Raw genomic sequence first — 57,671 nt, forward strand, 5'->3', positions numbered from 1 at the left:
CGCCGAAGGTACCGCGCCAGCGGCACAGTTTAGCCCCCAGCCAGTGGTCAAGGAGAGGTGGCGTTTGAACCTCTCCTTGTCGTGCGTGCGATGAAGCGGCAAAGAAATGACACCGCTTATCCCGCACGAAACTATTCACTGACCAGACAAACTTCACCATTCATAAAACAACATAGCTGTTTGTCAGCAGCCTATTCAGCAACGGCCCCAGATTTTCCAGCGACGCCGGCGACAGGATGTCCGCGTGCTCGCAAAGCTGAGGATACTGCGTCAGCGTGCTCACATACGGCGCCCAGGTAGCGTCAACATCCATGTCAGCCGGCAGCGTGCGGGTCGCCACAAACAACGTGGCGTCGCCTGCGTAGCGGGATGAATGGGCTGATGACAACAACCGCACCGCATCCTGATAGTTAGCGACAATGTTGCCGAACATCGCCGCCCGCTCCGCCCGCAGTTGCGGATCGTCCTCAACCTGCATGTCGTCCATAAAACCGGCCTGTTCACGCGCCACTTCCTCGCGGGCATCGGCTTCGTCCGGCGCTGCCCAATCCTGTCCTTCCGGCGGATAGGTATCCAGCAGGCCGAGGAACGACACCGTTTCGCCCGCCTGTTGCAGCCGTGCCGCGATACCATGCGCCAGCGTACCGCCCAGCGAATAGCCCAGCAGGAAATACGGCCCCTGCGGCTGAAGGCGCCGAATGGTCGCCAGATGCCGATCGCACATCTCATCCACCGATTCGCAGCGGGCGATCACCCCGTCAGGTCGCGGCGATTGCAGCCCGACGATCGGGTAATCTCCGTCCAGATAACGCAGTAGCCCCGCGTACTGCCAGGCAAAGCCGGACGCCGGATGCAGGCAGAACAACGCCGGTCCGCGACCGGAACGCAGCGGCAGGGTTTCGCCGTTGCCGTCCTGACTGCTGTCGGTGTCGCCCTCCACCAGCGCGGCGATGCTGGCTACGCTGCGCGCCGCCATGATCTGCCCGACCGTCAGCGAACGCTGCAACTGACGGCGAATCTCGGCCGCCAACCGCATCGCCAGCAACGAATGACCGCCCAGCGCGAAGAAATCGTCCTGTGCCGATACCGTCTCGCACGCCAGCAATTCGATGAACAACGCGGCGATCGCCCGTTCGACGTCCGTCTGCGGCGCGCGCCCGGCGGCCTGCTGCCCGGCGGGCGCCGGCAGCGCCTTGCGATCCAGCTTGCCGTTGGCGCTGAGCGGGAATGACGTCATCAGCACGTAACTCACCGGCACCATATGTGCGGGCAGTTGCTGCGATAGCGCCTGTTGTAATGAGGCGATATCCAGCGTGCTCCCCGCCTGCGGCACCAGCCAGGCCACCAGTTGCCGGGCATCGGCGCCGTGCAGGCGGGTCTGTTTTCCGCCCAGCTCGCGCGCGCCGACCACCGCCTGCGCCACATCAGGCTGCGCCAGCAGCACCTGCTCGATTTCACCCAGCTCGATGCGCTGCCCGCGGATTTTCAACTGATCGTCGCTGCGGCCGAGATAATCCACCGTGCCGTCTTCCAGCCAGCGCGCGATGTCGCCGGTACGATACATGCGCTCGCCGGCGGCAAACGGGTCCGCCACAAAACGGCTGGCGGTCAGATCCGGCCGACGCAGATACCCCTGCGCCAGTTGAATGCCGCACAGATACAGATCGCCCGGTACGCCAAGCGGCACCGGTCGCAGCGCGCCGTCCAGAATGCGCAGTTGGGTGTTCCACACCGGCAGGCCGATGGGAATGCCCGGCAACTGACAGCGGTCCAACGCCTCGCCGGACGCCGGTTGCCAGGTGACGTCCACCGCCGCTTCGGTCGGGCCATAAAGGTTATGCAACGGCGCGCTGACCTGTGACTGCGTCATTAACAACTGATAGCTCACCGCCAGTTCGCGCGACAACGCTTCGCCGCTACAGAATACTCGCCGCAGACTGCCGCAGCCGATCTCCGCACGCGGGCGCGTCTCCAGCGCGCTCACCCAGGCCGCCAGCATGGAAGGCACGAAGTGCATGGTGGTCACCGCATAGTCGTTGATCAACTGCACCAGCGCATCCGGGTCGCGATGCGCATCCGGCGGCGCCATCACCAGCCGGGCGCCGACCATCAGCGGCCAGAAGAACTCCCACACCGAGACATCGAAGCTGCACGGCGTTTTCTGCAACACCACGTCATCCGCCTGCAGCGGGTACTGATGCTGCATCCACCACAAGCGGTTGACGATAGCCTGATGGCCGACCACCACCCCTTTCGGGCGACCGGTGGAGCCGGAGGTATAAATCACGTAAGCCGCCTGCTGTTCCGCTACCTGCGGCGACGGGTGACGCGGCGACTGGCGTTCATCCGCCAGCGTATCCAGCAACAATAACTCGGCCAGTTCGGCGAAGCGCGACTGCAAGCTGCTTTCGGTGATCATCAACCGGGGTTGCGCGTCCTCCACCATCAGCGCCAGTCGTTCATCCGGGTAGCCGGTATCCAGCGGCAGCCAGGCGGCGCCGGTTTCCAGAATCGCGTACAACGCCAGGCTGAGGCGCACCGAGCGCGGCAGCGCCACCGCCACGATGTCGCCGGGCCGCACGCCGGCGTCGATCAGCCGATCGGCCAACAAACGGGTCTGCCGTTGTACCTGACGGTAAGTCAGCTGATGCTGGCAATCCACCAGCGCGATGCAATCCGGCGTGCGTTGCGCCTGCGCCGCCAGCGCCTGGTGCAATGTGCCCGGCGGCACCGGCTGTTCGGTGCGGTTGACCGCCGCCAGCAGCGCCTGTTCCTCGGGCAGTTGCAGGTTCCAGGCCGACAATGGGTGCTCCGGCGCGGCCACCAGTTGCTCCAGCAGCAGCAACAGACGCTGCGCCAGCCGCTGCGGCTGCGCCACGCTGTCGCGGTACTCCATCAGCAACCGCAGCCGTTTGCCGGGCAACACCAGCAGCGTCAGCGGATAGTGGGTGTAACCCCGATTGTTGACCGCCTCGCAGCGCAGCGCCTGCCCCGCCTGACTCAGCTCATCGCCATCCGGGTAGTTCTCCACCACCAACAGCGTGTCGAACAGCGTGCCGGTGCCGGTCAGTTGCTGGATTTCCCCCAGCCCCACATCGTCGTGCTCAATCAGCTGGATTTGCTGCGCCTGCAGTTCGGCCAACTGCGGCAACAGCGCCCGCGACGCATCCAGCCGCACCCGTACCGGCAGCGTATTGCTGAACAGCCCGACCTGCTGGTTGATGCCGTCAATCTGACCAAACCGGCCGGACACCGGCGAGCCGAACAGCACATCGTCCGCGCCGCTGCCGGCGCTGAGCAGCATCCCCCAGATGCCCTGCATCACGCTGTTGAGCGTCAGACCATGCTGTTTGCACAGCGACAGTAACCCCTGTTCCAGTTGCGGTTCCGGCAACAGTTCCAGCTCGCGGACTTCGCCGTGATGCGGACCATCGCCGAACAGCAGCGTCGGGCGCGCCCCGGCCAGCACTGAGCGCCAGCGCTGACGCGAGGCCTCCGCGTCACGGGCCGCCAACTGACGAATGATGTCCGCATACGGCACCGCGTGCGGCGTCAACGCGCTACTGCCCTGATACAGCGCGGTGAACAGATCGCGCAGACAAACCGGGGTCGACCAGCCATCCACCACCAGATGATGAGCGTTAAGAAACAGCGTGTGCCGTTCCCCGTCCGCGTGGCTGACCAGCAAGGCGTGCAGCATTGACGAAGGCTGGTGGAACAGGTCACGCGCCAGCTCAGCTTTTTCCAGCGCCAGCAATGCATCGGCTTCCTCGTCTGCCGGCATCGCGGGTAAGGTCTGGTGATCCAGCGGCCAGTAGCAATGCTCGTCACGCAGGATCGGCAACACCTGCAACGGCGCTGACGCCTGTTCGGTATCGAAGCGCGCCGCCAGCTGTGGATGATGACGCACTACCGCCTCCAGCGCCTGACTCAATTGCGCTACCGACAGCGGGCCGCGCAGCGACAATCGGGTCAGCGAGTTATAACTGCCGGCGGCGTCCGCCAGTTGGGCGTGAAACAGCAGACCTTGCTGCAACGGCAACACCGGCAGCACCGCCGCCAGCGGCCCGTAGTGTTGACGCAAACGCTCCAGCGCCTCGTCGTTTACGCTGGCCTGCGCCACTTCGGCGGACACCAGCGTATCCGACAGCGGCGGATAACCCGCCAGCTCCCGCCACTCATCGATCGCCTGCGTCATGCCCTGATGCAGCGCCTCGATATCATCCGCCTCGAACACCCCCTGCGCCCATCCCCAGTGGATAGCCAGTTGCGGTTGTTCACCTTCATCGACGAAAATATTGATATCCAACGGATGGCTGAGCGGCATCTCCGGCGCCTGCGCCACGGCAAAGGCATCGCGGAAATAGCGGTCACTGCGGCGCGGCGACCAGGGTCCTTCGCCCGCCTCAAATCGTCCCAGATAGTTGAACAGGATCTCCGGCGCGTTTTCTTCCAGCGTCGCCAGTTCCCCGGCGCTTTGCGCGTCCAGATAGCGCAGCACGCCGTAACCGACGCCGCGATCCGGCACCGCCCGCAACGCGCCCTTCACCGACCGCAGGATGGCCCAGGGCGTGGCGGCCTGCTCCGCCGGCGCGGCAATACACACCGGGTATTCGGCGGTCAGCCAGCCAACCGTACGTCCAAGATCGAGTCCATCCGTGGTATCGATACGTCCGTGGGATTCCAGCGCCAGCCGCAGCGGCCGTACGCCGAAATGACGATGGCAGGCCAGCATCAGCGCGCCCAGCAGGATTTCGTCCACCCGCGCCTGATAGCGCTCCGGCAGGGTCGTCAGCACCGCGTGAGTCAACCCGGCGTCCAGCACCCGGCGCGCCAGCTGTCGGTGCTGTTCCTGATCACGCGACGGATCGAGACGTCGCTGCCCCAGTCGCGGCAGCGACGCCGTCAACGCGGATTGCCAGAACGGCAATTCGGCGCGCCGCGCCGTCGCCTGCTCTTTCAGGCTGGCGGACCAGTCGTACAACGAGCACTCTTCGACAGGCAACGCGGCCGGTTGACCGGCCATCGCCGCCTCGGCCGCCTGACGCAATTCCGGCAGCAGTACGCGCCACGATACGCCGTCCACCACCAAGTGGTGGACAACCAGCACCAGCCCGCAGGCGCGGTCGCCGCGTTGCAGCAGTACCGCCTGCATCATCCGGCCCGCCGCCGGGTCGAGACGCGCCACCGCCGTTTCAAACGCCCGTTCGGCCGCCGCGTCAACCGGCTCCTGCGCCGCCAGCGTTTCGCGGTGTACCGACACGGTCGCTGACGAAGAGGCTTCAATCACCAGTTGTCCGTCGCGGGTCAGCGCGCTCAGCGCCGGATGCGCCTGCGCCAGCGCCGTCAGCGCCTGTGTCAGGTGCGCCGGTTGCAGCGCGTCGGGTACCGACAGGAACACGCCGTGGGCAAACTGACGCTCGATACCCGCCAGTCGGGCGAAGCTGTGCACAATCGGCAGGCCGTCCACCACGCCATGCCGCACCGTGCGCGCCGGCGCAGAAATGGCCGCCAGCGGCTGCATCGCCTGCGCCATACGCGCCGGCGTGCGTTCGGCAAAAATCACCTTCGGCCGCAGTTGCCAGCCGGCGCGACGCAACAGCGTGCCCAATCCCATAGCGGAAATGCTGTCGCCGCCCAACGCGAAGAAATCCGCCTCCGCACTCACGCTGTCCAGCTTCAGCAGGCTGGCGATGGACTGGCAAATCAGCCGTTCCTGTTCGTTGGCCGGTTCGCGCCCGGCCACCGCGGCGGCCTGCTGCGGCTTCGGCAACGCCTGACGGTCAATCTTGCCGTTGACGGTCAGCGGCAACTCCGCCATCACCATCAGTACCGCCGGGATCATGTAATCCGGCAGTTGCTCCGCCAGTTGCGCCAACAGGCGAGCGGCAACATCCGGTTGTTCGCGGATGGCGTCGTCCGGCACCGAGCAATAGCCAATCAGCCGGTACGTCGCGCCAAGCGGTTCAGCGATGACTACCGCGGTGCTGACCTCAGCCAGCGCCACCAGCGCGTTTTCCACTTCACCCAGCTCCACGCGGAAGCCGCGTACCTTGATCTGGTGGTCAACACGGCCGATAAACGCCAGCTGACCGTCATGACGCCAGCGCATCAGATCGCCAGAGCGGTACATCACCGCGCCCGGTATAAACGGACAGGCGACAAAGCGCGTGGCGGTGAGATCCGGGCGGCGCAGATAGCCGCGCGCCAGCCCCGGCCCGGCGATGTACAGCTCACCGGGCACGCCCACCGGCACCGGACGCAGTTGATTGTCCAGCAGCCAGACCCGGGTGTTGGCGACCGGCTGACCGATAACCGGCTGATCCGCCACCGTGACCCGCGCGCCCAGGGTATCGATGGTGTATTCCGACGGCCCGTAGTAGTTATGAATTTCCATTTGCGGATGCTGACGCATCAGTTGCCACAGCCGCGGCGTGGCCGCTTCGCCGCCGATCATGATGAATGCGGGCTGGTGGTTATCCGCCTCCAGCAGGCCGCTGTCGATCATCTGGGTGAAGAACGACGGCGTGATGTCCATCAGGTCGATGGGCGTCTGATTAAGATGCTGCACCAGCGCCCAGGCGTCTTTACGCAGTTCTTCGTCGAAAATGTGCAGTTCGCTGCCCATCATCATGCAAAACAGCGGTTCCCACGAGGAGTCGAAGGAGAACGACGCGGTGTGTCCGGCGCGCAGGCGGCGGCCGTGCTGCTGTGAGAAACGCGCTATCGCCGGGCCGAACAGGAAGCTCGAATGGGACATCATCAGGTTGAGCAAGCCGGCGTGGGTGCTCATCACCCCTTTCGGCTTTCCGGTGGAGCCGGAGGTATAGATCATGTAGGCCAGATGTTCGCCGCACAGCGGCTCGCACCGTTCCGCGTCCGTCACCAGGTGTGTGGGCAACCGGGCGCATTCGGCCCGCAAGGCGGCGTCATCCAGACACAGCACCTGCGGCAGTTCCGGCATCTGCGCGCGCACGGCGCTGTGGGTCAGCAACAAAGCCGGACGCGCGTCGTCGCACATCAGCGCCAGACGCTCACGCGGATAATCCAGATCCAGCGGCATGTAGGCCGCGCCGCTGGTCAGCACCCCGAAAATCGCCACGACCGACGATACCGAGCGCGGCACGCCGATCGCCACCACATCCCCCGCGCCGATCCCTTGCGCCCTCAGCTTGCGCGCCAGCTGCATCACCCGCGCCGACAGCTCGCGGTAGCTGAGATGGTCGCGGCCGCAGGCAACGGCCAGCGCATCAGGCTGCTGCTGCACCTGCTGTTGCAGACAATCCAGCACCGAACGCAGCGTCGCCGGTATGGTCAGATGCGGGCCGCTGCCCCATCCGTCGATATGCCGCCATTCGCTGTCGCTGAGCAGGGACAGCGCGCCGATAGCCTGCTCCGGCTGCTGCACCAGTTGCGCCAACAGATGCTGTAAACGCTGCGCGTGCCCCTGCAGCGACGGGCTGTCGTAACGCGCCGGGTTGGCGACCAGTTCCAGTTGCAGCTCGCCATCCTGCACGCCGAGGGTAAATTCCAAATCGTCCACCGGCCCCATCGCCAGTACGTGCGTCGTCACCGGCGTGTTTCCCAGCGTCAACCCGGCGTTGTAGACCTTAAAGTTCATCACCGGCCCGTACAGCCCTTCGCTGCCGCCGACCAGACCGAGATCCCGTCGTAACTGCTCCGCTTCGTAACGCTGATGACGCCGCACCGCCCTGATTTCCGCCAGCAGCGTCTGAGTGGCGTCGATCAACGTCATATCTGGCCGTAGCGTCAGTTGCAACGGCAGCACATTGACCACCGGCCCACAGGCACACAGCGCCGCCGACCCCATCCGTCGCATGAACGGAAAACCGATGGACAGGCGCGATTCGCCGCTCATGCGGTAGAGGTAGACCGCCAGCGCCGCCATCGCGATCTCGGCCGGTTGCACCTTAGCGCCGAACTGTTGCTCCGCCAGCGCGACAAAGGGCGCCGCCGGTAACGTCACCCGCTGATGCAGGGTACGGGTTTCCGCCGACGCCGGAGAACAAACGTCCGCCGCCAGCGACACCGGCGCCGGCAGGGAGCCGGCGTGCTCGCGCCAGAATGCCGCCGCCTGCCGGCAGGCAGGCGAACGCTCCCACGCCTGATATTCCGCCACCACGTCGGCAAACGACGTAAACGGCGAATCCGTCGGCGTTTCGCCGACGCTGAGGGCGTTATACATCTCCACAATCCGTCGGGTCAGAGCATCAAAACTGAAACCGTCCAGCATCAAATGATGAAAACGCTGATACCAGAACCACCGCTCCGGCTGCGCCGACACCCGCATTATCACCTGACGATACAGCGGTTGCCCGCCATCGGCCGGCAATGGCGCCGCCAGATCCGCACGCATCAGCGCCCAGGCCGCCTGTTCGCCTTGCGCCGGATCGCTGAAATCCAGCCATTCCGGTTCGCGGATGCCCGCGGCATCCGGTGCGGACGGCAGCCACTGCACCGGCTCGCCGAGATCGTTCAGGCCAAAACGAGCCTGTACCGTATCCGCCTCCGCCAGCCCCTGACGGATGGCCGCCGACAGGCGAACCGGATCGACCGGGCCGCACAGCTCCAGCGCATGCGCCACGGCAAAGGCATTCGGCTGGCTGGCGATTTGATCGGCCATCCAGATACCGGGTTGGGCCGCTACCAGCGGCAGTTCCAGAGAATCCGCCGGATGCGCCGGCGTTAATTTGTTGGGTCGTTCTGATTCGATAGATGATTCAGCTTCGTTGAATAGCTCTGACACGTTGTTTTCCTTACTCCGTCAACGGAAACATTCCTGACTGGTGAACGCCGGTTAGGCTTCAGTGGTCCGCAGACTGGCCGGGCGCATGTCTTGCCAGTGGGTTTCGGTATAGGCGATGCACGCCTCACGGGGCTGCGGCCCATATACCGCGCGCCACCCCGCCGGCACCGCGGCAAACTCCGGCCACAGGCTGTATTGCTGCTGTGCGTTGACCAGTACCAGAAACGCCAGACGATCATCGTCAAACGGATTAAGTTGTTCCTGACTCATTGTTGTTACCTCGTGTTATTGAGCCGCCGCCGTCCGTCAGACGCCGGCAGCATGCATACTTAATCCCGGGACGCCGCCGGTAAGCCCGCGTCGCTCAGCAACCAACGGAAGCCGTCAATCAACCCGCCGCGCCAGCACAGGGTGTCATGCCCACCGGCATACACGCGCTGATGAACCCGATGCCCCGCCGCCGCCAGCGCGTCATGCATCTGTTGGTTGACGAAAGCGATATCGGCTTCGCGCCGCCCGGCTTCCTGAAAAATCACCAGCGGCGACGCCGTCCGCCCGCCCTGCCCTACCTGCGTGACCAGCACGCCGGGTTCCAACGTGTCGCGCAGGTCGAAATCGGTGATAAATTGCAGATTCGGCCACCAGAAAGAGCCGGACTGGGTCAATACGCGGCCGAAGCGCTGCGGCCAGTGCAGGCCGGCGTACAGCGCCGCCAGTCCGCCATAGCTCTGCCCGGATACCACCGTACGGTCCGGGTCGTCGCTGAACGGCGCCAGGCGCGCCGCCTGCGGCAATAATTCATCCTGTACCGCCTGCCAGAACTCGGCATCGCACGGCAGTTCCCGGCAGCGGGTTTCCCCGTCAATGGCATCAATAAACAACCAGACGGCAGGCGGCAGATTGCCCTGTGCGGTTTCCGCGTCCAGCGCGGCAAATAGCGGCGTTTCCTGCGCCCATTTCTGCCCGTCCAGCACGATGCACAACGGCCGCTGCGCCGGCGCGTCGCTGCTGCCGGTGACGTACAGCCAGATACGGCGCTGGTTGTCGAGCTGTTCGCTCTTCCAGTCAAATACCGTCAGTCGGGCTGCATCCGGCGCTAACGCCGAGCCGTTGTCCACCGCGCGCCAAGCCTGCTGCGACGGCGCCGCCGGCATGTGAGCGGCCGATAATTGTTCTCCCCACGGCTGACCCGGATTGAGCGGATCGGCGATCGCGCAGGGGAATAGCGAACACCACCACTCCCGTTGCTGTTCGTCACGCTGTTGCTCATCGTCGCTAAACACCGGCGGCAGTTGCGCCGCCACGATAGGAATCAGGGAATAGCTGCCGCGCCAGTCATGCTCGATGCTCATCGACCAGTGCCAGACATCGGTGCCGGGCAGCCGTTCCAGACTCTGCGGATTGGTGCTGTGGTGATCGGTCACGCCGTTGATATCGGCATACACCCGCCGGATGGCGGAATACCGTTCGTCACCGTCCGGATCGCGCCAGAGAAACGTCATCCGCACCCGCCCGGCATCCTGTACTTCCACCAGTGGCGTTCCCAACCTGACAACCTGTTGCCACCAGACCTCTTCCCCTGCCTGAGGCGATGACAAAAGTGTTGCGGCGAAACCTGACGGCTGTGCTGCCGGCATCAAAACCTCCCGGGGTCTGCCCCTTTACGTTTTTCTTACATTTAATTAACCAATCTAATGAGTTGGTTGGATGATTTACAATTCTATAGACAAGAGAAATAATATTGAGAACCATTTACATTTGCAATAAGATGCAATTCCCGATTTTTGGCGGGATAAACAAACTCATACTCCGGTCACAAAACACGCCAACAAAAATTAACATGATGAATTTAAAGTCAATTAATTGATTGAATGGGATGAATGACAAGACCGGCGAATATAAAGCCTGAAACACACAAAAAATAAGGTCTTTCACAGGAGGGGATAACTGATGCATAGCACCAGGAATGAACAATTAAAAAAATTAAAGTCTTGGCAGGGAAATAAAAAAGCGATGCCAGCCGTGCTGGCGTCCACTCTGCTGATGGCGGCACACGCGCAGGCGGCCGAAACCACCAGCACCGACACCATGATTGTGTCGGCCAACGCCGGTGAAAGCGTCACCGCGCCGCTGAAAGGCATCGTGGCGAAAGAAAGCGCCTCCGGCACCAAAACCAGCACCCCGCTGATAAAAACCCCGCAAGCGGTCACCGTTGTGACCCGCGACCAGATGGACGCGCAGGCGGTTTCCTCCGTTTCTGACGCGCTGAACTACTCCAGCGGCGTAGTCACCAACTACCGTGGTTCTTCCAACCGCAACGATGAAGTGATCGCCCGCGGTTTCCGTTACGCGCCGAAATTCCTCGACGGCCTGAGCTACGGTCTGAGCGGTCAGGGCGCCGCGCTAGGGAAAATCGATCCCTGGTTGCTGGAGCGAGTGGAACTGGTGCACGGCCCGGCCTCGGTGCTGTACGGTCAGGTTAACCCCGGCGGGCTGATCAGCATGACCAGCAAACGCCCGACCGCCGAAACCATCCGCAAGGTGCAGTTCAGCGCCGGCAACCAGCATTTGGGCGAAGCGGCGTTTGACTTCGGCGGCGCGCTCAACGACGACAAAACCCTGATGTATCGCCTCAACGGCATCGCCAGCACCCGCGATGAATTCGTCAAGGATTACAAAGAGAAACGTGTCGCCATCGCGCCTGCGATCACCTGGCTGCCTAACAGCGACACCAGCTTTACGCTGCTGACCAGCTACCAGAACGATCCGAAAGCCGGCTACCGCAATTTCCTGCCGAGAATCGGTACGGTGACCGAAGCCAGCGCTGGCTATATTCCAGAGGACCTGAACGTCAGCGACCCTAGCTACAACCGCTCAAAACGCGAACAGGTCGGCATCGGTTATATTTTCGATCACTCCTTCAATGACAACGTTTCCTTCCAGCAAAACCTTCGCTATTCCCAGTTGCGGGAACGCTACAAGTATCTGGTTTATAGTACGAGCAAACCGGAAATCTCCGATACTTCGCTGGCCCGCCGTCAGGTACGTGAGGAGCTGGACGCCGATGAACTGGGGCTGGATAACCAGATTAAGGTCAAATTGGCAACCAGCGAGGTGGAACATACCCTGCTGGGCGGCCTGGATTACAAATGGCAGGACCGCGATTACAACTACTGGCGCAACATGGGCGACCAGTACAACTTCGACTGGGCGCACCCCAGCTATGGCGGCTCCTATCTGGTGGATGATAGCCAGTTGTCACTGAACCAGTCTTACAAGAAAAAACTCGATCAGGTCGGCGTCTATCTGCAAGACCAGATGGAATGGAATCAGTGGAATCTGCTGCTGTCCGGCCGTCATGACTGGAGTGAAGTACGTACGCAGGATCGCACCACCAGCACCACGACCCACGCAAAACGACAGCAAATTCACCGGCCGCGCTGGTCTGCTGTACGCCTTCGACAACGGCATTTCACCGTACGCCAGCTACAGCACCTCGTTCGAACCCAACCTGGATTCCGGCGCGCCGGGCACGCCAGCCTTTAAACCGACCACCGGTGAGCAGAAGGAAGTGGGGGTGAAATTCCAGCCCAAGGGCAGTAATACCCTGCTGACCGTATCGCTGTTCGATATCACGCAGAAAAACATCACGTCGTACAACAGCGTGACTAAATACAACGAGCAGATCGGCAAGGTGAAATCCAAAGGGGTGGAAACCGAAGTTCACTCGCAACTGACGCCGGAAATCAACCTGATGGCGGCCTACACCTATACCGATGCGGTCACCAAGGAAAGCTACACCGCCAGCCAGGTCAACAAAGCGCCGTCATCTATTCCACGTCATTCCGCTTCCGCCTTGGGCAGCTACAGCTTCCAGAATGGTCCGCTGAAAGGCGTCACGCTGGGCACCGGCGTGCGTTATATCGGTTCTACCTACGGCGATAACGCGGAGAGCTTCAAGGTACCGGCTTACACCCTGTACGACGCGATGGCGCGTTATGAACTGGGCTCGCTCGCCTCGCAACTGAAAGGCGCTGCGGTACAGCTGAACGTCAACAACCTGACCGATAAGCGCTATGTGGCGTCGTGCGGTGGTGATACCGCCTGCTTCTACGGCAGCGGACGCACGGTCGTCGCCACGGTTAGCTACAGCTGGTAATACGCGGCAGGGCGGGGTTTCCCCGCCCTGCGGTGACGCCTGCGCGCCACCATTTTGTTCACTCACGACATAAGGATAACCCCCGTGTCAACGCTCGCAGCCACCTCTTCATCGCTGGATGCACGCACGCTTCAGCACGATGATTTTCTGTTTCTGTCTCCCGACAACAGCCTGCATGCCCGCGGATGTTACGCCACTCTGGCGACGGCAGTGGCAGACGGCGGTCACCTGCAAGGCGACGTTCAGCAACAGGTAAAAACGCTGTTTGCCCGCGCCCGGCAGGACGGTATCGCCCGGCCGTTGCTGGTTGGCGCCATCCCGTTCGACAAACGCCAGCCCGCCAGGCTGTTCGTGCCGCAACAGTCCCACTGGTTCGCACGCGAGACGTTGCAGCACGACACGCCGTCCGCATCGCCGCTGACCGTGCGTCAGATACGCGAAGTGCCGGAGCAGGATGCGTTTTGCCAGATGGTCAGCGCCGGGGTCGCCGCGACCCGCAGCGGCGAGCTAAACAAGATCGTGCTGTCCCGCCTGCTGGATATCGATACCGAGCAACCGCTGGATTCGATTCGCCTGCTGCTGCAACTCAACCGCCAGAACCCATGGAGCTATAACTTCCACGTGCCGCTGGAACAGGGCGCGCTGCTGGGAGCCAGCCCGGAACTGCTGCTGAACAAGCAGGGTAATCATATTGTGTCGCAACCGCTGGCCGGCTCGGCCCGCCGCAGCGACGACCCGGTGGAAGACCAGCGCCTGCGCCGTATGCTGATGGCGTCGGCCAAAGATCGCCACGAACATCGGCTGGTGACCGATGACATCCGCCGGGTATTGGCCTCACGCTGCCGGACGCTGACCATTCCGGACACGCCGGAGTTACTCAGCACGCCGGTGTTGTGGCATCTGGCTACCCGTATTCAGGGCGACGTGCTGGACCCGCAGGAAAACGCGCTGTCCATCGCTTGCCTGCTGCATCCCACGCCGGCGCTGTGCGGCGTACCTTTTGAAGCGGCCAGAGATCGCATCGCCCAACTGGAGCCGTTCTCGCGCGGGCTGTTCGGCGGCATCGTCGGCTGGTGCGATGATGAAGGCAACGGTCAGTGGGTCGTTACCATTCGCTGCGGCGAAGTCCGACAAAACCGGGTACGGCTGTTTGCCGGCGCGGGCATCGTGCCGGATTCCCAGCCGGTGTCTGAATGGCACGAAACCGGCGTTAAATTGAGCACCATGCTGCGCGCATTTGGTCTGCGACAGGATCAGGAGTGTGCAGCATGATGATTGAATTCACCCGCTGGCCGCCCGAGCTGGAACAGCGTTATCGCGAACGGGGTTACTGGCAGGATGTGCCGCTGGGCGACATCCTGACCCGACACGCCGACAATGGCGACACCGCGCTGATCTGCGGCGAGCGCGCCATCAGTTACCGACAGATGAATCAGCAGGTGACGCAGTTGGCTTGCGCGCTGCAACGCCGGGGGATCAAACCGGGGCAGACCGCGCTGGTGCAGCTGGGCAACGTCGCCGAATTCTATCTGACTTACTTTGCGCTGCTGCGCGCCGGCATCGTGCCGGTGAACGCGCTGTTCAGCCATCAGCGCAGCGAGCTGTGCGCCTACGCCGACCAGATAGCCCCGACGCTGTTGATCGCCGATCGCAGCCATCCGCTGTTTGCCGACGATAGCTTTATCGACGAACTGCGCCGGCGCTGCCCGTCGCTGCAACAGGTGATTCTGCGGGGCGATGCCGACTCAGCGCAGGCGCTGTCGCAGCTGTTGCAGGAAGACGGCGACCTGCTGGCCGCCACGCCGACGCCCGCCGATCAGGTGGCGTTCTTCCAGCTTTCCGGCGGCAGCACCGGCACGCCGAAGCTGATCCCCCGCACCCACAACGATTACTACTACAGCATTCGCGGCAGCGTGGAGATTTGTCGGGTCGATGCGCACACCCGTTTCCTGTGCGCCCTGCCCGCCGCCCACAACTATCCGCTCAGTTCGCCGGGCGCGTTGGGCGTGTTCTACGCCGGCGGCACGGTGGTGCTGGCGGGCGACCCCAGCCCGAGTTGCTGTTTCCCGCTGATTGCCCAGCACCAGATCACGCTGACCGCGCTGGTGCCGCCCGCCGTCACGCTGTGGCTGGAAGCGGTGGCGCTATCCGGCGATCGCGGCGCGCTGGCAAGTCTGCAGGTATTGCAGGTCGGCGGTGCGCGTTTAAGCGAAGCGCTGGCGCGCCGGGTGCCGGCGGATCTGGGTTGCCAGCTGCAACAGGTGTTCGGCATGGCGGAAGGACTGGTGAACTACACCCGGCTGGACGACGACGATGCCCACCGTTTCACCACTCAGGGCTGCCCGATCAGCGACGACGACGAAGTGTGGGTGGCCGATGCCGATGGCAACCCGCTGCCGCACGGCGAACCCGGCCGACTGATGACGCGCGGTCCTTACACCTTTCGGGGTTACTACCGCAGCCCGGCGCACAACCGCCAGGTCTTTAACGATGACGGGTTTTACTGCTCCGGCGATCTGGTGATCCAGCAGGCGGATGGCTATTTGCAGGTGGTGGGCCGCGAAAAAGATCAGATCAACCGGGGCGGGGAAAAGATCGCCGCCGAGGAGATCGAGAACCTGCTGCTGCGTCACCCGGCGGTTATCAACGCCGCACTGGTAGCGGTTCCGGACCCGATGATGGGCGAGAAAAGCTGCGCGTTTCTGGTCACCCGCGAACCGCTCAAAGCGGTAGTGCTGCGTCGCCATCTGCGCGAACAGGGCATCGCCGACTACAAACTGCCGGACCGATTTGAACAATTGCCTACCCTGCCGGAAACCGCGGTGGGCAAAGTCGATAAACAGCGGTTACGCCAGCTGGCGCAACAGCGCGTGGCGGCGTCCGCCGCAGGAGAATAAACCATGGCTATTCCAAAACTGAACGCCTACCCGCTGCCCGGCGTGGAGCAATTACCGGTCAACAAGGTTAACTGGCCGGTCGATGCTTCGCGAGCCGCCCTGCTGATTCATGATATGCAGAACTATTTCCTCAATTTCTGGGGAGAAAACAGCCCGCTGACCGAGCAACTGGTCGCCAATGTCGCGCGTATCCGGCAGGCGTGCCGCCAGCAGGGCATTCCGGTGTTCTACACCGCGCAACCCAACCAGCAGAGCGACGCCGACCGGGCGCTGCTTAACGACATGTGGGGACCGGGCCTGAACCGTCACCCGGATCAACAACAAATCGCCGCGGCCCTGACGCCGGATGCGGACGATACCGTGCTGGTGAAATGGCGCTACAGCGCGTTCCATCGTTCCGATTTGGAACAACGACTGAAAACGACGGGCCGCGATCAGCTGATTATCTGCGGGGTATACGCGCACATTGGTTGCCTGACCACCGCCACCGACGCGTTTATGCGTGATATCAAGCCGTTCATGATCGCCGACGCGCTGGCGGATTTCTCTCAGGAAGAGCACCTGATGGCGCTGCGTTACACCGCCGGGCGTTGCGGCCGGGTGCTGACCAGCGAGCAACTGCTGGAGGCGCTCGCCCCGCAGGCGGATGACGGCCTGGCGCGTTTGCGCGCCGAGCTGCTGCCGCTGCTGGATGACGACGATGACATCGGCGACGACGACAACCTGCTGGACTACGGGCTGGATTCGGTGCGCATCATGTCGCTGGTTACCCGCTGGCGTCAGCAGGGACATGACCTCGACTTCGTGGCGCTGGTGAAAAACCCCACGCTGCGCCACTGGCACCAACTGCTAAGTCAGCCTCAGCGGGAGGAAGCATGAGCGTCACGCTGGATTTCAGCGGCAAACAGGTGTGGGTGACCGGCGCCGGGCGCGGCATCGGTTATGACACTGCCTGTCGTTTCGCCGACGCGGGCGCTACCGTCACCGGATTCGACCGCGCCTTTTCCGCCGGCGAACCGCCGTTTCGCGCCATCGAATTGGATATCGGCAACGCGGCTGCCGTTGCCGATGTCTGCGCGACGCTGCTGGCGCAAACGCCGCGTCTGGATGTGCTGGTGAACGGCGCCGGCATCCTGCGCATGGGCCAGACCGAAGCGCTCAGTCAGCAGGACTGGCAGGATTGCCTGAATGTTAACGCCGGCGGCGCCTTTCACCTGTTTCAGGCGCTGATCCCGCAATTTCAACGGCAACGCAGCGGCGCGATTGTGTCGATTGGCTCCAACGCCGCGCATGTGCCGCGGGTCGGCATGGCGGCCTATTGTGCGTCCAAGGCGGCGCTGCGTAGCCTGTGCCTGACCGTTGGGCTGGAACTGGCGCCATACGGCGTGCGTTGCAATCTGGTGTCGCCCGGCTCCACCGACACGCCGATGCAACGCAGCCTGTGGCATTCCCCCGCCTCGGAACAACACACCATCGCCGGTTTTCCCGAGCAGTTCAAACTGGGGATTCCGCTCGGCAAAATCGCCCATCCACGCGAAATCACCGATGCGGTGCTGTTTCTGGCGTCCGATCTGGCCAGCCACGTCACGCTGCAGGATATGGTGATCGACGGCGGCGCCACGCTGGGCGCATGACCGGTTTTCATGGAGAAATGAGCATGATCTGGAAACGCGCCACCTCACTGGAGGCGCTCAATCAGATGAGCGATGACTGCATGGTGTCCCATCTGGGTATCCGCTTTACCCACATGACGGACAACAGCCTGGAAGCAACCCTACCGGTGGACGCCCGCACCCGGCAACCGTTCGGCCTGCTGCACGGCGGCGCCTCGGTGGTGCTGGCGGAATCGCTGGGTTCGGTGGCGGGCTGGCTCTGTACCGAACCGGGCGCCAGCGTGGTCGGGGTGGAAATTAACGCCAGCCACCTGCGGGCGGTCGCGCAGGGTGAGGTCCGGGGCATCTGCCAGCCGTTGCATCTGGGCCGCCAGACGCAGGTCTGGCAGATAGAGATCGTGGACGAGCGCCAACGGCGCTGCTGTATCGCCCGGCTAACCACGGCCGTTATTCAGCCGTAAAGATGAGAAAGGAGGCCAATGGCCTCCTCAGTTTGTTTACTCCGCCAGCGCTTGGTTATCGGTGTGTGGTTTTTCTCTGGCGTCCCTAGATAGTGTTGCTGTTGACGACTTCGTTGGGTGAGCGCGCCTGGACGGTGCAATGGACGTTCCAACTTGATCCGGGTTGGAGATGTAGACCCGGCTGAGCGCATCACACTTCAGTTCGCGTCGGAGCGTCCGCCTGCAGTTGCTCAGCGGTTGGTATCGGTTTGGCAGACCATCGTTTTCGATCTTCATGGCGTTGATTGTTTTGGGAATCATCGTCATAATGCGCTAGCGGCTTATCCAGAAACGCATTCCTGCACATTTCTGGACGCCGGTTTGCGCTCTGTTTAGTTGGTCTGGAAGCCTGTGCATCAGCTGATCAGTTCGCTCGCGGGTTGACGCAGTCCTGTCATGGGGTGCGAGTTGGTCATGGTATTCAGATGCACGCCGACCCGATCCGCCGGCCACACGGTCAGTACGGCATCCACCGTATCCAACAGAAAACGCGCCCGGTTAGCGATGGAGCCGCCGTACTGGTCGGTGCGCTGGTTGGAGCCATCATGCAGGAACTGGTCGAACAAATAACCGTTGGCGGCATGAATTTCCACGCCGTCAAAGCCAGCGCGTTTGGCGTTTTCCGCCGCCCGGCGAAAATCCTCCACGATACCGGCCACTTCTTCGGTTTCCAGCGCTCGCGGCACCACATAAGACTTGTACGGACGGATGGTCGCCACGTGTCCTTCCGCCGCAATAGCGCTGGGCGCCACCGGCAATTCACCATCCAGATAAACAGGGTCGGAAATGCGCCCCACGTGCCACATTTGCAGCACCATTTTGCCGCCCGCCGCGTGTACCGCCGCATTGATGCGGCTCCAGCCCTCGATCTGTTCGTCCGACCAGATCCCCGGCGTATTAGGATAGCCGACGCCCTGCGGAGTGACGGCGGTAGCTTCAGTCAGGATCATCCCGGCGCTGGCCCGCTGGACGTAATAGTCCAGCGATAACGCGCTGGGGATCCGCTGGTCGAAAGCGCGCATGCGGGTCAGCGGCGCCATGACAATACGGTTTTCTGCCTTGATAGCGCCAATATGGATTGGATCAAACAAATCTGGCATAGCGTTTCCTTTTCGTTGACACCCAACAAGTGAACGGCTGAACTCAACGAACGGCTACGGCGCCATCATCCGCATCGGACGGAGACACCGCCTGACGATTCGTTGCGTAATAAACAGAAGGAATAGGGATATACACCATCGTGGAGAGCGCTGCCAGACCATTCGGTGCTAATGGCAGCTTATTAGTTATAACGAGATGAATGGCTATAACGAGGTGAATGATTATAACGCGGCGAAGACGTGTGCTTACGTCCCCGCACGCCGGAGCGATATCAGGTTGCCGGCGCTAGTTGCCCGGCAAAGGCGGCCAATCGCTGCAATCCGTATTCCCATTTACCGAAACCCGACTCCGCATTAATGTGGCCGCCCTCGCCGACATCCACCAGGTCGCTGCCCCAGGCGTGCGCCCAGTATTCAGCGCGGGAAAATGTCATTAACGGGTCATTGTGGCTGGCGAACGCCAGACTGGGCACCGCCAGCCGTTCGGCCTGAATACGATCTTCAATTTCAAAACGCATGGGTTCGGCCGGCGCCACCAGCATCACGCCGGCGATGCCTTCCATACCTTGCTGGACCACATGGCAGGCGGCCAGCGCGCCAAAGCTGTGACCAATCAACACCGCCGGCCGATCGCAGGTCGCCAGTTCGCGGCGAATCGCCAGTATCCACCGGTCCAGATCCGCCTGATACCACTCTTTCTGGCGGATACGCCGCCAGAACGGAAAACGACGCTCCCAGTGGCTCTGCCAGTGCTCTTCATCACTGTCGCGCAGCCCCGGCACCAATACCATGGTCAGGCGCGGGTCGATGTCCATCAGACGCTGGTCTACTTCTGTTGTCTGCATCAGGTTCTGTGTCTCCCTGTTGATTGCCTGCCAGGGTGACACGGACACCATCAGTGATACCGTCGTCCCTTACACCCTTCTCATTACAATCTGATAACAATATCAGCACCGGCTTACAGCCTACCACGTGATTCCCGATTTGTATCCTGATTCAACACAGCAATTTGCATCTCGTCCGTACTTGCCGGGAAAAACCATTTTTTCTTTTTGTGTCGGGCACTTGCCGCCGTATATTCCTCTGATTCACGCAACCTGGCGGGAAAACGCCAGCTCGCGCGGGCTGGCGATACGCCGGTAATCTTCGGTATTAAGAATCACCGAGCAGGTCAGCGATCCCGCATTGAACGCCAGTTCATCAAAGCGGGTAAACAGCATCGGGTCGGCCACCAGCAGCAAATCCGCATGAAAACTGAACGGCGGAATGGCGCCGAACACGCAGTGCGTCAGGGCGTCGACCTCCACCGGGCTGGCCAGCGACGCGCGGGTGCCGCCCAACGCCTGCGCCAGACGGGTTAAATCCGCCTGTTGGTCTGCCGGCAAGACCGCCAGCACATGCTGGCGCAGGCCATTACCCTTGACATGGCAGACCAGCGCCTTGGCCCCCTGCCCCAGTTCGGTGCCGCGTATCCGCGCCACCTCCTCCGAACGCCCGGCGCTGTCATGATGCACGACCCGATAACGCGCCCGCTGCTGTTCAAGGCGCTGACATAACTGCTCAAAAATGGTGTTTGTCTGCATAATCTGATCCGTTGTTCTCAACATCGGCAAACCTCTGCCTTTCGTCTGGCAAGCAGCATGCCGTCAATGCTTTTTAATGCTATTCCCACCGGATTTAAAGCCATTCCTCTTGAATTTCGCCCCTGACCCAGCGTAGATTTAGCGCCGATTCCGTCATCTGTCTGCAACTGGCAGCGATGGCTGGGGGAACGGCTCTGAACCGGGCAGTTCCCGAACGGTGAAACGCACAATCGGAATCATTGCTGGCGTGATGCTGCTGGAGAGAAATCAGTGAAGTACTTGTTCATGGGAGTTTCGTTCATTCTGTTTTTGTGGGTAGGCACTTTTTTACTGATGCTGGAATAACCCTGACGGTATTTCACCATCCACTTCGACAGGCGGCTCCTGTCGGGGCAACAACAAAAAATAATTATCAGGCACACACGAAAGACGAACAAACGACAGGCTGGCGGCCACTCTGCCAGCCTGTTTTTTTATGGGGATTTCCGATGCTCAACGCCGTCCGGCAACGGCTCAGTGGCTCCAGCCCCCCAGCACATTCAGCACCAGACTTACCGCGCCGCCCACTGCCAGCCAGGGGCCAAACGCCAGCGGTTGCTGCATGTTGATACGGCGCACGCGCCGCCACAACAGTGTCGCCACCAACCCAGACAACGAGGCAATCAGCACCAGATTCGGCAGCGCCTGCCAGCCCAGCCAGGCGCCCAGCGCGGCCAGTAATTTGAAATCCCCCTGCCCCAGCGCTTCACGCCCGCTCAGCAGACGAAATGCCCAGTAAATCAGCCATAAAGACAGATAGCCCGCCATCGCGCCGACCACGGCCTGCTCAAGCGGCACAAAGGTGTCCGCCAGATTAAACAGCAAACCGCCCCATAGCAGTGGGAGGGTCATGACATCCGGCAGTAACTGGGTTCGGGCGTCGATAGCCGCCAACGCCAGCAGCATGCCAAAGCACAGCAACGCCCCCAGCAACGCCAGCCCCGGCTGCCAGAGCAACCCGGCCAACAGAAACGACAGCCCGGACAGCAATTCAATCAGCGGATAGCGCCATGATATCGCGCCGCCACAGCAATGGGCGCGCCCGCGTAGCCATATCCAGCTCAGCAGCGGAATGTTGTCGCGCACACGCAGTCGTTGATGGCAATGAGGGCAGGACGATGGCGGCCAGCAAAGGTCATAACGGGAAGACGGCGCGCCAACAGGCTGACCGAGCTGAAAACGCGCTTCCTGCTGCCAGCGCCGTTCCAGCATCACCGGCAACCGGTGGATCACCACGTTGAGAAAACTGCCGGTAATCAGCCCCAGCAATAACAGCGCCGTCAGCCAGATGCGCGGGAATGCGCTGGCAAAGGCGATCAGATCCATGTTGCTCTCCCATCCCGATCCCTGATGGCCCGGTATGCTGACACAAGACGTCAGCCCGTGCCAGACCGGTGAATCACAGACATCGTTTTTTGCGCGTCGGCGCGCAGACTGGTTGATTGTCGGCGGAGGCATCAACCCCTGCCTGCCGTCTAGCGTCAGGCAGGCTGACAGTTTCGCCGGTTACAGCACCCGCTCCAGCGACAACCGGGTCACCTCCACCATGCCGGCGCTGTTGGGAACTGCCGTGACGTCCAGCCCCTGGGTGATCACGCCGTTTTTCTGCTCCAGTTCTGCCAGCCAGTGCAGCAGATTGTTGAAATCGCTACGGGCCAGCGTCACCGACACCTGCGACTCCTGCGGCTGCATACGCAACACGGTAATACCGTAGCGGGCCGCGCTTTGCGGCACCAGCACCGTCAGGCTGATGTCCCGCCCGGCGATCTGCCGCCGCGCGCCTTCCGTCGGCGGCAAACGCGGCGCCTGTTGCTGCATCCAGCGCACGGTCTGGCGTTCGCGGTCAATAGTCATTCGCCACTGCCGCGCCCGCTCCTGCCACGGCGCCCAGCACAAATAATACAGCAGGCACAACAGCACCAGACCGCCGCACGCCAGCGTCATCATCCGTTCGCGCTGGCTCATTATCTGCCAGCGACGACGCAATTCATTCATGGCTGACTCCTCAGGGTTAACTGGCCTTCCACATGGTCTTTTTCCTGCTTCATTTCACCCGGCGGGATCTGGAAATAGGCCTGAGCCTGCTGGCGGAACTGTTCCATCTGCGCATAAGACGTCGCACGCAGGCTGAGACGCAGCTCATCGCGGCTGCGATCGTACGATAGCGATTGCAGCGACACGCCGTCATTCTGCGCCACCAGTTGCTGCAACCGGTTCATCTGTTCCGTCAGCGCAAAGCCGCTCATGCCGGAACGGGCCTCCTGCAAATGACGTTGCATCTGCGCTCGTGGGTTCACCACTTGCTTCTCGTCCGGAAACAGTTTGCGGTACATCCGCACACTCTCCTGACGCCAGTAATCCGCCTGACGATACAACTGGTAATGGGTCCAGACCGACTCGCCCAGCACCAGCAGCAACCAGGCGAACAAGGCGATCAGCACATTGCGCCACGGCAGCACCGCCTGTTTCCAGGGCTTCACTGGCGCGTACTCACCCTGCCGCAGATCCATACTCATCGGCAGACTGGCCTGCGCGGCCAGCGTCAGCAAATCCGTCACCGGTTGCGGTTGCCAGGTCAGAGCCGACGCAGGCACCGGGCTATAGCAGTGCACGGCGGGCAACGGCTGAAAACCGGCCAGCAGCGACTGATACCAGCTATCTTCCGCCGCCATGCCAATGCCGGTATCTAATCGAAACAGCCACAGATTCCGATGGCTGATGGCGCTCCAGGCGCTGTCGGCTCGCGGCAGCGCCATCACATCCGGCACAACCGTCTCTACCGCCACTCCCAATGTCTCACACAGATTCAGCCATGACCGCAGTCGTGATTTCTGCACCACCGCGACGGTCGCGTTATCCCCCTGCATTTCCATGACGGCAAAATGCAGTTGGTCGATATCGCTCGCCACCTGCTCTTCCAGCATAAACGGAATAGCTTGCAGCAATTGTCGGCGCGACTGACGCGGCAACGACAGGCTATGAAACGTGACATCGGTCGACGGCACCAGTACCCGCACCGACATCACCGGATAATCCGCCAGCACCGACTGAAGACGCTCCAGCGTTCCGTTGCCCTGCGTCAGGGTCTGGTGGCGGCTGACAGACCAGATCAGCCATTCCAGGCTGTCTGAAGTCTCTGCGGACAACCGCAGAATCAGCTGTTGTTTGCCGCTGACGTTCTCGGCCCTGTTCATGGGTTCACCGTCCTATATCCCCCGTACTGACGTTGTACCACCTCAATCTGCTTGCCACGATGAAACAGACTGCGTTGATAGAATTCACTGTCGTCCACCCGTATCTGAATGTCGGCGAAGAACCAGTCGCTCTTGATCGCCAGCGCCTGACGGACGCCGGTTTTAGCGTTTTCCGGCAGTGGCGACAGTCCCATAAATTCATTAAGATTACGCCATCCCTGAGGCGGACGTTGCAGCAAAACGCGCTCGGCCGCTTCCGTACTCATCTCCCCCATGAACAGCGCCGACAGCAATGGCGCGCTCTCTGGCGTCAGGGTATTGACGTTGACAACCAGCTTGTCCACCGGCAACACGCATACATAAGGCAGTAACCGGCGGTACAGCGCCGCATCCACGCCCATAACCGCCCGCAGTTCCGTGACGTCCGTCATACGCTGGTTGCCGGGGTGAAAGTTGACATAGCTGTCGTCTTCCGCGCCGTTCATCAACGGTTCGCTATCCTCGTCGATCCAGTCGCGCACCGCATCCGTCACGCGCTCAGCCTGCTTCGGATCTTCTCCCAGCACCATCAGCAACTGCCGAAATACCTGCGCGGCATAAGGCCCCTGTTCGGGATTACCGCCTTTGGAAGGCGGGCTTTGATTGTTGGTGTCGGTATTACTGCTGCTGGCGTTGCTGCTGGCATTGTTATTAGCGTTATTGTTATTACCGGATGCATTATTGGGCATCGGTTTTTTGGCCGGACTGAGCGCGTTAAGATTGAGACACGCCTGACCGTCCAGCACCTGCGCACGGATTTCGCTGCCGTCCGCCATCATCTGATGATCCACCTTCGACCAGGGTTGACCGATAAAGGTGCTTTCCGGCGATGCCTGAGCATCACGCTGCAACGCACTGGAAATCAGCGCTTCTGCGCCCAGCGCATACCAGCGAGCCTGCGTGCGGTTCAGCAAATTGCTGGTGCGTTGCCACGCCTTGCCGCTGCGCTCTGTAATCGCCGCGGCAATGGTGACCATCAACGCCAGCATCAGCATCACAATCAACAGGGCGACGCCGCGTTGCCGACGACTCATGAGTCACCTCCGCCGTTGTCGTCCGGCGATGCCTGATTCTGCTCGCCGGACGAATCGGTATTTTCCTGCGGCGGCTGATCCTGACTGTTCTCGTCCTTGTTCTCATCGCCATTATTGCCATTCGGGCCGCCCTTGCCCTGCGCCTCCACATAGCGCGGCGTCACCAGGAACACGCGGGTAATCTCACCGTAGTCCCGCAAGGTAACGACAATCGCAATGCCCTGCGGCAGGCGAGCCGGATCGTCCCAGCGATCCTGCCAGCCATCCTTGCCGAAAAAGCGCAAGACAAACCCGGTCACGCCGGTTAACACCGGACGTATCGCCGCCTCCTGCGTAGACAGCGGCTCGGAAGAATCATAAAACAGCCGTTCCAGCGTATCGCCGCGTAAGCGGTACCCGACGCGTTGCAGCTCAGATCGCGGCATAATACCCAGCGGATTGAGCCAGCCATTGCGGATGAAACTGACCGCCCAGTCAGCGCTGCTTAATTGATAACGTTCGGCGTAAAACCCCAGCTCATAGCCCTGACTACGGCGGGGAACGATTTGTGAAAAATCCCGCTCCATCAGGGAAAAAGCCCGTTGCAACTCCGCCAGACGAGCCTCTTTACGCGCCGAAACCTCATCGTTGCGCATCACGCCGTTCATTACCTGCGAAGCGGCCAGGCTGAGCGCGGCGAAAATCGCCAGCGCCAGCATCACTTCCAGCAGGGTAAATCCGCGATCTGGCCGTTTCACTGCGCGGGTTCTCCCGGCTGAACCTGATAGCTGCGCAATACGGCATCGGCGGCCCGGCTGTCGCGCTCATGACGAACCTCAACATCCACCGCGCGCACTCGCGTATCCGCCGTTGCCACGCCCTGAATGCGCCAGAACCAGAGCGAGCCGGCAAAATTGACTTCGCCATCCACCCATTGCGTCTGCGGCCACTGTTTTTCCAGCCGCATCGTCGCCTGCTGGTTTTCCGCAATCCAGATCGCAAAAGTTTTCTCTTCCAGTCGACCAAGCCCGTTCGCCTGCTGTGCGGTCGTTTTCAGCACCGTCAGTCCGGCCAGCGCGAAAATCACCAACGCCACCATCACTTCGAGCAACGTCATTCCCTGCTGTTTCATCCCTTACTGCTCCGCTTCCGGCGACGTTTGCACCCGGCCATTGGTATCCACCTGCAGCCAGGCTGAATTGCTGCCATTCCGCAAAGTCAGACGAAATGGCGTGACTTCGCCGCCCGGCAGGATCAGGATGTGCGGGTCGCCATTGCCCGGCGAAAACCCGGCGCCATCCCCCGCGGCGCCCACCTGCGTGGACAGTTCGATCTGAAAGCCATCCGGCAACTCGCTGGGCGAGGACATCCGGTACGGCTGCCAGGGTACCCAGACATAACGCAGGCGTTGCTGATCTTCCGGAGAATTCTCCACCACCTGACGTTGCAGCAACGCGTATTGCCAGCGGCGAGGCTGAATATAAATGCCCAGAATATGGTCATTCATCTGGCTGTCCTCCACCGCGTACTGCAGCTGCGCCTTGAAGCGGGCGATTTGCCAGCCGCTGTCCTGCTGCTTAGGCGCAGGAATCGCCATCATTACCAGCGTGGCGGCCAAACCGGCCAGCAGCACCACCAGCATGATCTCCAGCAGCGTAAATCCCCGCTGACGCACGATCAGGGGTTCCCGTTACCGTTACTACCGTTGCTGTGCGCGCCGTTACCGACATTCCAGTTACCGATGTCGTCATCCGTATCCGGCATACCATCCGGACCGTAGGAGAACACGTCCACCTTGCCGTGACGGCCGGGGCTGACCAACTGGTATTCCGCGCCCCACGGGTCCTGCGGCAAGCGGCGAATATAACCATCCTGGGGGTAATTGCGTGGTTCCGGCGGCGTGGTCGGTTTTTTCACCAGCGCCCCCAGCCCTTGCTCAGTCGTCGGGTAACGGCTGTTGTCCAGCTTGTACATATCCAGCGCGCTCTCCAGCGCGACTATGTCGCTGATGGCTTTCTGCCTGTCGGCTTTTTCTTTGTTGCCCATCAGGTTCGGGACAACCAGACTGGCCAGTACGCCGAGAATGACGATGACCACCATGATTTCCAACAGGGTAAAACCTCGCTGACGTCGTTCCATCTTTTCGTTACCTCATTAAACGTATCAATCTTCGCTACATACTCATCAGAGTATTCAACTGCAGGATCGGCTGGAGAATCGCCAGCACGATAAACAACACAATACCGGCCATACTGACAACCAACAGCGGTTCAAACAACCCCAGCGCCAACGTCATCTGGGCGCTGAACTCGCGATCCTGATTATCCGCCGCGCGGGTCAGCATGCCATCCAGTTCGCCGCTGCGCTCGCCGCTGGCGATCATGTGACGCATCATCGGCGGAAACAGCGACGTCTGCTCCAGCGCTTTGTGCAGGCTCACGCCTTCACGCACCGCATCGGTCGCCTGCCCCAGCCGAAAGCGGGCGTAATCGTTGGTCAGCACATCGCCGCTGATACGCATCGCCTGCAACAGCGGCACAGCGCTGGAATTAAGAATACTCAGGGTGCGGGCGTAACGGGCGGTGTTAAGCCCCCGCGCAATACGCCCGATCAAGGGAAGGAACAACAAACGCCGATGGAAAACGAGACGGTGCTTTTCCTGACGCAGCAACACGCGAAGTCCCATCACCGCCAGCACCAGCAATAAAACCACCCAGGGCCCATAGGCCCTCACCGCATCGCTGACACCCATCAGCAGCCGGGTGGACAGCGGCAGCGCCTGCTTCATGTGGATAAACTGTTCGACCACCTTGGGCACCACCGCGGACAGCAGGATAGACACTACAGAAATCGCCACCAGGGTCAACACGCAAGGATAAATCATCGCCTGTTGGATACGGCTGCGCATCTGTTGACGCTGCTCGGTGTAATCCGCCAACCGGTTCAGCACCGCATCCAGATGGCCGGAGGCCTCGCCCGCCGCCACCATAGCGCAATACAGACGCTCGAAACTGCCGGGAAAATTGCCCATCGCCTCGGCCAGCGAATGCCCTTCCACCACTTTAGCGCGCACCGCCGCCATCAGCGCGCTTAGCTTCGGCTTTTCACTCTGTTTCGCCACGGCGTCCAACGCCTCTTCCAGCGGCAATGCCGCCGCCACCAGCGTCGCCAGTTGACGGGTCAGCAACGCCAGATCGCTGGCGCTAATACGATGCGAACGGCGCAACGACAGAGAGAAGCCGCTGCGGGTGGTCACTTCGCCGCGCTGTTCCTCAATTTTGACCGGCACCAGCCCCTTTTCACGCAGCAATTGACGTGCGTGACGAGCAGAATCCGCTTCCTGCATGCCCTGACTTTTCTTTCCCTGAGCGTTCAATGCCTGATACTGGAACAGCGCCATGTCATTCCTCTTTCGTTACACGCACCACCTCTTCCCAGGTGGTGATGCCCGCCAGAACCTTATCCAGCCCGTCCTGACGAATCGTAACCCGCGTGTCGCCCAGCATCCGGGCGATACCCAGTTCACTTTCGCCGTGATGAATGGCGGTGCGCACCGTATCGTCGATCAGCAGCAGTTCATGGATGCCGGTACGGCCGCGATAACCGCTGTAGTTGCACTTTTCGCAGCCGCCGGGATGGTAAAGCGTGGTCCCCGCCGCCAGACCGGTCTGCTGCGCCTGTTCGTCGTTGAGGACATAAGGCTGACGGCAAGACGGGCACAGCGTACGCACCAGCCGCTGCGCCAGCACCCCCAACAGCGATGTGGACAACAGGAACGGCTCGATGCCCATATCCTGCAGACGGGACAACGCGCCCAGCGCGCTGTTGGTATGCAACGTGGACAGCACCAGATGGCCGGTCAGCGACGCCTGCACCGCGATTTGCGCGGTTTCGCCGTCACGGATTTCCCCCACCAGCACTACATCCGGGTCCTGACGCAGAATCGCGCGCAAACCGCGGGCGAAGGTCATGTCGACCTTAGGGTTGACCTGGGTCTGCCCGATGCCTTCCAGCTCGTATTCAATCGGGTCTTCCACCGTCATAATGTTGCGTTCGGCGGAATTGAGACGGCTCAGCGCCGCATACAGGGTAGTACTTTTGCCCGAGCCGGTAGGCCCGGTTACCAGAATGATACCGTGCGGACGGTGGATCAACGTATCCAGTTGACGACGGTTGTGCTCGGCCATCCCCAGCGTTTCCAGATCCAGCCGGACGCTGTTCTTGTCGAGCAGACGCAACACCACGCGCTCGCCGTAGTTGGAAGGCAGGGTCGACACACGCACGTCAATAGCGCGGCCGCCAATGCGCAGCGCCATACGGCCATCCTGCGGGACACGCTTTTCGGCGATATCCAGCTTGGCCATAACCTTGATACGGGAAACCAGCAATGACGCCAGCTGGCGCTGCGGCCGCAGGATTTCCCGCAGCACGCCATCGATACGAAATCGGATTAACAGGTGACGTTCAAAGGTTTCGATATGGATATCCGAAGCCTTGTGCTTGATGGCTTCGGTGAGCATGGCATTGATCAGCCGAATAATCGGCGCGTCATCTTCGCCATCCAGCAAGTCGTCGCTGTCCGGCAGCTCTTCCGCCAGCGTGTAGAAGTCAATATCGTTGCCGATGTCCTCCATCAGGCGGCGCGCCTCTTCGGAATCGCGCTGATAACGCATCACCAGTTGTCGTTCAAACTCTTCCGGGCTGACCTGACTCACCGTCAACGGCACCCCGGCGACCCGGCGCGCCTCCAGCAACGCCGGCGCTGGCGTGTCGGGCACGCACACCACTTCCGCCGCCGTAGCCGACTCATCCTGCAACAACAGAATCTGCTGCGCCCGGGCAAAGGCAAACGGCAGCACCGGTCGCAGTTCAGGCGTGTTGACAGGCTGATCGCTCATCGCCCCTCCGGCTGATAAAAGGCGGAGATGGATGATTGTACCTGATGGAAGGTGTACGTGTTGCCGCCGGACAAACGCAGGGTATTGTTGTCCAGCACGCCGTTGCCTTCGCCGCGTTGCTGCTGCTGTTCATTATTGAAGGAACGGTATTTGTTGATCGACGCTTCCTGGAACTGTCTTGGGTCACGAATAATGGTCGGACGCAAAAACAGCATCAGGTTGCGTTTGCTCACCGTCTGACTTTTCGAACGAAACAGGCTGCCCAGCCACGGAATATCGCCCAGCAACGGTACCTTGTTATTGGTTTCAACGGCGGTTTTATCGAGCAGGCCGCCCACAACCACGGTTTCGCCATTGGTGACCATCACCGCATTGTTCACGGTGCGGGTATTGAACGTCACGCCGAGTGAACTGTTGGTACTACTGTTGCTGTCCGCCACGCTGGAAACTTCCTGCTCAATCTGCAGCAACACCGAATCGCCTTCGTTGATCTGCGGTTTGACTCGCAGCTTGATACCGACGGTCTTACGTTCGACGGTATTGAAAATGTTATCGGCCGATGTGGTCTGCGAACCGGTCAGTACCGGCACTTCCTGACCCACATTGAAGGTCGCTTCCATGTTATCCAGCGTCACAATGCTCGGCGTCGCCAGTACATCGTTTTTGCTGTCGCTGGACAGCGCTGTCAGCAACATTGACCAGTTGCCGCGATAAAAACCGGCGGTAATGCCGTTGAAACTGCCGAGCGCGCTGGCATACGCCGTCGTCAGCGTGCCGTCGTTGCGGAACTGATCGGTTCCGATCACCGCCGTTGAAATCGGTATGCCCGTGTTGGTGAACTGGGTCATGCCGGCTCGTTTGTTGGCCCACTGGATCCCCAGATTCAACCCGTCGGCATCCTGAATTTCGGCGATGATCGCTTCCACCAGTACCTGCGGACGGCGAATATCCAGTTGATTGATCACCTGCTCCAGGTCTCGCATGATATCGGGCGGCGCGGTAATGATCAGCGAGTTGGTCTGATCATGGGCGCGAACCGTCACTTCTTTGCCCTGAATCGTGATAGTGCGGCCGCCCGAACTGCTGGTCGAACCAAAAGCGGAGCCAAATCCCATACTGGAACTGGACGACGAAGACGAACTGCCGGAAGAAGCGTTGCTGGACGAACCGGAGTTGCTGTTGCTGTTTGAGTTACTGCTGGAACGCGGCGATGACGGCCGCGACGCATTCGACGACGAATTGCGGTTGCCGCTGGTGCCGTTGCCGGCCAGCACTTCGATCAGATCCAGCGCCTTGGCGTACTTGAGATAGATGACCTTGGTTCCGCCCTGCACCACCTGCTTGCGATCCAGCTGGCGGATCATTTCCACCGCGCGCTGACGGGCGTTTTCTTCACCGCTCACCACCACTGAGTTGGTGCGGCCATCCGCCACCACGTTAGCCAGCATGGTGCTTGGCAATGCGTTCTTCTCATCGCTCTTGTTGAGATCGTTGACCAGTTTGGCAACGTCTTCCGCCGATGCGTAGGTCAATGGGACGGTGACCATTTCACGATCGCCGGTCTTATCCACCGTATTGACGATGTCCACCAGACGTTTGATGACCGCGGCGCGCCCGGTCATCAACAGCACGTTGGACGGCTCATAATGCACCACGGTGCCGGCGCCGGCGTTATCGTTAAGCTGACGCAGCAACGGGGCCAAATCACGTGCCGCCACATTGTTGAGCGGCACCACGCGGGTCACCAGTTCGTCGCCGATCCCCGGCTGTTCATTATTAGCCAGCGGAATGGAGGACGATTTAGCATCTTTGGAACGGATGACTTTCAATACGCCGTTATCCATCGGCACCACCGAAAAGCCATACACATCCAGCACACTGAGGAAAAACTGGTAATACTGCCCTTCGTTCATCATGTCGTAACTGCGCACGCTGATGGTGCCGCGAACCGTCGGGTCAATAATCACCGTTTTGTTCAGGTTCTTACTGACCGTATTGATGAACTCCTGAATATCGGTTCCTTTGAAACTGGCTGAAAATTCGGCAGCCCAGCCATACGGCGAGCCAAGCAGGAGAACGGTTAGCCCCAGCCACCCCCAGCTTTTTTTGATCCCTTTGCCAAGCACGTTACTCATCTCCCCCAAATTCCATATAAATATCCTGACGCTGGCCATCCCGCTCCACCGTCAGGGTAAAGTTATGCACATCAGCCATGCGTTCCATGGCTTTTTTCGCCTGCTCTTCGTCACGCAAATCCAACCCGTTCAGGGCAACGGCCATATCGTTATCCTGAAGTCCGACGCGGTAGAATGAATCGCTCTTCGGCCCCGGGTTCAACCGGTAGCCCTGCAGCTTGCTGTCGTTCATGATCGGGGAGAAAGAGACGTAATCGCTCATGGTGGTGGATGCGCGCTGCTGAAGCTGCTCATTGACCTGCGCGCCTGGGACGCCGTCCTGACCGTTATCCTCCTGACCGTACAATCCCAGCACTTCATAACGCCCCTGATACTGCAGCACCACTTTATCCGGCCGGATAGATACGATTCTGGCGTTATAACCGGGAACCTCTTCATTGACGCCGCGACTGAACTGCTCGTTGTCTTTGCTGATGATGGCGATAGAACGGGAATCGTCGTCGCCAGCCATAACGCCGGTCAGCGAAAGATTCAACGTGGAAGGAGGCAGATTGCTCATTTGCGACGCATCCAGCGCGCCCGTCTTATTTTTCTCGGGAGAAACGCCGAATAACGTAAAATCATTCAGGGTGACAGGCTGCTGTCTGGCCTGTGCCGGGGTGATCTGCACGCTGGCGACCGGCGCATTGTCCGGTAAACCAATACGCCAGAAGATCATTGCCAGTTGCTGACAAAAGAGCAGCATCAGTAGATAAAATAAAATCCGTCTGATGACAGACGGAGATAACGGTGGCAGTTTCGAGATATTCATCTGCAAACATTATCCCTATGTGTTCGCCGATTATCCTTGCCACGTTCTCGAACGTGACATAAGGGCCATATGACGCCATTTTCAAATGATGCACAGCCATTCATGAAAATGCACGTCTGCAATTGTTACTATCCTGACCGCGTACCGACCCCTATATAGTTCACCGAGCCAGACAGCGAGCTCCCGCTTCAACAGACCGGCACTGGAAAGGCGGCAAGAACAGCATTATGTATCATGCCTTGATCACTTTCAGCCCGTCACGCTAAGCCTGCACGCAACCTGCCGGTATCCGCATGACTGACAGACAGGCTTCCTGTTTCCTGTTATGCCAGGCGAACGACTTGCAGTGCCACCGTGCCGAATCAGGCCAAAACGCCCGATAATATAACTCAGGTTAATAACCTGACAATCCTTCGGTCAGCAACCTTTTTACCGCTATTTTCTTATTATTATTCCCGCAAGCTCAATCGTACCGGCTGTGCTCGGCACAGATTCGCAACAGGAACACATCTACGATAAAATAACATCACATGTTATTTACATGTTCATGTCACTGTCATGACTAAACGTTACTCTATAGTGGGCAGTGCCCGAAATCCTCATAGGTTATGATTCCAATACCAATTTATCTGCTCTGAAGCGACAAGCGCCAGCCCCTCGAACAGACAACGTTTGGCGAGTACGCCGTTCACCAACTATTATTTTAGATAGAATGAGTTAAATGCTTCTATTTTTCTAAAATCAGGTGTTCACGCCATCACAGATATAATGGATTACTATCACTGATCACACTGGGACGATAGTATGTTCACTGCGCAGCATTTGCTGCACGACTTTTTGCCTGGACCTTGCTGATATCCTATCGCCCACCGTTATTGTGGTTTGCGGATAGACGATAACAGCACAATCATGATTGTAAAACGCTGTTTCATTAAAACATATTGCCGGTTTTTTTTTGCGACCAGCCTCAAAGTTTTACCGGCATTAATGATCAGCGTAATAGAATGTTGCCGAAATGGCATTCAGGTCACATAAATGGGATGAAACGTTGATTATTCCTTCTCATTCCCTGAAAAATGAGGCATCAGACGTTCCGTCAAGGTCTGTTATGGTGCGCTCAGGATGAGCGTCAGGTTGTATAACGTTTGAGGTAAAACGTGAAAAAAACACCGGAAGTGACATCATCAACCCAGACCGGTTACCGCATCCCCGGTTATTTGCTGGTTGTCTACGCGTTGCTGCTGTTCGCGCTGGGTTGGTTTGGTCATCAACGCTGGGCGGATGTCAGCTCGTCTTCGCTTTCAGTTCCCACGGCGGCAATCGCTGCCCCGCCGATCAAGATCGTCGCGCCCGCGACAGCCGCCGCTACGACCACGCCCCCGCCTCAGGCCGCTACGGATAACAAGGAAGCCGCGGCCTCGCCAGATGCCACTGCGGAAGATAAGCCGCTAAAACCCGCGGTCGGCTGGCAAACGGCCAAACCCGGTGAGTTGCCTTATATCGCCTTCAGCGCGCATGTCTATACGTCTGATCCGGACAAACGCAGCGTTACCCTGAACGGAGAACGCTACCGGGAAGGCGACAGTCCGTATCAGGGGTTGGTGATCGAACAGATTGAGCAGGATATGGTGATCTTCAGTTTTAACGGCGAGGCATTCATTCTGGATTCGTTGCAGGATTGGCCAGGCGGAAAGCCGGACGCTGACGCCGCACCAGTCAATGAACCCGAGCCGGCGTCAAAATCGGAGAAAACGATCAGAACAACGAAGAAATGACACAGCAACTGCACATCATGCAGTTGCTTCTCTCTTAGCGGACGGTACGCATGGCGTCAAGAAACGGCGTCATGGCGCGATTGAATGAAGAACACTGCGTCGCTTTCGGCGTGCCGTCTTTCAACAGCCCCTGATACAGGTTCTCGCTCAATTGCGGCAAAGATTGATAGCGACTGGTATCCCAGCCTTTTTTCGCCGCCACGTTCACCGCCGTTCTCAGGATGGTGCCGTCATCCGGCAAATCGCTGCGTTCACACTGCACCCGAAGGTATTTACTGGCCGCCACCAATGACGCCAACTGGCTGATTTGCTCATTAGTCGGCACGCTGGCCGCACTGCGGGAAGCGGTGTTTTTCACCGGCGCCGGCGCCTGACAGGCCGCCAGACTCAGGCAACAGACACCAAAAAGGACCACTTTTAGCGAAGATACATGCATGACTCGACTCGTCTTATTAATTAAGTTCCATCTCTGGGAGGCCCGGCTTGGGCATACGCTTAGCAAACCATTATCCCTTTGCCGCCACAAGCGGCGGCAAAGGAACTGCGTGATCAAACCATCAGAAAAATATTTCTGCAAGTCCGCCCGACGCTTACTCACCTTTTTTACTGCCGGACAACAAGTTATTGCCGGACAATAGCCCGTCAGCCCGGAACATGGCTTTGATGCCGCGCACCGCCTGCCGAATACGATCCTGATTTTCAATCAATGCGAAACGCACGTGCGTGTCGCCGTAATCGCCGAATCCAATACCGGGCGATACGCAGACTTTCGCTTCCGCCAGCAGGCGCTTGGCGAACTCCAGCGACCCCAGATGGGCGTAGGCGTCCGGAATCTTCGCCCACACATACATCGACGCCTTCGGTTCATCCACCATCCAGCCAGCTTCATGCAGACCGCGCACCAGCACATTACGACGCTGACGGTACTGCTCGGCAATATCGCGCACGCACTGCTGATCGCCTTCCAGCGCAGCAATCGCCGCCACCTGCAACGGCGTGAACGTGCCATAGTCGTGATAACTCTTGATACGCGCCAGTGCGCTCACCAGCTCGGGGTTGCCGACCATAAAACCGATACGCCAACCCGCCATGTTGTAGCTCTTCGACAGCGTAAAGAACTCCACCGCGATCTCTTTGGCGCCGGGAACCTGCATAATCGACGGCGCTTTCCAGCCATCGTAAACGATGTCGGCATACGCCAGATCATGCACCACCAGTACCCCGTACTGTTTGGCCAGCGCCACGACCCGCTCAAAAAAATCCAGCTCGACACACTGTGCGGTCGGGTTTGACGGAAAGCCCAGAATCATCATCTTAGGCTTGGGAATACTTTCGCGGATCGCCCGTTCCAGCTCGTTGAAGAAATCAACGCCGTCAACCAGCGGCACCGAACGCACCTGTGCGCCGGCAATCACCGCGCCATAGATGTGGATCGGATAACTGGGGTTGGGCACCAGCACGGTGTCGCCGTGATCGAGCGTCGCCAGCATCAAATGCGCCAGACCTTCTTTGGAACCGATAGTGACAATCGCTTCGCTTTCCGGGTCAATATCCACCTGATAGCGATCGTCATACCAGCGGGAAATCGCCCGGCGCAACCGGGGAATGCCGCGTGATGTGGAGTAACCGTGGGTATCTTCACGCTGGGCTACCGTACACAGTTTTTCGACAATGTGCGGCGGCGTGGGGCCATCCGGGTTACCCATGCTGAAATCAATAATGTCCTCACCCCGACGACGGGCAGCCATTTTCAGCTCAGCAGTGATATTAAAAACGTAAGGGGGAAGACGTTCGATGCGCGAGAAACGGCGCGGAGAATTAAAATCAGCCATAGGATCCTCAGGATAACGTGAGCGCCCGGACCGTCCGAGCGACGCCTGGCCCGCAAAACGGACCGTCATTCACCCTATCCCAGTTGGCAGATACTTGTCGATAGCGCCTGGCGATTATTTTTTGTCACCCGCGTTTTAGCCTGCCGATGGGGCTTCGGGGTCAACAGCCGCCGGCGTCTCTTTGCCGCCTTTTCCTGTGACAGACTGTTGCAACGCTCTTTCACCCAATCAAAGAAATCAGTATCTTTATGCGCGGTTACGACGCGCGACAATCTTTGCCTCCAATGCCTCCGACTGCTGCCGGCAGAACTGCCCGTCCGATTCCTGAATTTTCTTTCATGCCCAGAAGCCGTTGCCTCTCATCAATACGGCAGTGCGGCATGGTTTTTATGCCCGACATCATTAAGGAGTGTTGTCATGCAGCGCAGTGTTTATGTTGATGGTCAGTACCTGCCGGAATCCCAGGCCACCATTTCGGTGTTCGATCGCGGCTTTCTGTTTGCCGACGCCGTCTATGAGGTGACGTCCGTCATCAACGGCGGGCTGGTCGATCTGGATGCGCATCTGGTACGGCTGCAACGTTCCTGTCGCGAGCTGTCCTTATCTCTGCCGGTGTCGATCGATGACCTCAAAACCATCCACCAGCAACTGATTGAACGAAACCACCTGCAGGAAGGCTCGATTTACCTTCAGCTCAGCCGTGGCAACGGCGGCGATCGCGATTTCTACTTTCCGTCGGCCGAGGTCAGACCGACGCTGGTCCTGTTCACCCAGGATCGTCCGATCATCAATCATCCCAAAGCCGAGACCGGGTTGTCCGTAGTCACCTGCCCGGATATCCGCTGGCATCGCCGTGATATCAAAACGGTCAGCCTGCTGGCCGCCTGTATGGCAAAAGAGTACGCCCACGCCCATCAGGCAGACGATGCGCTGTTAGTCGAAAACGGTTTTGTCACCGAAGGCACCTCCTGCAATTGCTATATCGTGCTGGAAAACAATACCGTCGTTACCCGCCCGCTGAGCCACGACATCCTGCACGGCATTACCCGTCAGTCCTTGCTGAAACTGGCCGAGCAACAGCAGATTGCTGTAGAAGAACGCCCGTTCACACCGGAAGAAGCCTGGCAGGCGCGGGAGATATTCATCACTTCCGCCACCTCATTTGTCTTGCCGGTCGTGAAAATCGACGGTCGTCAGGTAGGCGACGGCAAACCAGGCCCAGTCACACGCTGCCTGCGCGACATCTACATCGAGATGGCCCACGCGCAGACACGTTAACCCGCTCGCGTTGCGGACCGGCTCACTATCCAATCATGAAAGCCGGTCCGCTTCTGTTTGCCGTGATACGTTGTACGCACACGGCAACCGCTGCTACTGTCTGGGCAACGCATCCGCCTGCAACGCGGCAACATCTACATTGCTTTCCAGCACCATTTTCTGCGGCACCGCCAACGGAATACTCTCTGTTCTCAGGCGCTTGATGATATCGAACAACAGATCGCTTTTGGCCGACGCCACCATGCGTGGGCTGCCGACATACCCAGTCACGCTGAGCACCATGCCATTTGGGGTCAGTTGACTGAACATCACCGACGGCGCCGGGGTTTCCAGAATTTTTTCATGCGCGTCGTAGGCATCCAGCAGAATATTTTTAACCACATCCGGATCAATATCCAATGGGAAGGTCAGCGCCAGTGTCGCCACCCCCTGCGGATTACCCATGGTAATGTTGCGCACATTCTGTGAAATAAACTGGGAGTTGGGCACAATCACCGTAGAACGATCCCCCAACTGAATTTCCGTAGCGCGCACATTGATGCGCCGGATATCTCCCTCAACGCCACTGATGTTAACCAGATCGCCCACTTTGACCGGCCGTTCAGTCAGCAGAATCAGCCCGGAAATAAAGTTCTTCACGATCTCCTGTAAACCAAAACCGATCCCGACCGACAGGGCGCTGACAATCCACGCCAGCTTGCTCCACTCGATACCCAGCGTCGCCAGCGTCAGCAGAATAATCAGGATGTAACCAATATTGGAATACAGCGTCACCAGAGAGGCCTTGATACCGGCTTCCAGCGTAGTTTTCGGGAAGAATTCGTGCTCCAGCCAGCGGCGGGATACGCGCAGACTGTAAATGCCGATAACCAGCAGGACCACGGCATTAACCAAATGGGCAGGTACGATACTGATGGACTCCAGGCCCTTCCCACCCCAGATCTCCACCGCTTTCTGCACCAGATCAACCGGCGTGGTCGAACCAAACGTGCCATTCAGCAATGCCACTACGGCCATCAGAATCAACAGCACTTTCAACCCGGCGGACAAAATGGCCGCAGCCTGATCCAGATGACGATCATCCAGATTTAGCGTTCGTTTGATCTGCCGTCCGCTGGCAAAAGCCGGGGAAAACAGGCTTTCACACACGTCTTCCACAAAAGTGGTCGACAGGTACAGCAGGGATAACACCATACCGACCCACACCAGTTCATACGTCAGGAAACGCGCCAGCGAGATATAGCCAATCAGCAGCGACACCAGCACCGCCAGCGTGGTCAACAGTACGGCCAGATGAATCAATCCCGACAGGGTTGAACGCGCTTCAGGCGTTTCGCCCGCCTCCACCATACGCCGGCGAATCTGATCGCTGCGCAGGGCTATCGCCCCGGACGTCAGCGCCAGAAATAGTGACGATAGGCCGTTGCCGACTATCGTCACCCCCACCGAAATGCCGCTGACAGTATTGATCTGCTCAATTATTCCAAAAACAACGATAAAGCCGGTGGCGATAACGGAGAAAGGCTCCATCGCCCGCGCCACCGGGTTGGCAATCGACGGCAGGCGCCACGACGGGCGTTTATTGGAGAGAAAAGCCCGCCCGAGTCCGGAGATCATCGAACAGAACACCACCAGCCGGACCAGGCTTTCCATGAATCCCTCGGCGCGATCGGTCACATCGCCATGGCGGGTGAAAACATAATCCACCAGCAGGACCGCCAGCCCCATCGTCAGCACAGTGGAAAACACCACCGCGATAGCCAGAAAACTGCGTCTCAGACGACCTTCCGGCAGCAAATAAATGCCCGCCCGCGCCAGATATTTTTCCAGTAGCTTTCGCCCTGTCGTACTCAGCGCCGCCGCCAGCAGCAGAAAAAATGCCGACCCGTAACGCCATCCGGGTTGCCAGGCGGCAATAAACGCCTCGCTCAGGTCATCCTTCAAATCGGATAACCGCTCTATGTCTTCCTGCATCGGCTTGATAATGGGTGACCAAAAGCGGCTGCCAAGAATACTGCCGGAATTGAGCGCCAGCTGATTTTTCAGCGCATTCCGGCGCAGCGCCAGAATCTGCGTCGACAGGTTCTCCGCCCCGGTTTTTATCGCCTGCACCTGGCTGGCCTGCGCATCCAGTTTCTGCTTCTGCTGGTTAAGCGTGGCGCGCTTACGCGTGACCTCGGCGGTTTCGTTCACGGCTGCCTGCGGCTGCGGCGCCGGCCCCAGAACGTCCAGTTGAGCCTGCAATTGCGCACGCATCGGCGTCAGGATGCCGGCGAGTTTATCCGCATTGGCGACCAGTTCCAGCGTGGTATCGTTCAATACATTGAGTTTGGCGTCAGTGGTGGTGCCGGACACCTGCTGTTTGATGCCATCAAGCTGTTTCTGCAGCTTTACCAGTTCGGTATCCACATTCACCTTGTCCGCGGTTTCCTCCTGCCCATCCGGCGCAGGATCTGTCGCGGCCATACTTACCGAACTGAAGGCAAACAGCGCCACCAGCAGCATCCAACCGTAAATTCCGAGTAGCCCTTTACGCATACACCCAACGTGCCCTTGATACTGTCGTCAACCGGTGCGGCAATTCCTACGCCGGTTGTCCTGGGATGAAACAGAAACCTGCAGCGATACCCGCAGGCAAGATGGCTAATAACTTACTCAGCAATGGAGGTAAAACTCAAACAGATATCGCCGAAACTGTCCAATTTGCGAGATCGCTTCCGATGTGCCGACTTCATTTGCAGGAATAACAGCGAGCGATACGAAGGTTGTTCAGGGATTCGCCGACCAGTCCAAATCACGCGCCAATTCATTGACTCATCAGGGATGCCCGGTATAATCCAGCCCACATCGCTAAGCGACTGTATCCCATCAAGGCGCCCTTAGCTCAGTTGGATAGAGCAACGGCCTTCTAAGCCGTAGGTCACAGGTTCGAATCCTGTAGGGCGTACCATTTCGAAGTTAAACCGACGTCTTTTTTTATGCCTTTCATTCAGTAAATTAGCGCGATATCAGGCTTTCAAATTCAACCTAAGTCTATCTGTCAGTATCGCGCTAAAACGAACCATTCACTTTTAGACGTCTTCCTATAGACTAATGTCTTGTATAACTGGAAAACATCATCACCAGAACATCACAATTCCGTGTTCCATTTGCCGAAATAACGCTTTAATTTCTCTACCGTGTGTCGCCATTTCGGAGCTGTAGGCTTGCAAACCGTATTTTGGTTGCCGAAGAACCCGACCTCGTTCACCGCGTCTTGCTCACTACGGGTTTCCAGCCATTTCACGGAGACAAAATACTCAGACTTATCGGGGTCGTCCGCATTTTGGCGGTAGAGGTCACGGTACTTCAGCACATCCATCGCCAGCGTTTCACCCTGTTCGGTGTTGATGGTGAAGCTACTGGCAGGCTCAACGGCGCTTTGCACAATACCGACGCCGACGTAACCCGTCGCCGGGATTTTTACCCACACGCGGTTACCCGGCTGAAGTTGTTTTAACGTCTGACTGTACCAGCTTCCGCCACCGGCGCTGATAAACCCGTAGCGACTCGCTTCTTCCCAGACGCGGCTTTGCGGGTCGCCAAACGAGACGTAGAACTCCCCGTTCCAGGGTTCTTTGGCATTGGCGCTGGTGGCTGTAGCCTGTGCGGCATTGGTTTGCGTCTCGCTCGGGTCAAGAAGCCATGCACGGCTTAAGAACTGCTCACTACCATGCTGGAACACTTTAAAGAACAAGACATTAATTGAAATGCCATTTTTGCTCAGGTAATCGACAATGCGTTCGGTGGAGGGGTCCAGCTCTGCCGCCACAATGATGATTTGGTGCGACTGATTGAGCGACTCTTCTTCCAGTTCCGTATTAAAGCGCTGCTTAAACGCCTCGCCCAGATTACCGCCACCGGAGAATTTTTCGTAAATCTGCGACAGGCGCTCAGCGGTTAAGTCATCCACCCAGGAGGCGTAATCCAGCGCCTGCGCCACCACCTCACGCGGCGTGCGATCGCGCTTGAGTTCAATCAGGATCAGCGACGCATCCGGCGCAATCGCCAGCAGGTCGATACGCCCTTTATCAAGCGTCGGTTCCTGATGGCCAATAATCATCCACTGGTCAGAAAGAATCGTCGGGTCGTTTAAAATCATCTTCTCCAGCAGTTGCTCGCTGGCGAGTTTACTGATGGTCAGCGGTTGAGGGTTATCCCCTACCCGCCAGATAGCATGATGAACCGGCATCGTCTGTTCCTTAACTTAATACTGCGTCGGTGAGGGCATCCGCCAGGTGGAGCTGGGTTTGTTGGGCGGATTGCAGGCGGTATTTAAGGGTGTCGCAAACACTCAGAAGTGATATGTACAGTTCTAGAATCCTATTCGTCTCACTAATTGGAGGCAATGCAATAAGACATCCGCGAAGCTGAGTTTTATTTATTGATGCCAAATTTGTTGTTTGCTTGCTAGCACCTGCGAAATAATTTCGTGAAACAGACGAATTCATAAATGTTTCAATCCATTTAACATTCAACTCATTAACAATCGGTCTAGCTTTAAAAACATGGTTTTGATTAGCTACGTAAAATGAAGGGTCAGTCCAGATAGCAGTTCTTCCAACAGTATCCCAGTCACCACCTTCTGTAATTAATAGATCATTTGATTTAACATGATACTTGTCTTTTTCATCAACAGGAATTTCTATTGTTTTAATTTCTGACAAATCAAGATATCCCCGTTGTACATTTGCTACACGAAGATATGGTACTGAAATCAATTCTCTACCTACAAGGTTCCTACCTTTAGTTATACCACTTTGGATATCAACAATATCTTCAAAGCGACACCACTTCCACCCCTCCGGCAATTCAAACGGTTTTTCTTCATCACTCACTGGCGGCAACGGTTTTTGTTTTTTAATTTTACCTTGTTTCACCAGTTGCGCTTTCTCCTGCTCAATACGTTTAAGCAGTTCAGAAGCCGGTTCATCGTTAGGGTCTTGCGGCACCAGTTTGCCCATCACCGCCAGTTGCAGAATGGTTTGCTTAAGCGCATCGATACTCGCTTCGGTGGTAAACAACGTGTCGAAATGCTGGCTGATGCGCGCCCAGCTTTCGGCGAGTTGTTCGGCATTTTGGCTATCGGTCAGCGTTGCCAGCAGGGTTTCCACCAGTTGCTGATGGGTATCCAGACTGGTTAGAGATTGCTGTTCCAGTTGGTCGCAGAGGGACATGAGTTCGTCAACCTTGCAGATAATTCGATTTTGTTCAGCTTTAGGCGGAAGAGCAAATACTGTGGCAATAAGTTTTTCTCTTGATATATTCGGCTGAGCTCCACCAGCCCCCATCCCGATGAAAATTCTCTTGTAAGCTTTTAAGAGGGTTAATAAATATATATTCGAAATTCCACTATATGGAGTGCAAGCACATACTGCTTGATTAGTCGTACCACGAACATTTAAGATCGATGTCTTACCAATTGTTGCCCCATACATCGCAATTAACACGTCCCCGACTTTATTGTCACGGAGTGAACACTCCTGCAAGGCAAATTCTGTGATTTTCTCCTCGGAATCCGAAATAAAATCCGAAGAGAGTTCCCCTGATTTAAACCACGGAATATCACCATTATAATATTTTGCATTAGAGCGACTTGGCGTGGCTCCAGCCCCCCAATCACCTATATCATTTAAATAACACCATTCCCAACCATCAGGTAAATCAAAGGGTATTTTGGTTATTGCAATTTTTTCAAGTTTTTTAGGTTTCCTAATCACTTTACTCTTAACTAATTCATCTCTTTCTTTCGCAATCTGCTTCAGTAACTCCGACGCTGGTTCATCATTCGGGTCTTGCGGCACCAGTTTGCCGCGTACCGCCAGTTCCAGAATCAGCTCGCGCAGTTTCTTAATGCCGTAGAGGTCGATTTTACCGTTGCTGCCGCGCCCGGCGGTGGAACGGGTTTGCAGCGCAGAAGACCAGATAGCGATATGGTCGGTGACAAGCTTCTCAACGGTCATCAGTTCGCCCCCTTGTTGCCAGAAAGTGCAGCACCGAGGATATCGCGCAGTTGATTACGCAGCTCGCTGATTTCCGCCTGCTGCGTCTGGTACTGCGCCAGTAATTCATCCGGGTCGTGGCTGAGGGTTTCGCCCTGATAGGGGTTCTTGATATCAAGGTTGAAGTTGCGGGCGATGATGTCGTCGATGCTGACTTTCCACGCCTGATTATTCTCTTCACGGCTGGCAAAACCATCGGCTTCATTGCCCCACCAGTCGATTTCCGTTTGGAACTCTTCAAACTTCATCGGTTTGGTTTTGCTGTAGTTCTTTACGCCGTCCGGGTACGGATGCTCGTAGAACCACACTTCTTTGGTTGGCTGACCTTTGGTGAAGAACAGAATATTGGTTTTGATGCCGGTGTACGGGTTAAACACGCCGTTCGGTAACCGCACGATGGTGTGCAGGTTGCATTCCTCGGTCAGCAGCTTTTTGATTTTGGTTTTTACACCTTCGCCAAACAGCGTGCCGTCCGGCAATACCACCGCCGCGCGGCCTTTGTCTGCCAGCACTTCGATAATCAGTTGCAGGAACAGATCGGCGGTTTCACGGGTCTGCATCTCTGCCGGGAAGTTCTTCTCAATGCCGTCTTCTTCGGTGCCGCCAAACGGCGGGTTGGTGACAATCACATCAACCTGCTCATCCCAGGAAGAGAGCGGCTTGTTGAGCGTGTTGTCGTGGCGGATCTGCACCGGGACTTCAATGCCGTGCAGCAGCATATTGGTGGTACACAGCAAGTGCGGAAGCTGTTTTTTCTCTACGCCATAGATCTGCTGTTGCAGCGTTTTATGGTCTTCGGTGGTGTTGACGTAATGCGCTTTCACATGGTCGAACGCGCAGGCAAGGAAGCCGCCAGTACCGCAGGCCGGGTCCATAATCGACTCACCCAGTTTCGGGTCAATACGATTGACCATAAAGCGCGTCACCGCACGCGGGGTATAGAATTCGCCCGCATTTCCGGCGCTTTGCAGGTCGCGCAGGATCTGTTCGTAGATATCGCCAAACAGATGACGTTCCTGGCTGCTGCTGAAGTCGATTTCGTTAAGCTTGTTGATCACCTGACGCAGCAAGGTGCCGTTTTTCATGTAGTTGTAGGCATCGCTGAACGCCTGTTTGACCACAAAGCCACGCGGGTTCTTATCAATCGGCGCAGTGAGATTTTTCAGGGTCGGGAACAGGTCGTCGTTCACAAATTCCAGCAACGCATCACCGGTAATACCTTCGCTGTTCGCCGCCCAGCTACGCCACAAATAGCGTTGTGGGATCGGGAACTGGTAGTGATCCTGCTCCAGTTCCAGTTCTTCTTCCTGGGTATCAAAAATCTTCAGAAACAGCAGCCATGAAAGCTGCCCCAGTCGCTGGGCATCACCATCAACACCGGCGTCTTTACGCATAATGTCCTGAAGGGATTTAATGACTGAGCTAATCGACATGTTTTCTTTCCATTCTAAAAAAGGATGCCACTGGCGGCAGGGGCGGCCAGTGGCAGTCTGTGTTCATTATCAGGCTGAGCGCGGCGCTAACTGGTAGATTTCGTTTTCCAGTTCGTTGACGGCTTGCTCATAAGCCTGCTTGTCACCAAAGCGGGTTTTGATGATCTCAATGGGGCGGCCCAGGGTATCGAACGGTTTTAGTTTCAGCACCTGCACATCCTCAATTTCCTGAACCCCTTCGTCGGCGTATTTATCCAGCAACGAGCTAAGCACCTGCCGCGCCGGTTCGGCGTATTGGGTGAAGTAGTTGCGTTTACGCACATTCGCGGCGCGCTCCTGACGGGTTAACGGCGGCTGACCGTACACCACATGACAGAGCAAATCAAACGGGTCGAGATCTTTACCCACCTCTTCGGCCAGCACATCCCACAGAATGCCCAGTTGCGCCAGCTCGTCGATAATCACCTGCTTGCGGGGTGCCTGCTGCCATTTGCGTACGAAGCTATCCAGTGACGCGTATTCACGGTCTTTGAGCAGCGTTTTACGGGTGTAATCCTGGAAGGATTCGGTCACCAGTTTGCCGTCAGCATCGTAATACTGAACGCGCTTCGCCAGCACATTTACCGCCACGCCGTTCACATAGAATTTGCGGACTTTGTTTTCGTTGTCATGATGGAATTCACCGTTGCCCGACTGCCTGTCACGCCCGGCCTGATAGCCCGCATCGTCTTCTCGCGCGTCATTGCCGGTGTTATCGCCGTTATCCGCGTTATCTTCCGCATCCAGTTGCTCATTGAAGTCGGAGTCGTTGTCGGAAATGTCGCTGGGTTTTACCACCAGTACTTTTTCTGGCACGCCGTCAAAGCGTGGGTCGGCAAACAGTTCCGTCGCTTTTTTAAAATCGAGGATGGTGAACCACAGCTTGCCGTGCTTTTCGTTGATACGCGTGCCGCGCCCGATGATCTGCTTAAACTTGGTCATCGACTGGATGTTTTGATCCAGTACCACCAGTTTGCAGGTCTGCGCATCAACGCCGGTGGTCATCAGTTCAGACGTTGTGGCGATAACCGGGTAGGCTTTTTTGGGATCGGTAAAGTTCTCCAGTTGCGCCTTGCCGATATCGTCATCGCCGGTGATTTTCATCACGTATTTTTCGTTCTTCAACACCTGTTCCGCATTGAGGATCACCAGCGCATGGCGCATGCGGTCGGCGTGATCGATGTCGTTGCAGAAAACGATGGTTTTATCCATCGGGTTGGTACGTTTCAGGTAATCGGTAATGGTCTGCGCCACCAGCATGGTGCGTTCATCAATCACCAGCGTGCGGTCAAAATCTTTCAGGTTGTAGATACGGTCCTCAATTTCTTCGCCGTATTTATCCAGTTGACCTTTTATTGGCCGCCAGCCTTGCACATCAACGTCGATATCAACGCGCACCACTTTGTAAGGGGCGAGGAAACCGTCTTCAATGCCTTCTTTCAGCGAGTAGGTGTAAACCGGTTCGCCAAAGTAATCGATATTGGAGACATCTTCGGTTTCTTTCGGCGTTGCCGTCAGGCCCACCTGAGTCGCACTGCCGAAATATTCCAGAATCTCTCGCCAGGCAGAATCTTCAGATGCGCTGCCACGGTGGCATTCGTCAATCACTATCAGGTCAAAGAAATCCGGTGACACCTGTTTATAGGCTTTCTGATGTTCTTCCGGCCCGGTTATCGCTTGGTACAACGCCAGATGCACCTCGTAAGCCGGGTCAATGGTGCGCCCGGAGACTTTGGTCATCGCGGTGCCGAACGGCTGAAAATCATTACGTTTAGCCTGATCGACCAGAACATTGCGGTCCGCAAGGAACAGGATGCGTTTTTTGTTTTTGGCTTTCCACAGCCGCCAGATTATCTGGAACGCGGTGTAGGTTTTTCCTGTCCCTGTCGCCATGACCAGCAGAATGCGATTCTTGCCTGCCGACACGGCATCTACCGTTCGGTTGACGGCCTGTATCTGATAATAACGGGGGGATTTTCCGCTACCGTCGTCGTAATAATCCTGACTGATAACGGGCAGCTGTTCCTGCGTGAATCCTTTCCAGACACAGTATTTTTGCCACAGCTGTTCAGGCGTTGGGAAGTCGCTGAGGGCAATTTCGGATTCGAGCTGCTGCGGATTGGTTTTATCGTGGAAAACAAACCCATCACCGTTAGAAGCAAATACAAAAGGCACATCAAGCAGACTCGCGTAGTCCAGCCCCTGCTGCATCCCTTTGCTGATGGCGTGCTGGTTGGCCTTGGCTTCGATAACGGCCAACGGCAAGTTCGGCTTGTGATACAGCACAATATCGGCTGATTTGACTTTGATACGTGAGGCCAGTTTGCCACGCACCACAATCTTGCCATCACGCAGTTTCACTTCCTGACGGATCTGAGCCACATCATCCCAGCCTGCCTCCTTAACCGCAGGAAGGATAAATTTGGTGATGATATCCGTTTCAGTCAGGTGCGTTTTGTTCACGCCAGCCATAGCAGAGCACTCCACGATATTGGGTTAGCTCTGATTTTACACAGATTAGTGCGTCAGGTAATGACCCGAAACGATGTTTTGGGTAGCGATGGGTCAATCCATTATTCGGCAGAATAAATTACGTTGCTTCCCAGCTCATGCAACTGGATAACACTGTAGACAGGATGAAGTAAAAACTAGACTGGTCCCGCCCCGATAGACAATCCGACCCTATAATTGAACTCCCTCCCCCACATCTACCGAATGCCACTAAATACACCGATAAGGCTTACGTTTTGCATCAAGTTTCTGGATGACCTTAAGAAGTTCTGCGGCGGCTCATTTAGCACAGGAGCCTGACGAATCAGTCAGTGACCAGGTATTCGGCTGACCGATATAGGTCCTTAACGCATCGAGAAAAACCGTCACGCGGGCTGGTGGATTTCTCAGTGCGCGTAATGCGTAAATACCCGTCGATGCCTGTGGTTGCAGGCACAACTCCGGGAACAGCTGCGTCAGAAAACCGGCTTTGATATCCGGGCCAACCACCCAGTCCGGTAGCCAGGCGATACCGATCCCCGCTACTGCCGCCAGCCGCATGGCTTCAAAATCATCACAACCGAACATGGGGGGGAAGCCGGCTGCGCGTATCGGCTGCCCCAGCACGCTGGCCCAGTTCAGCAGGTCAGAACCGTGAAGTTTATCGATCAGGCGATGCGTCGACATCTCCTCTGGCGTGGCGGGTATTCCCGCCGTTGCCAGATAAGTCGGGCTGGCGCACAGCACCCGGGTCTGTGTACCGATGCGACTGCCTATCAGGGTGCTGTCGGCCATATCGCCGATTCGGATAACCAGATCCAGCCGCTCAGCAACCGGGTCAGCCAGCCGTTCCGTCAAATCCAGTTCCAGCCTTAAATCAGGATGCTGCTGCGTCAGTTGCGCCATGACGGGAAGGACATAGCGTTTGCCGAATGTCGGATAGCACGCCACCCGCAAAATGCCCGTAACGGCGCCTTTCATCGAGGCCAGTTCCTGCTGCGCGTCCGCCAGTGAATCCAGTATTTGTCTTGCCCGGATCAGCAACGCTTCGCCGGCATCCGTCAGCGTAAGATGTCGGGTGGAACGCAGAAACAACGGCGTATCAAGATGCGCCTCAAGCGCATCAATCTGGCGGCCGATCGAGGAAGGGGTGCGTCCGCGACGACGACCAGCTCCAGAAAAACTGTTCTCGCGCGCGACATCAACAAAAACGCCCAGGAACTCGGCGAATTTCTCTGACTGCATCTGTGCATTTCCTGCATAGCTGTTGTGGGGAGAAGCCATCTTATCAGTCAGTTCCCCCAATCTTAATATTCTTCCCACAGCAAGTTCACCTACAGACATCATCGAACCGGGAAAGAAAATATGAAAACCACCACCTATGATCCGCTCTACCTATTTATCAATGGCGACTGGCTGGAAGCCGGTAACCGCGACACCGTCTCCGTCATTAATCCGGCTACGGGGGCTTCGCTGGGGCGACTGCCGCTGGCCACCACTGCTGATTTGAATAACGCACTGGATGGCGCCCGGGACGGATTTGAAGTATGGCGTCGCACGGTACCGGCCAAACGTGCGCAGATAATGAAAGATGCGGCTGCATTGATGCGCGAACGTGCGGAACACATTGCCGCCCAGATGACTCTGGAAGAAGGCAAGCCGCTGACCGAAAGCCATGATGAGGTGTTGCGCGCGGCTGATTACTTTGAATGGTTTGCAGAAGAAGCCCGTCGTATCGACGGTCGTGTGGTACCGGCGAATCGCCCCGGCGTGCAGCAACTGGTTAAAAGACAGGCCATTGGCCCTGTGGCCGCGTTTACCCCCTGGAATTTCCCGGCGATAACGCCGGCCCGAAAACTCTCTGCGGCGCTGGCGGCAGGTTGCAGCGTCATTCTGAAGCCCGGCGAGGAAAGCCCGGCAACCGCCCTGGCGCTGGCCCGTTGCCTTGATGACGCGGGCCTTCCCAAAGGGGTTCTACAGGTCGTATTTGGTGTACCAGATAGGGTCTCATCCCAGCTCATCGCCTCTTCGATCATCCGCAAGGTCGCCTTCACCGGCTCGGTGCCTGTGGGCCGTTTGCTTTCCGAACGGGCGGCGGCGGGTGTGAAGCCGATTACCCTGGAACTCGGCGGACATGGCCCGGTGCTGGTCTTTGACGATGCGGATATCGACGCGGCGGCGGATGGCGGGGCCGCCAACCGGTTCCGTGGAACCGGGCAGATCTGTATATCCTCAACCCGCTTTTTAATCCAGCGCACATCCTATGATCGCTTCGCCGAGCGCTTTGTTAGCGCAACGGAGAAACTGATTATCGGTGATGGCATGGACGCCAAAACGCAGGTTGGCCCACTGGCCAGTCAGCGCCAGTTGGAAAAGATGGAATCGCTGGTTGCTGATGCGGTGGAACGGGGTGCGAAAGTCCTGACGGGCGGGAAGCGTATTAATCGCCCCGGCTTTTTCTTTGAGCCAACGGTGCTCGCCAATGTCCCGATGAACGCCCGCATCATGCATGAAGAGCCGTTTGGCCCAATCGCGGTCCTGATGCCGTTCGATACTCTGACAGATGGTCTGGCGGAGGCGAATCGCCTGCCATATGCCTTGTCTGCCTATGCCTTTACCCGTGACGCACGCACCGCAATGGATGTGGGGGACGGCCTGGAAGCCGGCATGATCGGCATCAATCAGTACCGCATCATCGCAACGGAATTGCCCTTTGGGGGAATGAAGGAAAGTGGTCATGGCTCTGAAGGGGGCACCGAAGGGATTGGACACTATCTGACCAACAAATTCATCAGTCAGATTTGATTCATAACCTGACCCGAATCACGAAAGACAAGGAACACACCATGAAAACGATTGATTTTACCAGTCCCCGCGCTGCCGCCCGGCCCTTCACTCCCGAGCTGTCTGATTTTGTCGAGCAGCCGCTGTACTCTCAGGTCTGGACCAACCCGGCATTGGCTCCCCGCGATCGCAGTTTGATCACCATCGCCGGCCTGATCGCCCTGAATCATGCAAACGAGCTGCCCGCCCATTTACGTCGGGGTATTGAAAATGGGCTGACCCGGGAAGAACTCAGCGCAGTCATCACCCATCTGGCTTTCTACGCAGGCTTTCCTGCCGCCATCACCGCATCGGCCGTCGCGAACGCAACATTCAGCGAGGACGACGCAGCCTGAGCATACCCTGCCGGTATATCTCATTTATGCCGGCATCCCGTTGTAAACCAATTTTTTCACAGGAAACAGCCATGAAAGCAATCATTTTTGACCAGTTTGGATCACCTGATGTGCTCAAACTCCGTGAGGTTCCGGAGCCCGAAATTCGGCCCAATGACCTCCTGGTACGGACACGTGCCGCTGGCGTTAATCGTGCCGATTTGACGCATCGCAAAGGGGGATATGGACGTCCGGATTTTGGCGACTCAACCATCATGGGTCTCGAAATCGCCGGTGATATCATTGCGGTAGGGGATCAGGTTAAGGGGTATGCCATCGGCGACCGAGTGATGGGGATCGTCGGCGGCGGTGCGTATGCTGAGGTTTCCCGCATTGATTACCGTATGGCGATGCCCATCCCGGCAAGTCTTGATTATATTCATGCGGCCGCCATTACCGAGACCTTTGTTACCGCACATGAAGCGTTAATCCATCTCGGTAAACTGAAAGCGGGTGAAACCGTCCTCATTCATGCCGGCGCCGGCGGAGTCGGCGGTGCAGCGGTGCAACTGGCTCATGCGGTCGGTGCGACGGTCATCACCACCGCCCAGGAGACGGCGCACGCGCTTGTCCATCGCATGGGAGCGGACCATGCCATCGATTACGTTAAAGAGGATTTCGCCAACGTCGTTTCCGACCTGACCGATAACCGCGGCGTGGATCTCATCCTCGATTTTATTGGCGCGTCCTACCTGGAACGTAATGTGAATTCACTCAATTTCGGCGGGCGTCTGATACAAATTGGCATTATGGGAGGCGTTGAAAACGCTAAAATTCCGCTGGATCGCGTCCTTTATCGTCACTTGCAGATCATCGGAACGGTCATGAAATCGCGTTCCCAGGATGTGAAGCATGAGATGTCCCGGCGGTTCAGAGAGCGCTGGCTTTCACATTTCGGCAAAGATGGGCTGTCACCGGTTATTGATAGCGTATTTCCCCTGGCAGAGGCCAGTGTTGCTCATCAACGCATGGAGGATGGCCTTAATGTTGGGAAAATAGTATTAACTGCCTGACGCTGAGCCGCTGCCTGCTCCAGGTTTATCTCTGCTATGCCCGGTCCAGACCGGGCTTTTTAGGCTGATACGGGCCTTGGTCGCCCTCTTATAATTGCTCGCCCTCTTATATAAGATGGCGCGTCTCCTTCCACGATTCTGCTCCAGCCATAACCGGTCTTCCGCCACGATGATGATTCCCCGAGCGCGCGATCTTGACCAATGACAAGGCGGTACGGACGTTAGCCTCTTTATAATCAAGCCCGTTTGTCTTCTCACTGGTGTGAAAGTATGGCTTATCAACTTAACCTTAACTGGCCCGAATTTTTAGAAAAATACTGGCAAAAACAACCTGTTGTATTAAAGAATGCGTTCCCGAACTTCGTCGACCCCATTACGCCGGATGAACTGGCGGGACTGGCGATGGAGCCGGAGGTGGACAGCCGCATCGTCAGCCATGTTAATGGACAGTGGCAGGCGTGGAACGGGCCGTTTGAGCAGTTCGATCATTTAGGGGAAACCGACTGGTCGCTGCTAGCCCAGGCGGTTAATCACTGGCACGCTCCGTCTGCCGAGCTGGTGCGTCCGTTTCGCGTGCTGCCGGACTGGCGTTTAGACGACCTGATGATCTCCTTTTCCGTACCGGGCGGCGGCGTCGGACCGCATATCGACCAGTACGACGTGTTTATCATCCAGGGGATGGGTCGCCGCCGCTGGCGCGTCGGCGATAAGCTGCCGATGCGCCAGTTCTGCCCGCATCCTGCGCTGCTGCACGTGGATCCTTTCACGCCGATCATCGATGAAGAGCTAGAGCCGGGCGACATTTTATATATTCCGCCGGGCTTCCCGCACGACGGCTTCACCTTTGAAACCGCGCTCAACTACTCGGTCGGTTTCCGCGGGCCCAACGGCAGGGATTTAATCAGCAGTTTTGCCGACTATGCGCTGGAAAACGATCTCGGCGGCGAGCACTACAGCGACCCTGATTTAACCTGCCGGGAACATCCGGGCCGGGTGGAAGAATATGAGTTAGACCGCCTGCGCGCGATGATGATCGACATGCTCAATCAGCCGGAAGACTTTAAACAGTGGTTCGGTCGCTTCGTGACGACGCCGCGCCACGAGCTGGATATCGCCCCCGCAGAGCCGCCCTATGAGCAGGATGAGATTGCCGACGCGCTGATGGCCGGCGAAACCCTGACCCGCTTAAGCGGGCTGCGGGTGCTGCATATCGGCGACGGTTTTTTCATCAACAGCGAAAGGCTGGAAACCGTCGCTCCGGAAGCCGCCGATGCGTTGTGCCGTTACACCACTCTCGGGAAAAAGGAACTCGGCGAGGCGCTGCGCAATCCGGCTTTCGTTGCGGAACTGACCGGGCTGGTTAATCAGGGCTATTGGTTCTTCGACGAATAGTTCTTCGACGAATAGTGTTTCGAGAAAAATAGCTCGCCGATAAAAAAGAGTGCGATGAGATGAAAAGAGCGGCGGTAATGTGCGCTGTCTGCTAGCCTAAAGTTTGAACAGAAAAAACCGATACCATAAAAAAGCTGGCGTACATGCCGTCAGCTTATCGGTGTACTGGTGAACATCAGATAGCATCGTATAGATAGACGTCGCCCCGATGAGCAGGGAATTCCCCCTTGCCTATCGGGCCTCTTCAAACGCAGAAACAGGATAACCAAGATGGATGTATCACAGATTGCGTCACTTTCCACTGGGCTTAGTAACATGCAACTGAGCAGCGAGATCAGTACTACTGTTCTGAAGAAATCATTGGATAATCAGAAAGATACAGTAGCCAGTCTCATTCAATCCATTCCGCAGTTGCCCGCCAATCCGGCCATCGGCCGCAACATCAACACCACGGCATAATCGCTGCCATCGTGGTTTGGCGAACACGTCGTGGTTTGGCAAACACATCGTGGTGTTGCAGACAAATAGCAGCTACTCAACTAGCTGCTATTCATTTATTTGACTCAAATAATTATTTTCCCCAAATAATCATCTTTTTGATCGCGGCGGTAACACGCAAACACACGCCATCGCGTTTTGCCCCGATAGAAGCATTGCCGGTATAAACCCCGCCGCCACCGTCAAAGACCAACGGCCTTGCGTGACATCCCCACCAGCATATCGCGCGCTTTGATCTTGCGGGCGAAAAATGGCGCCCGGAATTGGCCGAACGGTAGCGAAGTCAGGCCGTCATTGCGGCCAAGCGTGACCACCATGACTTTACCCATGCCTTTACCGGGCTGTACCGGTTTGTAAGGTTTAAGCCTGGCCTCGGACGACCGATTCGCGGCTATCAACACCTTGATGTTCGCAACGATCGACCTGGCGTGCAGCCCGGCGATCATCGCCAGTCGGTTTTCAGGCAGGTTAGTAATATCACCGGCAGCGAACACCCTGTCATGCCCTTCCACACGAAGATAGCGATCGACGTTGATCAGGCCGTTGCGCTGCACCGCCTCAGGCCACGATCTCGCCACAAAATCAGTCACCGGCTTCGCTCCCGCCGCCCAGATGACGATATCGGCCGCGAGCATAAGTCCCGAGTGAGTGACGACCTTACCGTCCACCGGCTGTTCACCGGGCGCAGGCAGCACAACGCGATCGTTGAGCGCAAATTTAACGCCTTTATCGCGCAGATCTTTTTCCGCCCATTGGGGAAATTTGTCCGGCGCGTTATTCAGTACCGTCTTACCACTGTGAACCACGGTGATTGCCAGATCGGGAAACGCCTCGCACAACTCTGCGGCAATCTCGATACCAACCGGCCCAGCCCCCGCCACCACCACGGTTCGCGCCTCCCGCAGGCGTTTGTGCATCGACCGGATTTCGGCGGTACGACTTGTGCTCAACGGCGTCTGGGCCTTGATAAGCGGATCGATATACGCTGACCCGGTGGCGATCACCGCATAATCGAACGACACCGTGCCTTCGCTGCCATCCGCCAGTGCCACGTGCGCGCTGTAATCGGTCAACCCCACCGCTTTGCCCTGTATGAACCGCACCGCGCCGATGAAGCTGTCATAAGGAATTTGCGCCGGCAGACTGTCAGGATCGACCAGCAAACGCGGGACCGCCATTGGCACCTCCCAATACGTCTTGGGATCAACGAGGGTCACGTCCGCCGCATCGCGCAGTTGATAAGCGATTTGGTGCCCTGCCGCCCCACCGCCAATAACAAGGACAGATTTCTTTTGCATACAGACAGTTCCTTTTAAATGACGTTATGACCACAGCGCGTCGCGGTGGTTAAGCGCGGCAAACGCCGGGCTGTGTCGCAGTTGGTTGATCGTACGTTCGCCTTCGGCAAGCGCCTCGATACTGGTATGAACTGAATAAGCGCCCATCACGAGCGGATGCGGATGTTCGGACGCTGAACCGATAACCAGCTCGACATCGCCCTCGGCCGTCATCCCGATGGCCTGATTGCCTTGTGCGAACACCGCCAGTTCGCGCTCAAGCACCGTACCGCCGACATGCAGCTTGCCGCTGTTCAGCGCCAGCCACGCCGTATCGTGATCGGCGGCGGGTTGGTAGGTCCAGCGTTCGCCGTCCGCCAGCCGGACGTGGAGGTAGGTGATGGATACGGGCAGCGGAATCGGGCTGACTTTGTCGCCATAGCGGCCAAGCAGGATACGCGCCGGCCCGTCGCGCTCGATCTGTTCCGGTTCCAGATACAGACTCTGCGCAGGAGCAAGCTCAAGCGATGGCGGCAGCGCAATCCAGAGCTGATATCCACGCATCATGTGGCCAGGCGCAGGCTCGCCGGCGTGCCATACCCCGCTTCCGGCGCGCATCCACTCGACCGATCCCGCGGTCATCACGCCCTGTTTTCCGGTGGTATCGCCATAGGTCATGCTGCCTTCGAGGAAGGTCGTGAGCGTCGCAATCCCCGAATGAGGATGCGGCCTGAAACCCGTACCGATTGAAGGCACCGACTCGAACAGATCCAAAAAAACGAACGGTTTGACCCGCTGCCCCAGATCGCCCGGCGCCATCAGCCGGGTGAGAGGACCGAGGCGTTGACCCGAAGTACGATGAACGATGGAGCGCGTTGTCGTAGAGAAAGCCTGATGGTGTGCCATAAGCGATACCTTTTTGTAGCGAAGAACCGCCTTTTGCAGCGGAAAGCAAGAGTTTGAAACGGAAAGCAAGATCGGGCGGTGCCGATACCCGTCCACGACAGGCCGGCACCGTGCAACACCGCTCCTTCCGGACGGTAAGTCAGGCGGTGAGCGCGTCGATTTCCGCTCTGGCTCTGGCAATCGCGGCGGTTTTTGCTTCATCGCCGAGCGCCAGGCCTTCCGCACGAATAATGGTGATATCGGTCAGACCGATGAAATTGAGCGCGGCGATCAGATAGGGTTCCTGATGATCGAATTGAGCCGCCGGGCTGGCGCCGCTGTAGACGCCGCCGCGGGCCGAGGCGATGAAAACCTTTTTGCCTGCCGGCAACAGTCCTTCCGGCCCGTTTTCGGTATAGCGAAAGGTACGCCCGGCGACCAGAACGCGGTCAATCCAGCCTTTGAGTTGGGAAGGGATCGAGAAGTTGTACATCGGCGCGCCGATGACAATCACATCAGCGGCGAACAGCTCGTTGATGTAAGCGCCGCCAAGGACGATATCTTGACCAAGCGCCGGGGTGCCCGGCGTGCCGCCCTGAAAAACGGCGAGATGGTCGGGGGACAGATGTAATGCCGCGTCGGCGACGAGATCCCGACGAATAACGGTTTTCCCCGGATGAATGCCGCGTTGTCTGGCCACAATGTCGGCTGACAGCATGCGGCTCACGGAATGGCTGTCGAGAATACTGGAATCAATATGCAGAATGCTCACAGGTAGATCTCCTGAACAAGGCCGGAACAGGCCGGCGTATGGATGACGACTGGAGTATTTCACCCTGCAAATAATCTGAATAGACGTTATATTATTATATATACCATCTCAATTTCAGATACATCAGGATTCCCTATGCTCGATGGCGTGTCGCTGGATCAATTACGAACATTCATTGTCGCGGTTGATGAAGGAAGCTTCTCGGCGGCGGCGCGTCGGCTTAGACGTGCGCAGTCCGCCATCAGCGAGCTGGTGCGCGGTCTGGAAGAACAGCTTGATGTGACGCTTTTTGATCGCAGCGGCCGCTACCCGAGGCTGACGCCGGCAGGGACGGCGTTACTGGCCAACGCCCGCAATATCGTCGCCGGCGTTGACGCCATGAAATCACGCGCCAAAGGCATGGCCGCCGGGCTGGAGCCTGAACTGACCGTCGTAGTCGACGTCTTCTTCCCGATTGACGTGCTGACTGACGCGGCCAAAGCGTTCCGTGAACAGTTTCCCGACGTGCCATTACGCGTCTATGTTGAAGCGTTGGGGGCGGCGTATCAGCCGGTACTGGACAGACACGCCAGCGTTGGCATCGTCGGTTTTCTTCCGGTGACGCCGCCGGGTATCGTCACCGAACCCTTAGCCCGCGTCGCCTTCGCGATGGTCGCCGCCGCGGACCATCCGCTCGCCGCGTTTCAGGGGCCGATCCCCAGGCAGGAACTCGCCAACCATGTCCAGCTGGTACTGACCGATCGCTCTGAGCACTCCAAAGGACGAGAGTTTGGCGTCATGTCCCCCAAAACCTGGCGGCTGGCGGACCTGTTTGCCAAACATGCTTTTTTGCTCAATGGGCTGGGATGGGGCGGCATGCCGATGCATACCATCCAGTCGGACCTTGAGAGCGGTCGCCTCGTTAAACTCACCATTGAGGATGAACCGGTCAACGAGCCGTCCATGCTGATGTCGGCCGTGTATCGCATTGATAATCCGCC

Annotated in this window: 42 protein-coding genes, 1 tRNA gene and 2 pseudogenes (1 of these 45 only partly in view); 16 read left to right on the forward strand and 29 right to left on the reverse strand. The window is 58.1% G+C overall.

Going from position 1 to position 57,671, the window contains the following annotated elements:
- Window positions 1-160: 160 nt before the first annotated feature.
- The 3 genes from DXX3274_RS15450 to fes all read right to left on the reverse strand — a co-directional run bounded on the left by DXX3274_RS15450 (window position 161) and on the right by fes (window position 10,404).
- Complete coding sequence (locus DXX3274_RS15450) at window positions 161-8,734, reverse strand: non-ribosomal peptide synthetase (RefSeq protein WP_042862160.1); 8,574 nt, start codon at window positions 8,732-8,734, stop codon at window positions 161-163.
- 84 nt (window positions 8,735-8,818) lie between these two features.
- On the reverse strand, window positions 8,819-9,037 hold the full coding sequence (locus DXX3274_RS15455; RefSeq protein WP_042860533.1) for an MbtH family protein: 219 nt from the start codon (window positions 9,035-9,037) through the stop codon (window positions 8,819-8,821).
- A 59-nt stretch (window positions 9,038-9,096) separates the two neighbouring features.
- The gene (gene fes, locus DXX3274_RS15460) at window positions 9,097-10,404 is read right to left on the reverse strand and encodes an enterochelin esterase (RefSeq protein ID WP_042860534.1); all 1,308 of its coding nucleotides are present in this window, start codon (window positions 10,402-10,404) and stop codon (window positions 9,097-9,099) included.
- Between the two features lie 313 nt (window positions 10,405-10,717).
- Between fes and DXX3274_RS15465 the strand changes: the two are divergent.
- The 6 genes and pseudogenes from DXX3274_RS15465 to DXX3274_RS15490 all read left to right on the forward strand — a co-directional run bounded on the left by DXX3274_RS15465 (window position 10,718) and on the right by DXX3274_RS15490 (window position 17,897).
- Window positions 10,718-12,926, forward strand: a pseudogene (locus DXX3274_RS15465) (TonB-dependent siderophore receptor).
- Between the two features lie 84 nt (window positions 12,927-13,010).
- Window positions 13,011-14,198, forward strand: a complete 1,188-nt coding sequence (locus DXX3274_RS15470; protein ID WP_042860535.1) for an isochorismate synthase — start codon at window positions 13,011-13,013, stop codon at window positions 14,196-14,198.
- The gene (locus tag DXX3274_RS15475; protein WP_042860536.1) at window positions 14,195-15,823 is read left to right on the forward strand and encodes a (2,3-dihydroxybenzoyl)adenylate synthase; all 1,629 of its coding nucleotides are present in this window, start codon (window positions 14,195-14,197) and stop codon (window positions 15,821-15,823) included. Before DXX3274_RS15470 ends, DXX3274_RS15475 begins: the two co-directional genes overlap by 4 nt.
- Before the next feature lie 3 nt (window positions 15,824-15,826).
- Entirely contained in the window at window positions 15,827-16,702 is an 876-nt protein-coding gene (locus DXX3274_RS15480; protein ID WP_042860537.1) for an isochorismatase family protein, read from the forward strand.
- Window positions 16,699-17,457, forward strand: coding sequence for a 2,3-dihydro-2,3-dihydroxybenzoate dehydrogenase (gene dhbA / locus DXX3274_RS15485; protein WP_042860538.1), 759 nt, complete (start codon window positions 16,699-16,701; stop codon window positions 17,455-17,457). Before DXX3274_RS15480 ends, dhbA begins: the two co-directional genes overlap by 4 nt.
- Window positions 17,458-17,480: 23 nt before the next feature.
- A complete protein-coding gene (locus DXX3274_RS15490; RefSeq protein WP_022634261.1) occupies window positions 17,481-17,897 on the forward strand; it encodes a hotdog fold thioesterase in 417 nt (138 codons plus the stop codon).
- 434 nt (window positions 17,898-18,331) lie between these two features.
- Here DXX3274_RS15490 and DXX3274_RS15500 read toward each other — a convergent pair.
- The 3 genes and pseudogenes from DXX3274_RS15500 to DXX3274_RS15510 all read right to left on the reverse strand — a co-directional run.
- Window positions 18,332-19,036 (reverse strand): annotated as a pseudogene (locus DXX3274_RS15500) (alkene reductase); the annotation flags it as partial.
- 272 nt (window positions 19,037-19,308) lie between these two features.
- Window positions 19,309-19,881, reverse strand: a complete 573-nt coding sequence (locus tag DXX3274_RS15505) for an alpha/beta hydrolase (protein WP_042860532.1) — start codon at window positions 19,879-19,881, stop codon at window positions 19,309-19,311.
- 243 nt (window positions 19,882-20,124) lie between these two features.
- On the reverse strand, window positions 20,125-20,619 hold the full coding sequence (locus tag DXX3274_RS15510; protein ID WP_042860540.1) for a YbaK/prolyl-tRNA synthetase associated domain-containing protein: 495 nt from the start codon (window positions 20,617-20,619) through the stop codon (window positions 20,125-20,127).
- A 270-nt stretch (window positions 20,620-20,889) separates the two neighbouring features.
- Here DXX3274_RS15510 and ypdK point away from each other — a divergent pair, with 270 nt between their 5' ends.
- Window positions 20,890-20,964: a membrane protein YpdK gene (ypdK, locus tag DXX3274_RS24550; protein ID WP_099327210.1), complete on the forward strand. Its 75-nt coding sequence runs from the start codon at window positions 20,890-20,892 to the stop codon at window positions 20,962-20,964.
- A 168-nt stretch (window positions 20,965-21,132) separates the two neighbouring features.
- On the opposite strand, the gene DXX3274_RS15515 is transcribed toward ypdK, so the two are convergent.
- From DXX3274_RS15515 to gspC, 12 genes are all read right to left on the reverse strand, one after another.
- Window positions 21,133-21,984: an A24 family peptidase gene (locus DXX3274_RS15515; protein WP_042860541.1), complete on the reverse strand. Its 852-nt coding sequence runs from the start codon at window positions 21,982-21,984 to the stop codon at window positions 21,133-21,135.
- A 180-nt stretch (window positions 21,985-22,164) separates the two neighbouring features.
- Window positions 22,165-22,653: a type II secretion system protein GspM gene (gene gspM / locus DXX3274_RS15520; RefSeq protein ID WP_042860542.1), complete on the reverse strand. Its 489-nt coding sequence runs from the start codon at window positions 22,651-22,653 to the stop codon at window positions 22,165-22,167.
- Entirely contained in the window at window positions 22,650-23,852 is a 1,203-nt protein-coding gene (gene gspL, locus DXX3274_RS15525) for a type II secretion system protein GspL (protein WP_042860543.1), read from the reverse strand. The genes gspM and gspL overlap by 4 nt, the downstream gene beginning before the upstream one ends.
- The gene (gene gspK, locus DXX3274_RS15530; RefSeq protein ID WP_042860544.1) at window positions 23,849-24,925 is read right to left on the reverse strand and encodes a type II secretion system minor pseudopilin GspK; all 1,077 of its coding nucleotides are present in this window, start codon (window positions 24,923-24,925) and stop codon (window positions 23,849-23,851) included. Before gspK ends, gspL begins: the two co-directional genes overlap by 4 nt.
- Window positions 24,922-25,662, reverse strand: coding sequence for a type II secretion system minor pseudopilin GspJ (gene gspJ, locus DXX3274_RS15535; protein WP_042860545.1), 741 nt, complete (start codon window positions 25,660-25,662; stop codon window positions 24,922-24,924). The genes gspK and gspJ overlap by 4 nt, the downstream gene beginning before the upstream one ends.
- A complete protein-coding gene (gspI, locus tag DXX3274_RS15540) occupies window positions 25,659-26,036 on the reverse strand; it encodes a type II secretion system minor pseudopilin GspI (protein WP_042860546.1) in 378 nt (125 codons plus the stop codon). Before gspI ends, gspJ begins: the two co-directional genes overlap by 4 nt.
- A 3-nt stretch (window positions 26,037-26,039) precedes the next feature.
- Window positions 26,040-26,579 carry a type II secretion system minor pseudopilin GspH gene (gene gspH, locus DXX3274_RS15545; protein WP_042860547.1) on the reverse strand — a complete coding sequence of 180 codons (540 nt, stop codon included), beginning with the start codon at window positions 26,577-26,579 and terminating at the stop codon, window positions 26,040-26,042.
- A gap of 2 nt (window positions 26,580-26,581) precedes the next feature.
- Complete coding sequence (gspG, locus tag DXX3274_RS15550; RefSeq protein WP_042860548.1) at window positions 26,582-27,043, reverse strand: type II secretion system major pseudopilin GspG; 462 nt, start codon at window positions 27,041-27,043, stop codon at window positions 26,582-26,584.
- A gap of 34 nt (window positions 27,044-27,077) precedes the next feature.
- The gene (gene gspF, locus DXX3274_RS15555; protein ID WP_038667254.1) at window positions 27,078-28,304 is read right to left on the reverse strand and encodes a type II secretion system inner membrane protein GspF; all 1,227 of its coding nucleotides are present in this window, start codon (window positions 28,302-28,304) and stop codon (window positions 27,078-27,080) included.
- 1 nt (window position 28,305) lies between these two features.
- On the reverse strand, window positions 28,306-29,802 hold the full coding sequence (gene gspE / locus DXX3274_RS15560) for a type II secretion system ATPase GspE (protein WP_042860549.1): 1,497 nt from the start codon (window positions 29,800-29,802) through the stop codon (window positions 28,306-28,308).
- Window positions 29,799-31,976 carry a type II secretion system secretin GspD gene (gspD, locus tag DXX3274_RS15565; protein ID WP_371206786.1) on the reverse strand — a complete coding sequence of 726 codons (2,178 nt, stop codon included), beginning with the start codon at window positions 31,974-31,976 and terminating at the stop codon, window positions 29,799-29,801. Before gspD ends, gspE begins: the two co-directional genes overlap by 4 nt.
- Window positions 31,930-32,748, reverse strand: a complete 819-nt coding sequence (gene gspC, locus DXX3274_RS15570) for a type II secretion system protein GspC (RefSeq protein WP_038667245.1) — start codon at window positions 32,746-32,748, stop codon at window positions 31,930-31,932. Before gspC ends, gspD begins: the two co-directional genes overlap by 47 nt.
- Window positions 32,749-33,905: 1,157 nt before the next feature.
- Here gspC and gspB point away from each other — a divergent pair.
- The gene (gene gspB, locus DXX3274_RS15575) at window positions 33,906-34,523 is read left to right on the forward strand and encodes a type II secretion system assembly factor GspB (protein ID WP_042860550.1); all 618 of its coding nucleotides are present in this window, start codon (window positions 33,906-33,908) and stop codon (window positions 34,521-34,523) included.
- Window positions 34,524-34,557: 34 nt separating this feature from the next.
- Here gspB and outS read toward each other — a convergent pair whose 3' ends face one another.
- Complete coding sequence (gene outS / locus DXX3274_RS15580; RefSeq protein ID WP_042860551.1) at window positions 34,558-34,959, reverse strand: GspS family T2SS pilot lipoprotein variant OutS; 402 nt, start codon at window positions 34,957-34,959, stop codon at window positions 34,558-34,560.
- A gap of 154 nt (window positions 34,960-35,113) precedes the next feature.
- Window positions 35,114-36,355: an alanine transaminase gene (alaC, locus tag DXX3274_RS15585; protein ID WP_042862165.1), complete on the reverse strand. Its 1,242-nt coding sequence runs from the start codon at window positions 36,353-36,355 to the stop codon at window positions 35,114-35,116.
- Between the two features lie 417 nt (window positions 36,356-36,772).
- Between alaC and DXX3274_RS15590 the strand changes: the two genes are divergently transcribed.
- Window positions 36,773-37,633: a D-amino-acid transaminase gene (locus DXX3274_RS15590; protein WP_042860553.1), complete on the forward strand. Its 861-nt coding sequence runs from the start codon at window positions 36,773-36,775 to the stop codon at window positions 37,631-37,633.
- A gap of 93 nt (window positions 37,634-37,726) precedes the next feature.
- Here the strand turns inward: DXX3274_RS15590 and DXX3274_RS15595 are convergent, their stop codons facing one another.
- Window positions 37,727-40,171 (reverse strand): DUF3772 domain-containing protein, encoded by a 2,445-nt coding sequence (locus DXX3274_RS15595; protein WP_042860554.1) that lies wholly within the window; start codon window positions 40,169-40,171, stop codon window positions 37,727-37,729.
- Between the two features lie 335 nt (window positions 40,172-40,506).
- Between DXX3274_RS15595 and DXX3274_RS15600 the strand changes: the two genes are divergently transcribed.
- Window positions 40,507-40,583, forward strand: a tRNA-Arg gene (locus tag DXX3274_RS15600).
- A 180-nt stretch (window positions 40,584-40,763) separates the two neighbouring features.
- Here DXX3274_RS15600 and DXX3274_RS15605 read toward each other — a convergent pair.
- The 5 genes from DXX3274_RS15605 to DXX3274_RS15625 all read right to left on the reverse strand — a co-directional run bounded on the left by DXX3274_RS15605 (window position 40,764) and on the right by DXX3274_RS15625 (window position 48,881).
- Window positions 40,764-41,864 (reverse strand): nuclease, encoded by a 1,101-nt coding sequence (locus DXX3274_RS15605; RefSeq protein WP_042860555.1) that lies wholly within the window; start codon window positions 41,862-41,864, stop codon window positions 40,764-40,766.
- A 10-nt stretch (window positions 41,865-41,874) separates the two neighbouring features.
- A complete protein-coding gene (locus DXX3274_RS15610; protein WP_042860556.1) occupies window positions 41,875-43,635 on the reverse strand; it encodes a restriction endonuclease subunit S in 1,761 nt (586 codons plus the stop codon).
- A complete protein-coding gene (locus DXX3274_RS15615; protein WP_042860557.1) occupies window positions 43,635-45,107 on the reverse strand; it encodes an N-6 DNA methylase in 1,473 nt (490 codons plus the stop codon). Before DXX3274_RS15615 ends, DXX3274_RS15610 begins: the two co-directional genes overlap by 1 nt.
- A gap of 69 nt (window positions 45,108-45,176) precedes the next feature.
- The gene (gene hsdR, locus DXX3274_RS15620) at window positions 45,177-47,618 is read right to left on the reverse strand and encodes an EcoAI/FtnUII family type I restriction enzme subunit R (RefSeq protein ID WP_042860559.1); all 2,442 of its coding nucleotides are present in this window, start codon (window positions 47,616-47,618) and stop codon (window positions 45,177-45,179) included.
- Window positions 47,619-47,936: 318 nt separating this feature from the next.
- Window positions 47,937-48,881: a LysR family transcriptional regulator gene (locus DXX3274_RS15625; protein WP_042860560.1), complete on the reverse strand. Its 945-nt coding sequence runs from the start codon at window positions 48,879-48,881 to the stop codon at window positions 47,937-47,939.
- A gap of 120 nt (window positions 48,882-49,001) precedes the next feature.
- On the opposite strand from DXX3274_RS15625, the gene DXX3274_RS15630 reads away from it, so the two are divergent.
- From DXX3274_RS15630 to DXX3274_RS15650, 5 genes are all read left to right on the forward strand, one after another.
- Window positions 49,002-50,441, forward strand: a complete 1,440-nt coding sequence (locus tag DXX3274_RS15630; RefSeq protein ID WP_042860561.1) for an NAD-dependent succinate-semialdehyde dehydrogenase — start codon at window positions 49,002-49,004, stop codon at window positions 50,439-50,441.
- A 41-nt stretch (window positions 50,442-50,482) separates the two neighbouring features.
- Complete coding sequence (locus DXX3274_RS15635; RefSeq protein ID WP_042860562.1) at window positions 50,483-50,815, forward strand: carboxymuconolactone decarboxylase family protein; 333 nt, start codon at window positions 50,483-50,485, stop codon at window positions 50,813-50,815.
- Between the two features lie 71 nt (window positions 50,816-50,886).
- Window positions 50,887-51,867: an NAD(P)H-quinone oxidoreductase gene (locus tag DXX3274_RS15640; RefSeq protein ID WP_042860563.1), complete on the forward strand. Its 981-nt coding sequence runs from the start codon at window positions 50,887-50,889 to the stop codon at window positions 51,865-51,867.
- 270 nt (window positions 51,868-52,137) lie between these two features.
- A complete protein-coding gene (locus DXX3274_RS15645) occupies window positions 52,138-53,259 on the forward strand; it encodes a cupin domain-containing protein (RefSeq protein WP_042860564.1) in 1,122 nt (373 codons plus the stop codon).
- 270 nt (window positions 53,260-53,529) lie between these two features.
- Window positions 53,530-53,718: a YjfB family protein gene (locus DXX3274_RS15650; protein WP_042860565.1), complete on the forward strand. Its 189-nt coding sequence runs from the start codon at window positions 53,530-53,532 to the stop codon at window positions 53,716-53,718.
- Window positions 53,719-53,939: 221 nt separating this feature from the next.
- Here the strand turns inward: DXX3274_RS15650 and DXX3274_RS15655 are convergent, their stop codons facing one another.
- From DXX3274_RS15655 to DXX3274_RS15665, 3 genes are all read right to left on the reverse strand, one after another.
- Window positions 53,940-55,055 carry an NAD(P)/FAD-dependent oxidoreductase gene (locus DXX3274_RS15655; RefSeq protein WP_042860566.1) on the reverse strand — a complete coding sequence of 372 codons (1,116 nt, stop codon included), beginning with the start codon at window positions 55,053-55,055 and terminating at the stop codon, window positions 53,940-53,942.
- A 24-nt stretch (window positions 55,056-55,079) separates the two neighbouring features.
- Entirely contained in the window at window positions 55,080-55,940 is an 861-nt protein-coding gene (locus DXX3274_RS15660) for a pirin family protein (protein WP_042860567.1), read from the reverse strand.
- Between the two features lie 139 nt (window positions 55,941-56,079).
- Window positions 56,080-56,691 (reverse strand): FMN-dependent NADH-azoreductase, encoded by a 612-nt coding sequence (locus DXX3274_RS15665; RefSeq protein WP_042860568.1) that lies wholly within the window; start codon window positions 56,689-56,691, stop codon window positions 56,080-56,082.
- A 135-nt stretch (window positions 56,692-56,826) separates the two neighbouring features.
- On the opposite strand from DXX3274_RS15665, the gene DXX3274_RS15670 reads away from it, so the two are divergent.
- Window positions 56,827-57,671, forward strand: the 5' portion of a protein-coding gene (locus DXX3274_RS15670) for a LysR family transcriptional regulator (protein WP_042860569.1). Its footprint extends 64 nt past the window's final position; only the first 845 of its 909 coding nucleotides appear in the window; it begins with the start codon at window positions 56,827-56,829; its stop codon lies beyond the right edge, outside the window.

This window comes from Dickeya sp. NCPPB 3274, assembly GCF_000406205.1.
Lineage (GTDB): Bacteria > Pseudomonadota > Gammaproteobacteria > Enterobacterales > Enterobacteriaceae > Dickeya > Dickeya fangzhongdai.

Bases quoted from the DNA above. Each gene is read 5' to 3' on its own strand.
- DXX3274_RS15480 (WP_042860537.1), top strand. From the start codon at position 15,827: ATGGCTATTCCAAAACTGAACGCCTACCCGCTGCCCGGCGTGGAGCAA.
- DXX3274_RS15515 (WP_042860541.1), bottom strand. From the start codon at position 21,984: ATGGATCTGATCGCCTTTGCCAGCGCATTCCCGCGCATCTGGCTGACG.
- gspI (WP_042860546.1), bottom strand. From the start codon at position 26,036: ATGAAACAGCAGGGAATGACGTTGCTCGAAGTGATGGTGGCGTTGGTG.
- DXX3274_RS15590 (WP_042860553.1), top strand. From the start codon at position 36,773: ATGCAGCGCAGTGTTTATGTTGATGGTCAGTACCTGCCGGAATCCCAG.
- gspG (WP_042860548.1), bottom strand. From the start codon at position 27,043: ATGGAACGACGTCAGCGAGGTTTTACCCTGTTGGAAATCATGGTGGTC.
- DXX3274_RS15605 (WP_042860555.1), bottom strand. From the start codon at position 41,864: ATGCCGGTTCATCATGCTATCTGGCGGGTAGGGGATAACCCTCAACCG.
- alaC (WP_042862165.1), bottom strand. From the start codon at position 36,355: ATGGCTGATTTTAATTCTCCGCGCCGTTTCTCGCGCATCGAACGTCTT.
- DXX3274_RS15475 (WP_042860536.1), top strand. From the start codon at position 14,195: ATGATGATTGAATTCACCCGCTGGCCGCCCGAGCTGGAACAGCGTTAT.
- DXX3274_RS15455 (WP_042860533.1), bottom strand. From the start codon at position 9,037: ATGAGTCAGGAACAACTTAATCCGTTTGACGATGATCGTCTGGCGTTT.
- outS (WP_042860551.1), bottom strand. From the start codon at position 34,959: ATGCATGTATCTTCGCTAAAAGTGGTCCTTTTTGGTGTCTGTTGCCTG.
- gspF (WP_038667254.1), bottom strand. From the start codon at position 28,304: ATGGCGCTGTTCCAGTATCAGGCATTGAACGCTCAGGGAAAGAAAAGT.
- DXX3274_RS15660 (WP_042860567.1), bottom strand. From the start codon at position 55,940: ATGGCACACCATCAGGCTTTCTCTACGACAACGCGCTCCATCGTTCAT.
- DXX3274_RS15640 (WP_042860563.1), top strand. From the start codon at position 50,887: ATGAAAGCAATCATTTTTGACCAGTTTGGATCACCTGATGTGCTCAAA.
- DXX3274_RS15650 (WP_042860565.1), top strand. From the start codon at position 53,530: ATGGATGTATCACAGATTGCGTCACTTTCCACTGGGCTTAGTAACATG.
- gspK (WP_042860544.1), bottom strand. From the start codon at position 24,925: ATGAGTCGTCGGCAACGCGGCGTCGCCCTGTTGATTGTGATGCTGATG.
- fes (WP_042860534.1), bottom strand. From the start codon at position 10,404: ATGCCGGCAGCACAGCCGTCAGGTTTCGCCGCAACACTTTTGTCATCG.
- DXX3274_RS15655 (WP_042860566.1), bottom strand. From the start codon at position 55,055: ATGCAAAAGAAATCTGTCCTTGTTATTGGCGGTGGGGCGGCAGGGCAC.
- gspL (WP_042860543.1), bottom strand. From the start codon at position 23,852: ATGAACAGGGCCGAGAACGTCAGCGGCAAACAACAGCTGATTCTGCGG.
- DXX3274_RS15630 (WP_042860561.1), top strand. From the start codon at position 49,002: ATGAAAACCACCACCTATGATCCGCTCTACCTATTTATCAATGGCGAC.
- dhbA (WP_042860538.1), top strand. From the start codon at position 16,699: ATGAGCGTCACGCTGGATTTCAGCGGCAAACAGGTGTGGGTGACCGGC.
- DXX3274_RS15635 (WP_042860562.1), top strand. From the start codon at position 50,483: ATGAAAACGATTGATTTTACCAGTCCCCGCGCTGCCGCCCGGCCCTTC.
- gspC (WP_038667245.1), bottom strand. From the start codon at position 32,748: ATGAATATCTCGAAACTGCCACCGTTATCTCCGTCTGTCATCAGACGG.
- DXX3274_RS15645 (WP_042860564.1), top strand. From the start codon at position 52,138: ATGGCTTATCAACTTAACCTTAACTGGCCCGAATTTTTAGAAAAATAC.
- hsdR (WP_042860559.1), bottom strand. From the start codon at position 47,618: ATGGCTGGCGTGAACAAAACGCACCTGACTGAAACGGATATCATCACC.
- DXX3274_RS15615 (WP_042860557.1), bottom strand. From the start codon at position 45,107: ATGTCGATTAGCTCAGTCATTAAATCCCTTCAGGACATTATGCGTAAA.
- gspD (WP_371206786.1), bottom strand. From the start codon at position 31,976: ATGGCCAGCGTCAGGATATTTATATGGAATTTGGGGGAGATGAGTAAC.
- DXX3274_RS15595 (WP_042860554.1), bottom strand. From the start codon at position 40,171: ATGCGTAAAGGGCTACTCGGAATTTACGGTTGGATGCTGCTGGTGGCG.
- DXX3274_RS15625 (WP_042860560.1), bottom strand. From the start codon at position 48,881: ATGCAGTCAGAGAAATTCGCCGAGTTCCTGGGCGTTTTTGTTGATGTC.
- gspM (WP_042860542.1), bottom strand. From the start codon at position 22,653: ATGAATGAATTGCGTCGTCGCTGGCAGATAATGAGCCAGCGCGAACGG.
- DXX3274_RS15505 (WP_042860532.1), bottom strand. From the start codon at position 19,881: ATGCAGACAACAGAAGTAGACCAGCGTCTGATGGACATCGACCCGCGC.
- DXX3274_RS15510 (WP_042860540.1), bottom strand. From the start codon at position 20,619: ATGCAGACAAACACCATTTTTGAGCAGTTATGTCAGCGCCTTGAACAG.
- gspE (WP_042860549.1), bottom strand. From the start codon at position 29,802: ATGAGCGATCAGCCTGTCAACACGCCTGAACTGCGACCGGTGCTGCCG.
- DXX3274_RS15610 (WP_042860556.1), bottom strand. From the start codon at position 43,635: ATGACCGTTGAGAAGCTTGTCACCGACCATATCGCTATCTGGTCTTCT.
- DXX3274_RS15490 (WP_022634261.1), top strand. From the start codon at position 17,481: ATGATCTGGAAACGCGCCACCTCACTGGAGGCGCTCAATCAGATGAGC.